The 57,671-nt window shown below is 73.6% G+C and carries 42 protein-coding genes and 2 pseudogenes; 23 read left to right on the forward strand and 21 right to left on the reverse strand.

What is annotated here, in order from left to right:
- Nucleotides 1-572 precede the first annotated feature (572 nt).
- Complete coding sequence (locus AC0B61_RS33070) at nucleotides 573-1,007, forward strand: VIT1/CCC1 transporter family protein (protein ID WP_471745632.1); 435 nt, start codon at nucleotides 573-575, stop codon at nucleotides 1,005-1,007.
- A 400-nt stretch (nucleotides 1,008-1,407) separates the two neighbouring features.
- Here the strand turns inward: AC0B61_RS33070 and AC0B61_RS33075 are convergent, their stop codons facing one another.
- From AC0B61_RS33075 to AC0B61_RS33085, 3 genes are all read right to left on the reverse strand, one after another.
- Nucleotides 1,408-1,938 (reverse strand): flavin reductase family protein, encoded by a 531-nt coding sequence (locus AC0B61_RS33075; RefSeq protein WP_471745563.1) that lies wholly within the window; start codon nucleotides 1,936-1,938, stop codon nucleotides 1,408-1,410.
- On the reverse strand, nucleotides 1,935-4,022 hold the full coding sequence (locus AC0B61_RS33080) for a tetratricopeptide repeat protein (protein ID WP_471745565.1): 2,088 nt from the start codon (nucleotides 4,020-4,022) through the stop codon (nucleotides 1,935-1,937). The genes AC0B61_RS33075 and AC0B61_RS33080 overlap by 4 nt, the downstream gene beginning before the upstream one ends.
- A 173-nt stretch (nucleotides 4,023-4,195) precedes the next feature.
- Nucleotides 4,196-5,263 (reverse strand): hypothetical protein, encoded by a 1,068-nt coding sequence (locus AC0B61_RS33085; protein WP_471745567.1) that lies wholly within the window; start codon nucleotides 5,261-5,263, stop codon nucleotides 4,196-4,198.
- A gap of 974 nt (nucleotides 5,264-6,237) precedes the next feature.
- Between AC0B61_RS33085 and AC0B61_RS33090 the strand changes: the two genes are divergently transcribed.
- Nucleotides 6,238-6,696, forward strand: a complete 459-nt coding sequence (locus AC0B61_RS33090) for an RNA polymerase sigma factor (protein WP_471745569.1) — start codon at nucleotides 6,238-6,240, stop codon at nucleotides 6,694-6,696.
- A complete protein-coding gene (locus AC0B61_RS33095) occupies nucleotides 6,693-7,145 on the forward strand; it encodes a hypothetical protein (RefSeq protein ID WP_471745571.1) in 453 nt (150 codons plus the stop codon). Before AC0B61_RS33090 ends, AC0B61_RS33095 begins: the two co-directional genes overlap by 4 nt.
- Nucleotides 7,146-7,149: 4 nt before the next feature.
- On the opposite strand, the gene AC0B61_RS33100 is transcribed toward AC0B61_RS33095, so the two are convergent.
- Nucleotides 7,150-8,055, reverse strand: a complete 906-nt coding sequence (locus AC0B61_RS33100) for an alpha/beta fold hydrolase (protein WP_471745572.1) — start codon at nucleotides 8,053-8,055, stop codon at nucleotides 7,150-7,152.
- 402 nt (nucleotides 8,056-8,457) lie between these two features.
- On the opposite strand from AC0B61_RS33100, the gene AC0B61_RS33105 reads away from it, so the two are divergent.
- The 6 genes from AC0B61_RS33105 (at nucleotide 8,458) to AC0B61_RS33130 (ending at nucleotide 18,134) form a co-directional block, all read left to right on the forward strand.
- Nucleotides 8,458-11,484, forward strand: a complete 3,027-nt coding sequence (locus AC0B61_RS33105) for a LodA/GoxA family CTQ-dependent oxidase (protein ID WP_471745573.1) — start codon at nucleotides 8,458-8,460, stop codon at nucleotides 11,482-11,484.
- The gene (locus tag AC0B61_RS33110; protein ID WP_471745574.1) at nucleotides 11,481-12,590 is read left to right on the forward strand and encodes a tryptophan 7-halogenase; all 1,110 of its coding nucleotides are present in this window, start codon (nucleotides 11,481-11,483) and stop codon (nucleotides 12,588-12,590) included. The genes AC0B61_RS33105 and AC0B61_RS33110 overlap by 4 nt, the downstream gene beginning before the upstream one ends.
- A gap of 37 nt (nucleotides 12,591-12,627) precedes the next feature.
- A complete protein-coding gene (locus AC0B61_RS33115; protein ID WP_471745576.1) occupies nucleotides 12,628-14,541 on the forward strand; it encodes a hypothetical protein in 1,914 nt (637 codons plus the stop codon).
- A 785-nt stretch (nucleotides 14,542-15,326) separates the two neighbouring features.
- The gene (locus AC0B61_RS33120; protein WP_471745578.1) at nucleotides 15,327-16,247 is read left to right on the forward strand and encodes an LAETG motif-containing sortase-dependent surface protein; all 921 of its coding nucleotides are present in this window, start codon (nucleotides 15,327-15,329) and stop codon (nucleotides 16,245-16,247) included.
- A gap of 365 nt (nucleotides 16,248-16,612) precedes the next feature.
- Nucleotides 16,613-17,053 (forward strand): VOC family protein, encoded by a 441-nt coding sequence (locus AC0B61_RS33125; RefSeq protein WP_471745580.1) that lies wholly within the window; start codon nucleotides 16,613-16,615, stop codon nucleotides 17,051-17,053.
- Between the two features lie 232 nt (nucleotides 17,054-17,285).
- Complete coding sequence (locus AC0B61_RS33130; protein WP_471745582.1) at nucleotides 17,286-18,134, forward strand: DUF1206 domain-containing protein; 849 nt, start codon at nucleotides 17,286-17,288, stop codon at nucleotides 18,132-18,134.
- Nucleotides 18,135-18,149: 15 nt separating this feature from the next.
- Here the strand turns inward: AC0B61_RS33130 and AC0B61_RS33135 are convergent, their stop codons facing one another.
- Nucleotides 18,150-19,790 carry an aminotransferase class V-fold PLP-dependent enzyme gene (locus tag AC0B61_RS33135; protein ID WP_471745633.1) on the reverse strand — a complete coding sequence of 547 codons (1,641 nt, stop codon included), beginning with the start codon at nucleotides 19,788-19,790 and terminating at the stop codon, nucleotides 18,150-18,152.
- A gap of 297 nt (nucleotides 19,791-20,087) precedes the next feature.
- The gene (locus AC0B61_RS33140) at nucleotides 20,088-22,298 is read right to left on the reverse strand and encodes an MMPL family transporter (protein WP_471745584.1); all 2,211 of its coding nucleotides are present in this window, start codon (nucleotides 22,296-22,298) and stop codon (nucleotides 20,088-20,090) included.
- 209 nt (nucleotides 22,299-22,507) lie between these two features.
- On the opposite strand from AC0B61_RS33140, the gene AC0B61_RS33145 reads away from it, so the two are divergent.
- Together AC0B61_RS33145 and AC0B61_RS33150 are read left to right on the forward strand one after the other, a co-directional pair.
- Nucleotides 22,508-23,128 carry a TetR/AcrR family transcriptional regulator gene (locus AC0B61_RS33145; RefSeq protein ID WP_471745586.1) on the forward strand — a complete coding sequence of 207 codons (621 nt, stop codon included), beginning with the start codon at nucleotides 22,508-22,510 and terminating at the stop codon, nucleotides 23,126-23,128.
- 243 nt (nucleotides 23,129-23,371) lie between these two features.
- Nucleotides 23,372-24,118, forward strand: a pseudogene (locus AC0B61_RS33150) (nitrilase-related carbon-nitrogen hydrolase); the annotation flags it as partial.
- A 269-nt stretch (nucleotides 24,119-24,387) separates the two neighbouring features.
- Here the strand turns inward: AC0B61_RS33150 and AC0B61_RS33155 are convergent.
- Nucleotides 24,388-24,805: pseudogene (locus AC0B61_RS33155) on the reverse strand (MarR family winged helix-turn-helix transcriptional regulator).
- 61 nt (nucleotides 24,806-24,866) lie between these two features.
- Here AC0B61_RS33155 and AC0B61_RS33160 point away from each other — a divergent pair.
- From AC0B61_RS33160 to AC0B61_RS33175, 4 genes are all read left to right on the forward strand, one after another.
- Complete coding sequence (locus AC0B61_RS33160; RefSeq protein WP_471745635.1) at nucleotides 24,867-25,661, forward strand: alpha/beta fold hydrolase; 795 nt, start codon at nucleotides 24,867-24,869, stop codon at nucleotides 25,659-25,661.
- Between the two features lie 506 nt (nucleotides 25,662-26,167).
- Nucleotides 26,168-27,748 carry a phytoene desaturase family protein gene (gene crtI / locus AC0B61_RS33165; protein WP_471745588.1) on the forward strand — a complete coding sequence of 527 codons (1,581 nt, stop codon included), beginning with the start codon at nucleotides 26,168-26,170 and terminating at the stop codon, nucleotides 27,746-27,748.
- Nucleotides 27,735-28,742 carry a phytoene/squalene synthase family protein gene (locus AC0B61_RS33170; protein WP_471745590.1) on the forward strand — a complete coding sequence of 336 codons (1,008 nt, stop codon included), beginning with the start codon at nucleotides 27,735-27,737 and terminating at the stop codon, nucleotides 28,740-28,742. The genes crtI and AC0B61_RS33170 overlap by 14 nt, the downstream gene beginning before the upstream one ends.
- Nucleotides 28,739-29,749, forward strand: a complete 1,011-nt coding sequence (locus tag AC0B61_RS33175; RefSeq protein ID WP_471745592.1) for a DUF5914 domain-containing protein — start codon at nucleotides 28,739-28,741, stop codon at nucleotides 29,747-29,749. The genes AC0B61_RS33170 and AC0B61_RS33175 overlap by 4 nt, the downstream gene beginning before the upstream one ends.
- 64 nt (nucleotides 29,750-29,813) lie before the next feature.
- Here the strand turns inward: AC0B61_RS33175 and AC0B61_RS33180 are convergent, their stop codons facing one another.
- The 4 genes from AC0B61_RS33180 to AC0B61_RS33195 form a co-directional block, all read right to left on the reverse strand.
- A complete protein-coding gene (locus AC0B61_RS33180; RefSeq protein WP_471745594.1) occupies nucleotides 29,814-31,370 on the reverse strand; it encodes an FAD-dependent oxidoreductase in 1,557 nt (518 codons plus the stop codon).
- Nucleotides 31,367-32,221: a methyltransferase domain-containing protein gene (locus AC0B61_RS33185; RefSeq protein ID WP_471745595.1), complete on the reverse strand. Its 855-nt coding sequence runs from the start codon at nucleotides 32,219-32,221 to the stop codon at nucleotides 31,367-31,369. The genes AC0B61_RS33180 and AC0B61_RS33185 overlap by 4 nt, the downstream gene beginning before the upstream one ends.
- Entirely contained in the window at nucleotides 32,218-33,510 is a 1,293-nt protein-coding gene (locus tag AC0B61_RS33190; protein WP_471745636.1) for a lycopene cyclase family protein, read from the reverse strand. The genes AC0B61_RS33185 and AC0B61_RS33190 overlap by 4 nt, the downstream gene beginning before the upstream one ends.
- Nucleotides 33,511-33,929: 419 nt before the next feature.
- Complete coding sequence (locus AC0B61_RS33195; protein ID WP_471745597.1) at nucleotides 33,930-34,871, reverse strand: cupin domain-containing protein; 942 nt, start codon at nucleotides 34,869-34,871, stop codon at nucleotides 33,930-33,932.
- Nucleotides 34,872-34,974: 103 nt separating this feature from the next.
- Between AC0B61_RS33195 and AC0B61_RS33200 the strand changes: the two genes are divergently transcribed.
- Nucleotides 34,975-36,003, forward strand: a complete 1,029-nt coding sequence (locus AC0B61_RS33200) for an aldo/keto reductase (RefSeq protein WP_471745599.1) — start codon at nucleotides 34,975-34,977, stop codon at nucleotides 36,001-36,003.
- Between the two features lie 322 nt (nucleotides 36,004-36,325).
- Here the strand turns inward: AC0B61_RS33200 and AC0B61_RS33205 are convergent, their stop codons facing one another.
- The 4 genes from AC0B61_RS33205 to AC0B61_RS33220 all read right to left on the reverse strand — a co-directional run bounded on the left by AC0B61_RS33205 (nucleotide 36,326) and on the right by AC0B61_RS33220 (nucleotide 40,762).
- The gene (locus tag AC0B61_RS33205) at nucleotides 36,326-36,541 is read right to left on the reverse strand and encodes a hypothetical protein (protein ID WP_030240318.1); all 216 of its coding nucleotides are present in this window, start codon (nucleotides 36,539-36,541) and stop codon (nucleotides 36,326-36,328) included.
- A 422-nt stretch (nucleotides 36,542-36,963) separates the two neighbouring features.
- The gene (locus AC0B61_RS33210) at nucleotides 36,964-37,314 is read right to left on the reverse strand and encodes a hypothetical protein (RefSeq protein WP_051710664.1); all 351 of its coding nucleotides are present in this window, start codon (nucleotides 37,312-37,314) and stop codon (nucleotides 36,964-36,966) included.
- Between the two features lie 633 nt (nucleotides 37,315-37,947).
- On the reverse strand, nucleotides 37,948-40,257 hold the full coding sequence (locus tag AC0B61_RS33215; RefSeq protein ID WP_471745601.1) for a trypsin-like serine peptidase: 2,310 nt from the start codon (nucleotides 40,255-40,257) through the stop codon (nucleotides 37,948-37,950).
- Nucleotides 40,258-40,591: 334 nt separating this feature from the next.
- Nucleotides 40,592-40,762 carry a hypothetical protein gene (locus AC0B61_RS33220; RefSeq protein ID WP_471745603.1) on the reverse strand — a complete coding sequence of 57 codons (171 nt, stop codon included), beginning with the start codon at nucleotides 40,760-40,762 and terminating at the stop codon, nucleotides 40,592-40,594.
- Between the two features lie 365 nt (nucleotides 40,763-41,127).
- Here AC0B61_RS33220 and AC0B61_RS33225 point away from each other — a divergent pair, with 365 nt between their 5' ends.
- Nucleotides 41,128-43,896 (forward strand): ATP-binding protein, encoded by a 2,769-nt coding sequence (locus AC0B61_RS33225; protein ID WP_471745605.1) that lies wholly within the window; start codon nucleotides 41,128-41,130, stop codon nucleotides 43,894-43,896.
- Nucleotides 43,897-44,313: 417 nt separating this feature from the next.
- Here AC0B61_RS33225 and AC0B61_RS33230 read toward each other — a convergent pair whose 3' ends face one another.
- The gene (locus AC0B61_RS33230) at nucleotides 44,314-45,591 is read right to left on the reverse strand and encodes an MFS transporter (protein WP_471745606.1); all 1,278 of its coding nucleotides are present in this window, start codon (nucleotides 45,589-45,591) and stop codon (nucleotides 44,314-44,316) included.
- Nucleotides 45,592-46,147: 556 nt separating this feature from the next.
- Here AC0B61_RS33230 and AC0B61_RS33235 point away from each other — a divergent pair.
- Nucleotides 46,148-46,963 (forward strand): ParA family protein, encoded by an 816-nt coding sequence (locus tag AC0B61_RS33235; protein WP_471745607.1) that lies wholly within the window; start codon nucleotides 46,148-46,150, stop codon nucleotides 46,961-46,963.
- Complete coding sequence (locus AC0B61_RS33240) at nucleotides 46,948-47,925, forward strand: hypothetical protein (protein ID WP_471745609.1); 978 nt, start codon at nucleotides 46,948-46,950, stop codon at nucleotides 47,923-47,925. The genes AC0B61_RS33235 and AC0B61_RS33240 overlap by 16 nt, the downstream gene beginning before the upstream one ends.
- 1,046 nt (nucleotides 47,926-48,971) lie before the next feature.
- On the opposite strand, the gene AC0B61_RS33245 is transcribed toward AC0B61_RS33240, so the two are convergent.
- On the reverse strand, nucleotides 48,972-49,262 hold the full coding sequence (locus AC0B61_RS33245; protein ID WP_471745611.1) for a DUF8189 domain-containing protein: 291 nt from the start codon (nucleotides 49,260-49,262) through the stop codon (nucleotides 48,972-48,974).
- Here AC0B61_RS33245 and AC0B61_RS33250 point away from each other — a divergent pair.
- Together AC0B61_RS33250 and AC0B61_RS33255 are read left to right on the forward strand one after the other, a co-directional pair.
- Nucleotides 49,245-49,799: a hypothetical protein gene (locus AC0B61_RS33250; protein WP_471745613.1), complete on the forward strand. Its 555-nt coding sequence runs from the start codon at nucleotides 49,245-49,247 to the stop codon at nucleotides 49,797-49,799. The two genes, AC0B61_RS33245 and AC0B61_RS33250, sit on opposite strands and share 18 nt — an antisense overlap.
- A 502-nt stretch (nucleotides 49,800-50,301) precedes the next feature.
- Nucleotides 50,302-50,706, forward strand: coding sequence for a hypothetical protein (locus AC0B61_RS33255; RefSeq protein ID WP_471745615.1), 405 nt, complete (start codon nucleotides 50,302-50,304; stop codon nucleotides 50,704-50,706).
- Between the two features lie 66 nt (nucleotides 50,707-50,772).
- Here AC0B61_RS33255 and AC0B61_RS33260 read toward each other — a convergent pair whose 3' ends face one another.
- Nucleotides 50,773-51,303 (reverse strand): MarR family winged helix-turn-helix transcriptional regulator, encoded by a 531-nt coding sequence (locus AC0B61_RS33260; protein WP_471745616.1) that lies wholly within the window; start codon nucleotides 51,301-51,303, stop codon nucleotides 50,773-50,775.
- A 221-nt stretch (nucleotides 51,304-51,524) separates the two neighbouring features.
- Between AC0B61_RS33260 and AC0B61_RS33265 the strand changes: the two genes are divergently transcribed.
- Both AC0B61_RS33265 and AC0B61_RS33270 read left to right on the forward strand, forming a co-directional pair.
- Complete coding sequence (locus AC0B61_RS33265; protein WP_471745618.1) at nucleotides 51,525-52,595, forward strand: alkene reductase; 1,071 nt, start codon at nucleotides 51,525-51,527, stop codon at nucleotides 52,593-52,595.
- An 89-nt stretch (nucleotides 52,596-52,684) separates the two neighbouring features.
- Nucleotides 52,685-53,590 carry an NADP-dependent oxidoreductase gene (locus AC0B61_RS33270; RefSeq protein ID WP_471745620.1) on the forward strand — a complete coding sequence of 302 codons (906 nt, stop codon included), beginning with the start codon at nucleotides 52,685-52,687 and terminating at the stop codon, nucleotides 53,588-53,590.
- A 259-nt stretch (nucleotides 53,591-53,849) separates the two neighbouring features.
- Here the strand turns inward: AC0B61_RS33270 and AC0B61_RS33275 are convergent, their stop codons facing one another.
- The 3 genes from AC0B61_RS33275 to AC0B61_RS33285 all read right to left on the reverse strand — a co-directional run bounded on the left by AC0B61_RS33275 (nucleotide 53,850) and on the right by AC0B61_RS33285 (nucleotide 57,461).
- The gene (locus tag AC0B61_RS33275; RefSeq protein WP_471745622.1) at nucleotides 53,850-54,647 is read right to left on the reverse strand and encodes a hypothetical protein; all 798 of its coding nucleotides are present in this window, start codon (nucleotides 54,645-54,647) and stop codon (nucleotides 53,850-53,852) included.
- Nucleotides 54,648-55,278: 631 nt separating this feature from the next.
- Nucleotides 55,279-55,719 (reverse strand): hypothetical protein, encoded by a 441-nt coding sequence (locus tag AC0B61_RS33280; RefSeq protein WP_471745624.1) that lies wholly within the window; start codon nucleotides 55,717-55,719, stop codon nucleotides 55,279-55,281.
- A gap of 1,370 nt (nucleotides 55,720-57,089) precedes the next feature.
- Nucleotides 57,090-57,461, reverse strand: coding sequence for a hypothetical protein (locus AC0B61_RS33285; RefSeq protein WP_471745626.1), 372 nt, complete (start codon nucleotides 57,459-57,461; stop codon nucleotides 57,090-57,092).
- Between the last annotated feature and the right edge of the window lie 210 nt (nucleotides 57,462-57,671).

The raw sequence follows: 57,671 nt of genomic DNA on the forward strand, positions 1-57,671 counted from the left end.
CCTCACAGCACACGACTACCGGGGCCGACCCTCCGCGGGCAGGCGAACGCTACTGCTTCACCCATCCGAGCGACATCACGGATTCAACTTCAGTACATCATCTGGCGAAACGAGCACGCCGCCGACGAACGCCTACGCGAAGTCGTCACCAGGGCAAACATTGCCTGATGCGGCACTAGCCGTTGCTCTTCGATCTTGGTGATCGTGAGTTCGAGGCTGCTGACTCGGTCGGGTGATCTTCCGGTCGGCTGGGCATGGAAGTGGGGCCTGCCGCACAGCTCGTGGGTGTCGAATCCAGCCGAGCAACAGGAGGCCCCTGGTGCCGCAGTCTTCCGTCTCCGTGACGTTGCCGTCCAACTCCGCACCCCTGTCGTGTGATTTCCTCGCTCACCGGTTCGAGAACGCCGGGGACCGGCCGCACAGGCGTCCGAGGTATCCCTCGGACATGACGGATGCGGAGTGGGCCGTCGTGCGGGACGCGATGCCCGTGCCCGCCTGGCTAGTGCTGCCCCGCAGAAGTCAGCTCCCAGGTCGACGTCGAAACCGCCGACCGCGCCAAGGAAGCCCGGGAGCTGGCCGAGGATCCCCAGGCTGAACTCGCCGAACTCACCGCCATCTACGAGGGCCGCGGCGTCCCCCGCGAGCTGGCCCGCCAGGTCGCCGAGGCCCTCCACGAGGCCGACCCGCTGCAGGCCCACCTGCGCGACGAACTCGGCCAGAGCGAACACACCGCCGCCAACCCGCTCCAGGCCGCCCTCGCCTCCGCCACCAGTTTCCTCGCCGGCGGACTCATCCCTTTCCTCGGTCTCCTCGCCCCTACGAGCACCGCACGACTGTGGCTGATCATCGCCGTCACCCTCTGCGGCCTCGCCCTGGCCGGCATCCTCGCCGCCCGCGCCGCCGGAACCACCGTCCTGCGCCCGACCATGCGCGTCGTCATCGGTGGCGGCCTCGCCATGGCCGTCACCGCCGCCGTCGGCCAACTCGCCGACGCCTCCGGCGTGTAACCCGCCGCCGGGAGCCTCGACGCCCCGGGCGGCGCCGGCTCGCTCCCTGCCGCACGGTCCCGAGCCTGGCGGGTCCGTCGAAATGCTGCTCCGGCAGGGGGGATGGTGTGGTCACGGGCGATCCGGGCGGCCCGCCGGTTGCAGGCCGAAGTGCACGAAGCCGAGCGCGGCCCGGGGCTCGCGGACGGAGAGCCGGCGCGTCCCGGTGTCCTCGGCGAACGCGCAACCGCCTCGCGGTAGGCGGCCTCGGCGGGCCCGTCGTCGCTGACTGCCTTCGGGGCCCCCGTGTGGTGTCCCCGCTCGGCCCGGTCCGATGAGGTCCGCACCTGGCACCGAAGCCTGCCCAGGGGCGCCCGGTACCCCGTCGGCGGCGGGTGGACGTCGCAGGTCAGGGCCCCTGTCAGGAGACGCCGGGGGCCGCGCCGCTCACCGTGCTCCGCGGCGGGGCCGCGGGGGCCGCCCGGAGCCGGCCGTCCAGGAAGAGCAGCGGCGGGCCCGGCTCCGACCGGTGGTCCAGCACGGTGCCGGTGAGGATCACGTGGTCCCCGGCCGTGATGACCCGCTCACGGCGGCAGACCAGGGTGGCGACGACCCCCTCCAGCAGCGGCACCCCGTACGGCCCCGGCAGTTGCCGCAGCCGCTCGAAGCGGTCGCCAGGCCCCGCGAACCGGACCGCCAGCTCGCGCTGGTCGGCGGCCAGCACGTGGACGGCGAAGTCCGTGCCCAGGGTGAAGGCCGCCCGGCCGGCGGAGGAGCGGTTCAGGCACCAGAGCACCAGCGGCGGGTCCAGCGACACCGAGGTGAAGGAGTTGACGGTCAGTCCGGCGGGCCGGCCGCGATGCCGGGTGGTGACGACCGCGACGCCGGTGGCGTAGCGGCCGAGCACCTCCCGCAGCGGCCGGTGCCGGGCGTCGCCGTCAGCCGCGCTCATCGCGCCGAGGCCGCCTTCCGGCGGCAGGCCTCCAGCGCCGAGGTGATGTCCTCGTCCTCGGGGGCCAGCGCGGAGGCCGCGCCGAGGTCCGCCAGCGCCTCGTCCCAGCGGCCGGTGTCCTGGTAGACGAAGGCCCGGTTGTAGCGCAGCGCCGGGTCGTCCGGTTCCAGTTCCACGGCGTGTGTCAGGTCGGCGAGCGCGGCGGGCAGGTTGCCGGTCTGGTAGGCGACGGTGGCCCGTCCGGAGAGCGCCGTGACCATGTCGGGGTCGGCCGCCACCGCCCGGTCGAAGGACTCCCGGGCCGCCCGGTACTCCTCCCGTTCGGCCTGCACCTGTCCGAGGACCGCGTGCAGGTAGGGGTTGTCCGGATCGGTGCGCAGCCCGGCCCGGGCGTCCTGCTCGGCCGCCGCCAGGTCGCCCGCCTCCAGGTGGATGCCGGCCCGGTTGACGTACGCGTCGACGAAGTCCGGCTCCAGCTCCAGGACGTAGCTGAAGTCCGCCAGCGCGCCCTCGGTGTCGCCCTCGCCCAGCAGCAGGTCTCCCCGGTTGTAGTAGATCTCCGGGAAGGGCGGCGAGAGCTCGATGGCCCGCCGGTAGTCGGCGGCGGCCTCCGCCGGGCGGCCGAGGCGGCGCAGGATGTTGCCGCGTTCCAGGTAGTGCTCGGCGTGGTTCGGGTCCTGCTCGATCACGACGGCGTAGTCGGCGAGCGCCTCGTCCAGGCGCCCGAGCGCGGAGTACACCCGGGCCCGGTTGTTCTTGAGCACCGACCTGTGCAGCCGGTGCTCGTCCGGGGTGAGCAGCTCGTCCAGGCTGGCCACGCACTCGTCCACCAGCCGGACGGCCTCGTTGAGGTCGCCGAGGTTGACCTCGACCAGCGCCTTGCCGTTCTTGTAGAACGCGCTCTGGAAGGCCCGCTCGCTTCGGTCCTCCAGCAGCGAGGCCGTGGCGATCGCCGAGTTGAGCCAGGACTTGGCCTTCCGCTCGTCGCGCTCCTCGGGCTCGTTGTGCCGGGTGTAGAGCATGGCCGTCGAGTAGGCCGCCGCCATGTGGACGGCCGGGCGGGTGGACACCAGCCGGGCCTCGTCGTACAGCGCCATCGCCTCGTGGGTGCGGGACAGGATGGAGAGCGCCAGGCCGAGCTCCAGCGCGGTGGCCCACCACTGCGCCTCCGACTCGCGGGGGTCGACCAGCGCCAGCCCGCGCCGCCCGTAGTCGACGGTGGCCTCGTAGAAGCCGATGCAGACGCAGTAGTCCTGGGCCGCGTACAGCGCCTTGACGCCCGCGCCGGCCGGATCGCCGCCGTGTTCCAGGTGGTACGGGATCGCGCCCAGGCGCAGCGACTGCTCGTCCAGCGCGGCCAGTTCGGCAGCCCGCCGGTCGTGCAGGGCGGCGCGGGCGCTCGCGTCCAGCGCCGCGTAGGCGGACCGCTGGGCGGGGACGTCGCTGGTGCAGTCGGAGGCGACGTACGCCCAGGCGTCGGCCGGCTGCGCCGGGTCCGGATCGGCGGCGACCGCGGTCACCGGCTCGGTGTGGGCGCGCAGTTCGGCCAGCAGTTGCTCGTCCGGCAGGGCGTCGCCCGCCGAGCAGAGGACGATCCGGAGCCGGGCCGGGTCGGTGCGGCGGACCAGGGCGGCCAGGAACTCCAGGTCGGTGTGCTCGGCCTGGTCGACGTTCTCCACCACCAGGGTGCGCGGTTCGGCCTCCGGCAGGCAGGTGTGCAGGAACTCGACCAGGCCGTGCGAGATCCGCCGGGTGCGCAGCCGGGCGTAGAACCTGGTCCGCTCGGCCGGGATCGCCATCGAGGTCAGCGTCTCCCGGGAGTTGGGCAGGATCGTGCTCAGCTCCGGTGCCACCGAGAGGAGTTCGATGTCGTAGCGGCGCACGGTGGCCGGATCCCAGCGCAGCGCGTCGGGTACCAGGGCGCGGGCCAGGGTGCCGGCGGCGGTGAACGGGCCGCGCAGGTTGCGGTGGGCGTCCACCGGTGGGAGCAGGGCGGCGGGCAGCTCCGGCGCGGCTGCCAGTGCGGCCCGGTCCGCCTGCAGGCCGCCGAGGATCCAGCGGTGGCGGGGAAGTGCGTCGTCCATGGGGTTCCTCCTCGGTGCGCCGACGGGGGCGCCGGCGTGGGCCGGCGGGTGGGCCGGCAGGGTGGCGCCGGGGCCGTGCGCGCTCGTCGGGCGGGTCGTCGGGCGGGTCGTCGAGTGGGGCGGCGGGTGCGGCCGGGCGGCGGTCGGGCCGGGCGGGTCGCCTCGGGCCGGCCCTAGGCGGCGGTCGGCCGCTCGCCGCGGCGGTACTGGCGGAGCGCCAGGACCCCGGCCAGCACCAGCTCGCCGAAGTTGAGCACCAGGAACAGGCAGACGTCGAGGATGTTCAGCGGCGACAGGTCCGCACCCAGCTTGTGCAGGGCGAGCCGGGTGACGCTGATCGCGGCCGGCACGACGGCGGTGACCAGCAGGACGGTCAGCACCGCGTACCCGGTGACCATCAGCCAGGAGTACCAGCGGGCGACGGCCGCGTCGCGCGGGTGCCAGTCGGCCTCGTCCACCAGCTTCTCGCGCCGCCCGAGCAGGGTGTTCACCCGGTTGGCCATCAGCTGGCGGGCGACGGTCTGCAGGTCGTTGCAGCCCAGCACGGTGGTGGCGAGGTAGTACAGGTCGGTGCGCAGGAAGAAGTAGAACTGCCAGGCGAAGCGCAGCACCACGCCGAAGGCCATCGACAGCAGGAGTTTGCCGATCAGTCCGCCGGCACCGCCCGCCGACCGCAGCGGAGCGGCCGCCAGGGTGAGCGCGGCGACCGCCAGGACGTCCAGCACCATGCCGGCGAGCATCGGCAGGTACCGCTTTCGGCGCGGCACCGCGACGAGTCCGTCCAGCGAGGTCACGAAAACCACGTAGTAGAACCGGCGACCGATTCGTAGGGTCGAGTTCAGCCCGAGTCGCCGCCCGGCGAGGGCGTGGAAGGCCTCGTGCAGCAGAATCCACGGCACCTGGCCGAGCACGATTCCGAGCGTGAGCAGAACAAGCGAGGAACGCGTGAAGAAAAGGTGCTGATAGGTCGGCACCAGACTGTGGTCCCGGACCATCGCGACCGCCCCGGCGCCGGTGAGAAGGGCGTAGCCCACCCAGGCGGCGGGGGAGAAAAGCGCGCGTCCGAGCCGCTGCCAGCGCACCGGCGCGACTTCGGCGGACTCCTCGCCGTCCTTCACCAGCAGCTCGAATTCCTCCAGCACTTCGAGGAATTCGAGAATGTCCACCTGGTCGCCGAACTGCTCGGCGTACCAGCGCGCCGACTCGTTCGGTGAATGGCCTTCTTCAAGGTGTTTGAGCAATGCTGCGCCATCCACCGGGAAAAGGCCGAAAGAATTGATGTCAGCTCGCCCGACGGTGACCTCGTCGCCCTCTTCGAGATAGGTCAACGGGTGAACTCGGAGCGGTTTGTCGAGATTCACAGAAGCCGGGTCCATCTCTTCCCCACGGTCGCCGGGTATCCTGGTGGCCGGCCCGGGGCTCGATGAGAGCGAGCCCCGGGCCGGCCTGCGGCGCCACCCGCGAACCGCCCGGTGGGTCACCGGACTTCAGATGGCGCTCACCGCACTGGTCAGGCCAGGACGGGGCCGGTGCCGCAGCAGTACGCGGAGGCGGCGGCCGAGGTCAGCCGGACGGTGCCGGCCTTGCGAACGGCGATCTTCTTCATGGCGTTCTCCTTCTCTCTTGCGCTTCACCGGCCACAGGGGAGGGCCGGTGCACCCGATTTCTCGGGAGCTCTTTATCCGCACAATGCGGCGGTTATCCGCACGGCGGTGGACGGCAGACGGGGAACGGAAAAGCAGTGACCAGGCTGCGCCGGCCACCCGACCGATCATTCACCCGACTGACGCCTCGACAGATTTGCATGGGCCTCAGACCGCTGTCAACGGGCCGAGCAACGCGCTCCTAAGATTGCACCGGCCGCCCCATTGATCATCTTTCTGGTGATGGCTGAAGGTCATTATTCACGCGCAGTCGGCCCATTTTCGTGACAATGGGTGGTAGCCCGTCGGATCTATTGGCAGGTGCTCGACAGGAATTACGCCGGTCGCGGCGACGGGCCGCGGCGGGGGTCGGCGGAGTCGCGGCGGAGTCGCGGCGGGTCATCGGGGTCGACCGGAGCTCCGGCCGGAAGGGATCCGGCCGCGGACGGTCGGCCGGTGGGGCCAGGACGGTAGGGTTCGGGGCGATGGACGGGTCGGGGGGAGAAGACCAGCCGCCGTGGGACGCCGCGGCCGCGCTGGTGCGGGCCGCGCGGACTGGGGACGTGCTGGCGATGGACGAACTGCTGACCTTGGTGAGGCCGTACGTGACCCGGCTGTGCCGGCCGATCGCCGTGTCGGACAGCGAGGACGCCGTCCAGGAGGCGCTGGTGGCGATCTTCCTGGGTGTGCGGGGGCTGCGTGATCCGCAGGCGTTCTACGGCTGGGCGCGCACGGTCACCGTGCGCGAGGCGGTGAGGGTGGCGCGGCGCACGGCCGTCGAGCGTGCCGTCGACCCGGATGACGTGGCCCGCCTGCGCGGCCTCGTCCCCCGTGGTGACGGCGAGCTGTCCGTAGAGGTGCGGGACGTGCTGGCGCGGATGCCGGTGGATCACCGCGCGGTGCTCGTGCTGCGCGAGCTGGAGGGGCTGGATGAACGAAGTGCCGCCGAGGTGCTGGGCATCGCGACGGGTACCGTCAAGTCCCGTCTGCATCGTGCCCGTTCGGCGTTCCGGAAGGCGTGGCAGCGGTGAGCGTTGACTGCGTGGCGCGGCTGCGGGTGATGGCCGCGGGACTGCACGCCGCGATGTACGCGGAGGAGCGATTGGACCTGCCGTACGAGGAGGTGTGGGCGGTCGCCGAGGACCTGGCGGGTGAGCTGCCGCACCTCGTGCCCTTCCTGCGCGAGTTCCGCGTCCCGCCGGGTGACGCCGAACGCAAGTGGGCCCGGGCGGTGGGGCCGCTGGGTGTCCGCGGCGCTTTCGAGGTGCGGCTGGCTCCCGGCTGGTGCCTGATGCAGTCGCGCCTCGTGGTGGGCGGCATGGCCGCCGCCCCGGAGGGCGACGGCACGCGCTTCGCGGTGCTCGGTGCGGCGCGTCCCGCCGTCCTCCGGCCGGTCCAGTCGGTCTACGGCCGACTGCTCGGGGCCCGCCGCGGGCAGGCGTTCGTCCGCAGGGTCGCGCTCCGGGCGGCCGCCCGTTAGGGCTTCAGCGGCCCGTCGCGAACAGCTCCTTCATCGCCGCGGCCACCGCGTGGGGGGCCTCCCGGGGCAGGAAGTGGCCGGTGCCGGGCACGATGCGCACGGCGAGGTCGTCCGCATGGCCCTCGCCGCCGGCCAGCATGGACGGGGGGATCACGTTGTCCCGCTCACCGCCCAGAAGCACGGTCGGCACGGTGAGCCGATGCCCGCGCCACGCGCCGCGCAGCAGCGCCGGGATGTCCCGGACGACGTACTGCCAGAACATGGCCTGCCCGGCGTGCGCGCCTTCGCGGGCGGCGGCGGTGTACTCGGCCACTTCGTCGGCCTGCCAGACCGACGGGTCGGCGACTTGATGGCGCAGCAGGAAGCGGGTGAACGCCGGCCACCGGCGCAGCACGGCCTTGCCGATCACCGGGTACTCGAGGAAGGCGGTGTACCACTGCCGCCACAGGTTCGGCAGGATCGCCCGGTGCCGGGCCCACGGGTGGGCCATGTTGAGCGCCAGGTAGCCGCTGAACCGCTCCGGTGCCCGCAGGCACAGCCGGAAGCCCACGTGGGCGCCCCAGTCGTGCCCGACCAGGCCCACCCGGTCGAGGCCGAGAGCGTCCATCAGCGCGAGCACGTCGTCCGACAGGCTTTCGATGTCGTAGCCGCGCCTGGTCTGCTCCGACCAGCCGAAGCCCCGCAGGTCCGGGCAGATCAGCCGGTGTCCGGCGGCTGTCAGGACGGCGACCCGGTGCCAGGCGAACCAGTGCTGCGGGAAGCCGTGCACCAGCAGGACCGGCGTGCCGGTGCCGTACTCGGCCATGTGCAGCCTGGCGCCGCGCACCTCCAGCCATCGGTGCTCCGCCCCCTCGGCGGCCGGGAGGGGTCTGGGGGCGGCGTGCCCGCCCCTGGTCGGGTTCGGTGCCATGGAAAACGCCTTTCGCCTTCGGCGGGTCTCTGGTGGAACCGCATCGGCGGGTCAGGAGGAGCGGCCGGGCCGAAACGTTCCTCCGACTTCTCCGACTTCTCCGACTCCCCCGACTCCCCCGACTCCGCCTCGGCTCCGTCCCGCCCGTTCGGTGAGGGCGTCCCTCACCGAACGGCCCCGGCCACCCGTGACCATGCGGCCCGGCCCCGGGCCAGTGCTGCTGGCCGATTGGAGTGAGCGGCCCCGCGCCGGGCCGGGTGCCTGCTCGTTTCGGGCGTAGTTCACCGCGCCGCCCGTCGAAGCTCTGGGCACGCTGGCCCAGGGCCCCGGAAAGCCAAGCCCGGCGTCGACCGCAGCGGTCCGCCGCCCCGGGGCCCGTCACCGCACCGACGGGAGCGCAGCATGACCAGGACCCCCGAACCCCTCGACGACGCCGCCGGGCCACCGCCCCTGCCGGGCTGCGCCGAGGACGCGGCCGGCGCCCTGAAGCAGATGTTCGTGGACCTGACCCAGGGCGTCCGGATGGCCCGCGGCCAGGATCCGGTCAAGCGGCCGGTGTTCCTCAAGCCGCACGGCGTCGCCCGCGGCACGCTCACCGTCGCCGACGACCTGCCCGCGGAGCTGCGCGTCGGGTTCCTGGAGGCCGCCCGCACCCGGCCGGGCGGCCTGGACGCCTGGGTACGGTTCTCCAGCGACACCGTGCCCGGCAGCCCGGATCTGAAGACCACCCTCGGGCTCGGCATCAAGCTGTTCGACGTGCCCGGCCCCAAGCTGCTGGAGGGCCACCCGGAGGCCGGCACCCAGGACCTGCTGCTGCAGAACCACGACGTCTTCTTCGTCGACACCGCCCAGGACATGTGCGAGTTCACCAAGGCCGGTGTCGTCGACGGGAGTTACGACCGGTACCTGGAGGCCCACCCGGTCACCGCCCGGATCCTCGACGAGATGGCCACGTTCGAGGCGAGCGCGCTGACCGCCGTCTACTGGGGCGTGCTCCCGTACGCCTTCGGGCCCGACCGCTTCGTCAAGTACAAGCTGGTGTCCGCCGGTTGCGCGCCCGCCGATCCGGACGCGACGCCGCCCGACGAGGACCCGGGCTACCTCGCCGCCGACCTGGCCCACCGGCTCGCGGCCGGACCGGCCGCCTTCGACCTGCTGCTCCAGTTCCGCACCGACGACGCGGCGATGCCGCTGGACATGGCGACGGTGCGCTGGGAGGAGTCCGTGAGCCCGCCGGTGAAGGTGGCCCGGCTGACCCTCCAGCAGCAGGACGTCACCGCCCGCGGCCAGGCCGCGTACGGCGAGAACCTCTCCCTCAACCCCTGGCACGGCCTCGCCGAGCACCGCCCGATCGGCAGCATCTCCGACGTGCGCCGCACGGTCTACCTGGCCTCGGCCGAGCAGCGCCGCGACGTCAACGGCGTCCCGACGGCCGAGCCCGGCCCGGCCCGGCCCCAGCTCACCCCGCCGCCGGCCCGCGACACCCGGATCGTGCGGGCCGCCGTGCACCCGGCGATCGGCGTGGCCCGGGTCGGCGACAGCGCGATGGACGGCTTCGTGCTCGCCCCCGAGGTCGACGACCCGCCGCCGCTGCCCCTCGGCAGCTACAAGGACGTCACCGGCGCCCTGAAGCGCCAGGCGGTCCGGTTCCGGGTGTACGGCTACAACGCCGCCGGCGAGCCGGTCGCCGAACTGACCGCCGACAACGCCGACCTGCGGTGGAAGGTGCACGTCGTCAACTCCAAGGCCGCCTGGTACCAGTTCCAGATCGCCCTGGACATCCCGGAGGCGCCCCAGGCCGACCCCAGCAACCTGCGCAACGCCACCGTCCCGGCCGACCAGCGCAAGGACCTCCTGGTCATCGACCCCGGCCCCCGGTGGGTGCGCGGCCGCAACCGCTCCGGCCGGCCCGAGTACGCCTTCGACACCGGCACCTTCATGGGCAGACCCGTCTACCTCGGCGAGCTGCGCACCGACGACAGCGGCCGGCTCGTCTTCCTCGGCGGCCACGGCCTCTCCGCCTCCGCGAGCGGCGAGCCCGCCGGCACCTTCGCCAACAACGACGGCTGGCACGACGACGTCTCGGACGGTCCGGTCACCGCCGAGGTGAGCATCGACGGCCGCCCGGTCCCCGTCGAACCGGCCTGGGTGGTCACCGCCCCGCCCAACTACGCGCCCGAGCTCACCTCGGTGCGCACCATGTACGACCTTGTCCGGGACGCCTTCGTCACCGAGGGGCGCCTCCCCGAGCCGGCGGAGGTCTCCTTCACCCGGGACGTGCTGCCGGTGCTGCGGGCCCTGTGCGGCCTGCAGTGGGTCAACCGGGGCCTGGCCGTCCAGTTCGGCTTCGACGGGCGCGAGGACCTGCTCGCCCGGCTCGAGGACCTGGCGGACCCCTCCCCGGTACAGCGGGAGCTGCGCCGCCAGACCTGGCTGGCGGTCCGGAACTACGACCGCGACGGCATGTCCCCGGCGCCCTGGCCGGCGGTCTACGGCGACGCGATGAACGTCCCGCCGCAGTCCGTGCGGCAGCATGTGACGCTCTCCGCGCTGCAGTACCGGCTGCTCCAGCGCTGGGCCGACGGGGCCTTCGTCAACGACTACGACCCGCACGCGACGCCACCCGCCTCCCTGGACGACGTCCCGTTCGCCGACCGGCCCGCCACCCTCGACCGGGCCGCCCTGTCCTTCTGCCTCGCCGACGCCTTCCACCCCGGCTGCGAACTCACCTGGCCGATGCGGCACACCACGATGTACAGCGCCCCGTTCCGGATCCGCCCCCGTGCCGAGGGCGAACCCGCGCCCTCCTACGGCCCGACGCTCACCCCGGAGCTCGCGCTCTCCTTCGACGGCCCGCTGTACGCCCAGGCACCGGGCGACCTGACCCGGTGGATGGCGGTGCCCTGGCAGACCGACACCGCCAGCTGCCGGGCCGGCTACGAGTACGGCTCCGGCCTCGGCCCGTACGACCCCTACCTGCCCACCTTCTGGCCCGCGCGGGTGCCCAACCACGTGCTGGCGGAGGAGGACTACGAGGTGGTGCTCGACACCTCGCGGCCGCTCGCGGAGCGCCTGGCCGCGTTCGGGAAGCGCCGCGCCTGGCTGCGCTGGCTTCCCGCGCCGTACCTGGCCAACATCAACGCGATGGTGCGGGACTTCGGCAGGCTCGGGGTGGTCGAGCGCCGCCCCGGCCCCACCGACGACCCCCGGCTGCCGGCGGAGGTCCTGGTGGAGTCCGAGGTGAGCTTCCCGCGCGAGCCCGCCCCGCCGGCCGGGCGCAACCTGGTCACCGTGCACGTGGACGCCGGCGCCGACCCGGTGCTCGGCGCGGCCGCCCTGGCGAGCGCGGTCACCCTGGCGGAGGCGCCGGACGAGGAGGTCTCGGTCGGGTTCATCGACAAGGTCAAGCGGCTGCGGCCCGGCCGGTGACGGCCCCGCCGCCGGTGTTCGACGCGGTGGTGGCCGGCGGCGGCCCGGCGGGCGCCGTCGCGGCGCTCGTCCTGGCCCGGGCCGGGCACCGGGTGCGGCTGCTGGACGACGGCGGGCCCGGCTGGGACGGCTTCAAGATCGGGGAGTTCCTGCCGCCCGCCGCCCGGCCGCTGCTGGCGGATCTCCGGCTGCTGGACAAGTTCCTGGCGTCGGGTCACCCGGCGTCCACCGGGACGTACGCCGCCTGGGGCTCGGCGCGGCTGCACGGGCGCAGCCACCTGTTCGACCCCTACGGGCCCGGCTGGCACCTCGACCGGCTGCGGTTCGACGCCTTCCTGCGGGAGGCGGCCGTCGCGGCGGGCGCCGACCTGCGGCGGGCCCGGGTGCTGGACCGGGCCGCGGACGGCCGGCTGGTCGTCCGCGAGCGGGGTCGCGTGACGGAGCTGGCCGCCCGCTGGACGGTCGACGCGACGGGTCGACGCTGCGTCATCGGCCGCCGCAGCGGGCGCCGGCGGCGGCAGGACCGGCTGGTCGCCGCGTACGCGGTGTTCCCGGGCGGTGATCCCGAGGCCCGGACGCTGGTGGAGGCGACGGCGGACGGCTGGTGGTACACCACCCCGGTCCCGGCGGGGCGCCTGGTGGCCCACCTGACCGACACCGACCTGGCCGACCCGGCGCTGCGCACCCCGCAGGGCTTCCGGGCGGCGCTCGGCCGTACCGACCACGTGCGGCGACGGGTGGTCGAGGGCGGTCCCGGGTCGACTCCCGTACCGCGCTGGGCTCCCGCCCACGGGCTGCGGCTGACGCCGTCGGCCGGGCCGGGCTGGGTGGCGACCGGAGACGCCGCCCTCGCCTTCGACCCGCTGTCCTCCCAGGGCATCCTGACGGCCCTGCACACCGGCGCCCGGGCGGGCCGCGCGGTGGCCGGGTGCCTCGCCGACGAGCGGCGGACGGAGACCGTGCTCGCCGACTACGCAGCGTTCCTGGACGGGATCACGGACGCCTACCGACGTAACCATGAGTATGCGTACGACGAGGAACGGCGTTGGCCGGCAAGCCCGTTCTGGGCACGGCGACGGGGCGCGGCCGATCCGGGCCGGGCATAGCCTGAAAGAGCCGGAACGTTCGTCCGAGGAGTGCGCCATGACTACTCCAACGGTCGCCGTGCTGGATGCCGTGGAGGTCACCCAGTCCATTCAGGACCTCCAGCACAGCGTCACCTTGATCGCCGGAAAGGCCACCGTCATCCGCGCCTACGTGAACGGCGCGAGCGGCCCGGCCACCGGCGTGACCGGCACCGTGACCCTGCTCCGGTCGCCCAACGACCCCCCGGTCTCCGTCACCTCGACCAACACCGTCGCCCTCGACCCGAGCGCGCCCCAGGACGTGCCCACGCGCCGGGCCGACGCCACCCTGAGCCTCAACTTCGTCGTACCGCCCGCGCTGACGGACGTCGGCGGGCTCAACGTGAGCGCCGTCTCCCTGACCGACACCCTGACCGGCGCCGACGTCCCGTTCAAAGGCTCCGTCGGGGGACCCGCCGTCTGGTTCCACCCGACCCCGCCGCTGCGCGTGCGGGTCCTGGGGCTGCGCTACCGGATGGGGAACCCGCCGCTCACGTACGCGCCCCGCGACATCGACCACGCCTTCCTGATCAGCTGGCTCAAGCGCGCCTACCCGGTCGCCGAAGTCATCGAGGCGCCGCACGCGACCATCGACGCCACCGCCACCCCGCCCTTCCAGTGCACCGACACCAACGCCCAGCTCGCCGCCATCCGCGCGCTCGACATCAGCGCGGGGGGCGACCGCCGCACCCACTACATCGGGCAGGTCGCCGACGGCGGGTTCTTCCTGCGCGGCTGCGCCTCCGGCGTGCCGCAGACACCCGACCCGACCACCGTCGCCTCCTCGCCCTGCGGCGCGGGGACCTGGAACTGGGACTTCGACGGCTCCTACGCCGACTGGTACGGCGGCCACGAGCTCGGCCACACCTACGGCCGCAAGCACCCCGGGTTCTGCAGCGAGTCGAAGGACGACCTGCAGGACTACCCCTTCCGGAACGGACAGCTGGCCGACGACGCGGACAGCTTCGTCGGGTTCGACGTGGGCGACCCGCAACTGAACCTGCCGATGGCCGCCAAGCCGGGCGTCGACTGGCACGACGTGATGACCTACTGCAATTACCAGTGGCCGTGCAGCTACACGTACGAGGGCATCCGGCAGCGGCTCGCCGACGAGGACGCCCTCACCGCCGGCGCCCCGGCACCGGGGGGCGCCCCCGTGGCGGCGCCCGCCGGCAGGGTGGCCCGTGAACTGAGGGTCACCAGCGTCACCGCCGGCGGCCGCCCCGACGAGCGGTTCCCGGAACTCTCGGTGACCACCGCGCCGGCCCCGGCGCCCCCCGTGACGATGGAGGCCGGGCCGGGCGGCGGACCACTCGTCAGCATCGTCGGGACGGTCGACCTCACCAACCGCGACGGCGCGATCCGGTTCGTCAACCCCGTCCGGGCCGCCGCCGGGCCCCCCGCCCAACCGGGCACGGCCACGTCCGGTGCCGCCCCGAACGGAGAGGTCCCGGTGGTCCTGCGGGTCCAGCAGACCGGAGGCGGGGCGCCGACCGACTTCCCGGTCACGGTGAAACTCACCTCGGACCCGGCGCCGGGCCAGGAGAAGACCGGCCTGATCGACGCGGTCGTGCCGATCGGCAGCGACCCGGCGTCAGTCGAACTCCTCGTCGGCGGCCAGGTGGTGGACACCTTCCGCCCGGCCGACCCGCCACCGGCGTTGCGCGGCGCGCGCCAGTCCACGGCCGGAGGAGGCCGGCTCAGCCTGGACCTGGACTTCGGCTCAGCGCCCCCGACGGACGGCCAGACCTTCGCCACCCAGGTGAGCACGGACGGAGGGCAGACCTGGCAGACGGTCGGGGTCGGGCTGAAAGACCCCGTGATCACCGTGGACAGGAGTCAGTTCCCGCCCGGAACGGAAGTCCGGGTGCGGGTGATCGCCACCAACGGCTTCACCAATACGACATCGGACATCGAGAGCTTCCGGGTCTGAGGACGACACGATGCGCCGAGGGGGAGCGGTGCTGAGCCGCGCCGAACATCAAGCGGCAGCTGCCTGCTGAGGACCGCAGCGCTGAGGACCGCGGCACGGTCTTCCTCGGCTGCGGCCGAAAGGCGCCGAGGAAGACCCCGCCACCGCTTCGGTCCGCCCGCACGGGCGGACCGACCGAGTACCCGGGCCACCCAGCCGTCGAGCCGGGCGCCGAACTCCCGGGCGGTGGCGGTACCCGAGGCCGGGAGGGCACGAGCGTCGTCCGTGCCGGCGACGTGGTCGACACCGGCCCAGCCACCACGGAACAGCACAGGCCCCGGGACGGCCGCTCGGCGAACGGCAGCGCCGATGTCAGCGGGACCGGTCGGCCTCCGGCGGGAACGGGCGGCCACGGCAGCTCGCGCGGCCCGACAGCGACCGAAGCGACCGAAGCGACCGAAGACCGAAGGGACCGGGACGGCCGACGCAGCGGCGACGGCGCGGCCCGGGGTGGGCTGCTCGACGGCCGCACCGCCCCGACCCACCTCCACCCCCACCCCGACCCGGACGGCGCGGTCGGGCAGTTACGCCACGGCGTCGACCGGCGCGGAGGCGGTCCGCAGGTGCGCGACCACCCCGCTCACGGCCGCCCGATCCTCCGGACAGGCGGGGAGGGGGCTCGGGACTGTGGGGCCATCAGGTACGGTCACGGCTTCAGGTCCGCTCGGTTCCGGTGACGGTCCGTCCCGACCGCCACCGGAAGAGCGGGCCCCACCCGAACCGTGTCCACCCTAGGGAGCTTCCCTGTGCACCAACTCCTGCGCCGGAGCCTTCCGGCCCTCACCGCCCTCGGCATAGCCGTCGGCGCCCCGCTGCTGACCGCCGGCACCGCCCAGGCCCGTGCCGAGCACGGGTGCGGCGCCGTCGGCGTCCAGTTCTCCGTCGACGGCGGCAAGGACTGGACCACCGACGGCCGGATGTCCCAGCCGCACGGCGTCATCCAGGTCCGCCTGGTCGGCGACGTCGCGGACGGCTGCGACTACCGGGTCTCGCTGGCCTCCTACGACACCGAGGGGCCGACCTGGGCCACCTCGGGCAAGCAGACCTTCCTCGGCTGGGCGACCACCACGCTGCGCAGCGGGAACCGCCAGGCGACCCTGGACGTCTCCGCCCACCTGCCGAAGTGCTACGGCCAGATCGACCTGTACAACGGCGACAAGAAGTTCGACGGGGTCGCCAACCCCGCGCCGAGGTACCCGGACAGCGTCTTCCCGGACAACCTGATCTCGGCCTGGAACGGCGGCAAGGCCTGCGTGCCGACCCCGACCGGCACGCCGACCGTCCCGGTGCCGACCTCCCCGGCGTCGCCCGCGGCCACCGCGACCCCGCACCCGACCGGGACGCCCACCGCCACGACGACGCCTTCGCCCACCGCCACCGCGACGGCCACCGCCTCGCCCTCCGCCACCGCCAAGCCGTCGGCGCCGGCCACCACGGGCACGCCGTCGACCGCCCCGGCGGTGCCGGCGCCGTCCGCCCCGGCGGACACGACCGGCCCGGTCGGCAAGCCGACCGCCAACCCGGTCTCGACCACGCCGGCGAACACCCTGGCCAGCACGGGTGGCAACAGCAGCCAGATGATCGTCTACGGCGCCGGTGGGGCCGCGCTGCTCGCCGTCGGCGGGGGCGCGCTGGTGATCGCCCGCCGTCGGGGCGCCCGCAGCTGACGCGGCACCGCTGAGGTACCCAGGACGCCCGCGGTCCGCGGACCGCGGGCGTCCGTCGTCCGTTCACCCCCGGCCGGGCCCGGCCTCGGCGAAGCCGAAGGTGTCGCGCGCCGACCGGTCGGGTGCCGGCCTGGGGCGCGCGGCCTTCGCCGGGGCGCCCTCTGCGAAGCTTCGAGGAAGCATCGAAGGGCTGGGACGGCACGGCGGTGGAGCCTGGCCCCCGAGCCTGCCGGACCGGTTCTCAGGCGCGATCCAGGCCTTCTCGGAGTTCGGCGGGTCGGCGGATGTCGAGAAGCTGCCACCGGCTCCGTCCCGGGGACGTCAGCGGCCGCCACCGGCCGCACGAGGAAGAAGGAGAAACCGGCATGGCGGTTCAGCGGATGGACAACGTCGGGATCGTCGTCGAGGACATGGACGCCGCCATCGCGTTCTTCGTGGAACTCGGCATGGAGCTGGAGGGCAGGTCGGAGGTCGAGGGCCTCTTCGCCGACCGGTGCACCGGACTCGACGGCGTCCGCTGCGACATCGCGATGCTCCGGACCCCGGACGGTCACGGCCGGCTCGAGTTGGCGAAGTACCGCAGCCCTGCGGTGATCAGCGCCGGGCCGCGCAACCGGCCGCACAACGTTCCGGGCACGCACCGCGTCATGTTCGCCGTCGACGACATCGAGGACACCGTGGCCCGCCTGCGCCCTCACGGCGCCGAACTCCTCAGCGGGATCGCCCGGTTCGAGGACAGCTATCTGCTCTGCTACGTCCGCGGTCCGGAGGGCATCATCGTCGGGCTGGCGGAGCAACTGCGCTGAGCAGGCGGAACCGGAGCATGCCGCCGAACGGGACCATCGAGGGCCGTCTCCCGCGTGGTCGCGCGGCCCAGGCCTCCACGGAGCGCCGCCGGCGCGTACCGGCTCCACGGAGCCCCGCCTCCGGCAGCGGCCGGCGGCCGGTGCCCCCGCGGGTGCGTGCGCGGGGGCGGGGCGGGCAGACGGTGGGACACCCTGCGCGTCGCGCAGCGTCCGATTGTGAAGGAGGACCTCGGTGGCCCCCACTCATGCTCAGCTCCGCGGCGCGGGCGACGGTCGCCGCTCGACCGGCGCCGCCCGACGCCGCTCCCGGAAGGAGACGGTACGGACGGCGGGCCGGGCCGGCTTCGTCGCCCGCGGCGTCGTCTACACCCTGATCGGGGTGCTGGCCGTCCGCATCGCGTTCGGTCACGGTGGCGGCGACGCGGACCGGCAGGGCGCGCTGCGCCAGGTGGCCGCCCAGCCGTTCGGCGCAGCGATGCTCTGGGCCCTGGCGGTCGGGTTCGCCTGCATGGCGCTCTGGCGCGCCGCGCTGGCGATCGCCGGCCGCGGCGACGAGGGCAAGACCGGCAAGCGCGTCCTGAACGCCGGCCGCGCGCTCTTCTACGCCTCGGTCTGCTGGGGCACCGCCGCCTACGCGGCCGGCAACGGCACCGGCTCCGACAGCGACAGCGCCTCCCAGGACTGGACGGCGGCCGCGCTGCGCCTGCCGGCCGGCCGGATCCTGGTGGCGGTCGCGGGCCTGGTGGTGGTCGGCATCGGTGTCGGCATCGCGGTGAACGCGCTGCGTCGCCGGTTCCTGCGGCGACTGGACACCGCGGCGATGGGCCGGTCGGTCCGGACCGGTGTCACCGCCCTGGGGGTGGGCGGCAACCTCGCCCGGGGGGTGATCCTGGCCGGGGCCGGCGTGTTCGCCCTGGTGGCGGCGATCCACTTCGACCCGCACCGGGCCAAGGGGATGGACGACACCCTGCGCAGCTTCAGCCAGACCCCGGCCGGCCCGTGGCTGCTGGTCCTGGTGGCGCTCGGCCTGGTGCTGTTCGGCGGCTTCTCCTTCGCCTCGGTCCGCTGGCGCCGGTTCTGACGAGCCGAAGGGCCCTCAGGCCGGCGCGCACGGCCTGCGCCCGGCCGGAGCCGCCGGTGGTTCGAGGTTGGCGGGCAGCAGGGGGAACCAGCGCAGCGCCTCGAACGCGGCCGGCAGTCCGGTGGGCGTCTCGGTGGGCGGCTCGGGCAGCCGGGCCAGGAGGGTGCGGGCCTGCTCCAACTGCTCGTCGAGGACGGCGGACGGCAGCCCCGGCGGTGTCGCCGCCGGGGCCCGGCGCCCGGGCCGGCGGCGGAAGTCGGCCAGGGTGGGCCCCGGCTCCCCGGCGGGGTGGTCGCGGTGGCGCCACAGACCCGTCCGGGGGTCGAAGGCGTAGTCCGGCAGCAACCGGTGTCCGGCGGTGGCCACCAGCTCGACGGCGGTCAGGACGTACTCCCGGGCCTCGTCCGTGACGAAGTACGGGAAGCTCACCCGCGTCCATCCGGGTTTGACGCCCTCCAGGGACCGACCGCCGATCACCTCGCGGAAGGCGGCGGAGCGTTCGGCGGCGATGCCGAGGAGGCGGTGGCCGTACGGGCCGGCGCAGGAGCATCCGCCGCGGGCCTGGATGCCGAAGAGGTCGTTGAGCACGGCGGTGACGAAGTTGTGGTGCAGGTAGCGGTCGGGCCGTCGCCGGTCCCGGACCAGGAAGGACACGACGGGCAGGCGGGGGACGTCGGTGCGGCCCAGCAGGCGCAGCCCGGGGTGGCCGTCCCAACGGGCCCGCACCCGGGCCCACGCGGCCTCCTCCAGTTCCTGGATGAGCTCGGTGCCGACGTCCTCCTTGAGGGCGAACACCAGGCCGGCCCGGATCGACTCGACGATGGCGGGGGTGCCCCCCTCTTCGCGGGCGACCGCATCGGTGACGTAGTCGTGGTCGTGCGGGCCGACGTAGGCGACGGTGCCGCCGCCGGGCACCGAGGGGACCGGTCCGCGCAGCAGGTCCCGGTGGACGACCAGGACGCCCGGGGTCTGCGGGCCGCCGGCGAGCTTGTGGGGGGACAGGAAGACCGCGTCCTTGTGGTCGCCGCGGCCGGGGGCCGACTCGGCGACGCGGATCGGCAGGTAGGGCCCCGCGGTCGCGAAGTCCCAGCAGGCCAGGGCCCCGTAGGCGTGCAGGAGGCTCGATATGCGGTCGGTGTCGGCCAGTGTCCCGGTGACGTTGGAGGCTGCCGAGAAGCTGCCGATCCGAAGCGGGCGGTGGGCGTGGCGCAGCAGCTGGGTGCGCAGGTCGTCCTGGTCGGGGCGACCGTCCGTCCCCTCCCGGATCACCACGACGTCGGCGGTGGACTCCCGCCACGGCAGTTCGTTGGAGTGGTGCTCGTGGGGGCCGACGAAGACCACCGGGCGGTCGTGCTCCGGCAGGTGGGCGCCGTAGCGCCGGCTGCGGACGGAAGGGCTACGCAGGTCCAGCAGGGCCACCAGGCGGTCCACGGCGCCGGTGGTGCCGGAGCCGCAGAAGAGCACGGCGTGCTCGTCGCCGGCGCCGACGGCGCGGTGGATCAGTGCCCGGGCCTCCTCCCGGAGGCGACCGGTGCGAAGGCCGTTGCCGGAGCTCTCGGTGTGGGTGTTGGCGTAGCGCGGCAGGACGGCGTCCCGGAGGAAGTCCTCGACGAGGTCCAGCGGGCGGCCGGAGGCGGTGTGGTCGGCGTAGGTGATCCGGCGCGGGCCGTACGGGCCGTCCGTGGAGGACTTCTCCCTCGCCGATCAGTCCGGCGCGGATGCGGGCGAGGAGTTCGGCCGGCGCGGGAGCGGCTTCGGCGTCCGCCGCGGCGGGGTGCGCGGGGTCGGGCCGTACGGGGCCAGGGTCTTCCGGGCCGGGGTGTCCGGGGCTGGGGTGTCCCGGGTCGGTGTGTACGGGGTCGGGTCGTCCGGCGGGGTTCCGGGTGGAGGTGCTCATGGAAGGTCGTTGCCCTGGGTCGTGGGTGTGCGGAGGGGAGCCGGGTGCGGCGGAGGCTAGCGGATCCCGGCCGTGAGCGGGTTGTCTTCGGCGCCCGCCGAGGCGGGGTGTGCGGGGTGGCCGTCGCCCTCGATGTCGACGTGCGGCAGGAGGCGGTCGAGCCAGCCGGGCAGCCACCAGTTGGTGGCGCCGAGCAGGACCATGGTGGCGGGGACCAGCAGGCCGCGGACGACGGTCGCGTCCAGGGCGACGGCGGTCGCCAGGCCGATGCCGAACATCTTGACGACCGGGTCGTCGGAGAGCAGGTAGCTTGCGAAGACCGTGACCATGATCATGGCCGCCGAGCTGATGATCCGTCCGGTGGAGGCGAGCCCCGCCACCACCGCGCGGCGGTTGTCGCCCTTCTGGAGGTAGGCCTCGCGCACCGCGCTCAGCAGGAACACCTCGTAGTCCATCGAGAGGCCGAAGAGCACCGCGAACATCAGCAGCGGCACGTAGCCGGGGATCGGCACCGCGCCCTCCAGGCCGATCAGCCGAGCGCCCCAGCCGTGCTGGAAGACGGCGGTGAGCACGCCGTAGGCGGCGGCGACCGACACCAGGTTCATCACGGCCGCCTTCACCGCGACGATCGGCGAGCGGAAGGCGAGCAGCAGGAGCAGGCCCGCGACGGTCAGGACGAAGCCGACGACGAGGGGCATGCGCTCCGCGATCCGCGCGTTGAGGTCGGCCTGGGAGGCGGGGCCGCCGCCGACGTGCAGCACCTGGCCGCTTCCGGCGGTGGCGGCGGGCAGGACGTCGGAGCGGAGCCGGTGGACGAGTCCGGTGGTGGCGGGGTCGGAGGGAGCGGTGGCGGGGGTGACCTGCCACCTGACGGTGCGGCCGTCGGCGGCCGTCGCGGGCGGCCCGACGGCGGCCACACCGTCGGTGCCGCGCAGCGCGGCCGTCACGGCGCTCAGGCGCGGGTCGGCGCCCCCGGCGGCTTCCTGCGCCGGGGTGGGCAGGATGTCGACGACCTGGAGCACGCCGTTGGCTCCCGGGCCGAAGGCCGTGGCCATCCGGTCGTAGGCGGTGCGGCTCATGCTGCCGCTGGGCTTGCTGCCTGCGTCGAGCTGGCCGAGGTGGAGGTGGAGCGCCGGGGTGGCGAGGACCCCGAGCAGGGCGAGGCCGGCCAGCAGCAGGGGCCAGGGCCTGGCCGCGACGAGGGCGGCGATCCGCCCCCAGCCGCGCGGGCGTGCGGCCGGGGCGGCGGCGGAGGCCCTGGGGGTCAGTCGCCCGCCCAGCAGGACGAGGACCGCAGGCAGGAGGGTGAGGTTCACTCCCAGCGCCGTCACCACGGCGATCGCGGGGGCGAGGGCCAGGGCGTACAGCAGGGGGAGTCCGCCCAGGGCGAGGCCGGCGAGGGCGGCCACCACGGCGCTGCCGGCGAAGGCGACGGACTTGCCGGAGCCGGCCGTGGTGCGCACGGCCGCGTCCTCGATGCCGACCCCTGCGGCACGCAGTTCCCGGAAGCGGGTGAGTCCGAACAGGGTGTAGTTGATGCCGACGCCCAGACCGATCATGGCGGCGATGGTCTCGGCCGAGGGGGGCACGTCCATCAGGTGGCCGACCAGTCCGAGGACCGGCAGGGCGATGCCGAGGCCCACGACCCCGGCGAGCAGCGGGAGCCCGGCGGCGACGAGGCTGCCGAGGGTGAGGGTGAGAACCACCAGCGCGGCGCCGAGACCGAGGGCTTCGCTGCGGCCGGTGCTCCCCTTGTCGACCGCCGCGGCGAGGGAGCCGCCCGGGGTCACCTCGATGCCCGCGGCGGCGGCCGGGGCCGCTGCGGCCAGCACCGCGGAGGTGGTCCCGGGCGTCACTTCCCGCCCGGTGACGTCGAGTTCGACTGACAGGTAGGCGGTGTGGCCGTCGGCGCTCATGGCGGTTAGGCCGGCCGAGTCGTAGGGCGTGGTGACGGCGGCCACGTGCGGCACCGCGGCCATGGCTGCGGCCGCCTGGCGGACCGCCGCCGCGGGCTCGGCGGCGGTGAGGGGGGCCGCGGTGGCGGCGGTGTGCAGCAGGACCGGCTGCTTGCCGGAAGGCGGGCCGGGGAACGCGCGGTCGGCGATGTCCCGGGCGGCCTGGCTGTCGCTGCCGGGGAGGGAGACGGCCTCGCTGGTGACGCGGCCGAACATTCCGACGGCGGTGAGCGCGGCGGCCAGCAGCAGCAGCCAGGCCGCGACCACGCGCTTGGGCCGGTGGGCGCACCAGCGCCCGACACGAGTGAACATCTTGCGAGGACCGTCCTTCGTCGCTGTGGCGGGGTCACGGCGGGACCGCGCGGGCGGAACCGCCCAGGCGAGATCACGCAGGCGGGATCGCGGCGGGATCCCGCGCCGGGATCGTCCGAGAAGCCCACCGAAACTAATTGCACTACCAGTGCAACACGTGCACTTGCACTCACGGTGCAAGAATGTCAACGAGAGGGCGAGGAGCCCACGTGAAGCAGACCGGAGCCGCCACACCGGCCCCCGACGGACGCACGGAACGCGGACGCCAGACCCGCGAGAAGATCGCCGACGCGATGCTGTCCCTGCTCGACGAGAACCAGGCGCACTTCCCCGCCGACAAGGTCGCCGAACGCGCCGGCGTCTCCCGCAGGCTGGTGTTCCACCACTTCACGGACATGGCGCAGCTGGCCGAGGTCGCCGTCAGCCGACGCCTGGAGCAGCTGCTGGGCCAGGTCCGGCCGATCCCCGTCGAGGGCCCTCGGGAGGTACGGGTAACGGCCGTCGCGGAGCAGCGCGCCCGCATCCTGGAAGGCCTCACGCCGGCCCGGCTCGCCGTCCTGCGGCTGGAGAACCCGTCCGCCCGGGTCCAGGAGGGCATCCAGCAGATGCTGGACTTCGCCCGGCTGCGGCTCACGCAGATCTTCGCCGCAGAGCTCGACCCGCTCCCCGAGCCGGCCCGGACCGACCTGCTCAACGCCCTGGACGCAGTCACCACATGGAGTGCCTGGTTCCACTGGCGCTCATCCGGCCTGAGCCCCGAGGAGGCCCGGCACGCCATGGCCGCCACCCTGCGAACCCTCCTCACCGGCGCCGACCGGACGCCGGCCTAGCCGCGGCGAGGCCGTCCGGGGCGGCGTCCGCAGGTCCGTCACCGGACGGGGCCGCTCCCGCCCGCTCCCCAGTCGCTCCGAGGGGGTACCGACGACACCGAAGGCGAGGGCGTGCACCCGCCCGGCCGGGCCGGACAGGCCGCCTCCTCCGCCCAACGGATCATGGTGTCTCACTGGGTGATGTGTCGTTTCTTCTGGTGTGGCGGTTGCTGGGATCGCCGGTCACAGAAAGCGCACTTACCGATGAGGCAGCCTGTTCGTGTCGTGTTCCGCTCCGCCCTGCGCACCGCGCCCGCCGTCGGCGAGGGCCTGCGGGTGGCGCTGTACCAGGGCCAGGGGGCGGTCGGCAGCCGGGAGGCGGTGGAGCAGAACATGGACCGGCTGGACGAGGTCACCGCTCTGGCCGCGGACTACGACTGCCAGGTGGTGGTGTTCCCGGAGAAGTACACCACCGGGTACGCCATCGACCCCGGCCAGTGCCGGGAACTGGCGGAGCACTCCCAGGGGCCCTCCATCGACCGGGCCCGCCTGGCAGCCAAGGAGAACAGCCTGTCCGTGGTCCTGCCCTACCCCGAGCGCGAGGGGGATGACTTCTACGACTCCATCAGCGTGATCGCCGCCGACGGGCAGGTGGCCGCGAACTACCGCAAGACCCACCTGTACGGAGCCGCCGAACGGCGCAACTACTCCTTCGGCCAGGAGCTACCGCCCCTGGTCCCGATCAACGGCATCCCGGTGGGCGTGCTGAACTGCTACGAATGCGAGTTCCCGCCGCTCTACCAGTACCTGGCCGAGCGCGGCGCACAGATCGTGCTGGGGCCCACCGCCGCGGACGGCCACTTCCGCCTGGTCGACGGCACTATGAGCCGCGTCCCCTACCAGGACGCCACCCGGCACATCATTCCCGCCATGGCCGCCGTCTGGCGTCTGTTCGTCGCCTACGCCAACCGCCGCGGCTGGGAACAGGTCCCCGCCGGAGCGTGGCAGTATCGGGGCAACTCCGGATCTGGGGGCCCGACGGCGAACCGCTGGTCGCGGCAACCGCCGAAGACCGCCACCAGGACTGCTCCTGATCGCCGACTGCCTGCCGGCGGCCGTCCCGCCCTTCAGCCCCGAGGGGCACCACCCCACCGACAACCGCCTCGCCCTCGACCCGGTGCTACGCGCACCCCGCTGAGAAACGTACGCAGCGGCCTTCGACGGGCGGAGCACCGCTCAGGATGGGACGGGAACCCGCAGGCGGGGTTCCTGCGGCAGGTCTACGTGTCCTGTTCTGCGGTGAGGCGCCGGAGCAGGTCGAGCAGGGTTGCGCGGTCCGGGTCGGGCAAGGCCGAGAAGCAGGCGGCGAGCACCCTGTCGGCAACCGTGTGGCCGTCCGCCAGGACCTGCTCGCCGACGGGCGTGAGATGGTGCTCGATGCGCCGGCCGTGGCCCGGCCGGCGCTCGACGAGGGCCTGGGCTGCCAGGCGGCCGGCGAGCGTTCCGAAGGCCTGCTCGGTCTGGAACGTCGCTGCGGCCAACTCGCGGGCCGACGCGCCGGGTGAGCGGCCGATCGCGCGCAGCGCGTCCCACTGGGCCAGCGTCGTGCCGATGGCGGACAGCGCGCTGTCGAGCCCGGTGCTGCCGGTACTGGGCTTGTTTGACCGCTCTGCCGAGTTCTTGCAGCTCACTGTGCATGGAGTCAGCCTACGCGATAACCAAGCTAGCTTATTTAAAGATGTTTAGTTACGCTGCGGCCATGACCACAGACGCATCAGTCGCATCCGCCGACCTGTCCCTCACGCTGGACGAGGGGGGAGCCGGCAGGCCGGTCCTCGTCCTGCACGGCGGCGGAGGCCCCGCCACCGTCGTCGGCCTCGCCCGACACCTCTCCCGCACCGCACGCACCATCACGCCCGTGCACCCGGGCTGGGACGGCACCCACCGCCCCGCGTGGCTCACCGGAGTCGACGACCTCGCCCTCGTCTACCTCCGCCTCCTGCACGAGCGCGGACTGCGGGACGTTCTCGTCGTCGGCTCCTCGCTCGGCGGCTGGATAGCCGCCGAGATGGCCGTACGCGACAGCGCGGGAACCATCACGGGCCTCGTCCTGATCGACGCCGTCGGCGTCCAGGTCGAGACGGAACCGATCACCGACGTCTTCGCCCTGGACGCCCGCGGCGTCGCGGAGCACTCCTGGCACGACCCCGACCGGTCCTACGTCGCCCCGGCCGACGTCCCGGCCGAAGAACTCGCGCGCAGACACGCCAACATGGCCACCATGCGCGTCCTCGCCGGCGACCCCTACATGCACGACCCCACGCTGCTGCGTCGGCTCGGACAGGTCCGGGTGCCCGCCCTCCTGCTCTGGGGCGAGAGCGACCGCATCGTCACCCCCGCCTACGGCGCGGCGTACGCCGACGCCTTCGGCACCGGCCGACTCGAGGTCATCCCCGGGGCGGGCCACCTTCCGCAGCTCGAACAGCCCGAAGCCGTTTTCGCCCTGGTCGACGCCCACCTGCGCCGGACCGGCGACCCGTCCCTTCACCAGTGAGTGACCGCCGGCGGCCGGCTGCTTCCCCACCGACCGACCGGCCGACCGGCCGGAGCGGTCGTACACAGGTGCGGGCCGCGCTCCCCCGGCGGGGGTTGTGCCGATGGAGGGGCTTTGCCCGTTCGAAGGGGGAATCGTGCGCCGCGGGCGACTGGAGCGCCGAGGCCGGGGATAGACGAACAGAGCCCGCTGCCACGGTGGCCGCGCGGGCCCCGGGGTCCGCACGCGCAGGGGCACCGGAACGCGACGTCGAAAGCGAGCCCGATGTCCAGTCCGTCGTCACCGGTGGTGCCCGCCGCCTCACCCCGAGGGACCGGTCCGGCGCCTGCTACGGGAGGCCCGGCCGCGGTGGAAGGGGTGAACCCCGACGTGCCGGGCGCGGTGGGCCGGGCGCTCGACGTACCCCTCGCCCGGCCGGTGGCCCGCGGGCGCGCCCGCGCCGACGCGGCAGCGGTCGACGCCGCGTCACCCGGGCGCGGTCCGCTCCCCCATGAGCGGGCGGGTGCATGAACCGCGCCGTGCCGTCGGCTGATCACGTCGTCGTCGTGGGAGCGGGCCTGGCCGGACTGTCGGCCGCCTGCCACCTGGTCGGGGCCGGGCGGCGCGTCACCGTCGTCGAGCGGGACGACGCTCCCGGCGGGCGGGCCGGTCGCATCCGGCGCGGCGGTTACCTCTTCGACACCGGTCCCACCGTGCTGACCATGCCGCACCTGGCCGACGAGGCGTTCCGGGCCGTCGGCACCTCGCTGCGCGAGCACGTCGAACTGCTGCCGCTGCACCCCGCGTACCGGGCCCGCTTCGCGGACGGCAGCTCGTTGGACGTGCACACGGACGCGCACGCGATGGAGGCCGAGGTGGAGCGGTTCGCCGGGCCGCGGGAGGCGGCGGGCTACCGGGACCTGCGCCACTGGCTCACCCGGCTCTACCACGCGCAGATGCGGCGCTTCATCGACACCAACTTCGACTCCCCCTGGCAACTGCTCACCCCGGACCTGGGCCGCCTGGCGGCGCTGGGCGGGTTCGGCCGGCTCGCCCCGCGGATCGGGCACCACCTGCGCGACGAGCGGCTGCGCCGGGTCTTCTCCTTCCAGTCCCTCTACGCCGGGGTGGCGCCGGCCCGGGCGCTGGCCGCGTACGCGGTCATCGCCTACATGGACACCGTGGCCGGGGTGTGGTTCCCGCGTGGCGGCATGCACGTCCTCCCCCGGGCGTTGGCCGGGGCCGCCGCGGCGGCGGGCGCCGAGTTCCGCTACGGAAGCACGGTCGGGCGCCTGGAGCGGTCGGGGCAGCGGGTGACGGCCGTCGTCACGGACCGCGAGCGCATTCCCTGCGACGCGGTCGTCCTCACGCCCGACCTGCCCGTGACGTACCGGCTGCTGGGGCGGGCGCCCCGCCGGTGGGTGCCCCTGCGGTTCTCGCCGTCCGCGGTGGTCCTGCACCTGGGCACCGACCGCACCTGGCCCGAGCTGGCGCACCACACCCTGTCGTTCGGCCACGCCTGGGAACGGACCTTCGACGAACTGACCCGCACCGGAGAGCTGATGACGGACCCTTCACTGCTGATCACCCGTGCGACCGCCACCGATCCGTCGCTCGCCCCGGCCGGCCGCCACACCCACTACGTCCTGGCGCCGGCACCCAACACCGTCGTCGGCCCGGACGCCACGACGTGGGGCGACCTGGCACCGGGCTACCGGCGCCACCTGCTCGACACCCTGGAGCAGCGCGGGCTCACCGGCATCGGCGGCGCCATCGAGGAGGAGCTCCTGGTGACCCCGGCCGACTGGGCCGCCCGGGGGCATGCGGCCGGCACGCCGTTCTCCGCGGCCCACACCCTCGCCCAGACCGGGCCGTTCCGGCCGCGCAACCTGGTGCGGGGGCTGGAGAACGCGGTGGTGGCCGGCTGCGGCACCACCCCCGGCGTCGGCGTTCCCACGGTGCTGATCCGCGGGAAGCTCGCCGCCGCCCGCATCACCGGGCCGCCGCGTCCGGGGCGCCCTCCGCGCCTGGGGCACTCGGCGCACTCGGGGCACCCGGTGCGCCCCCTCCCCTGCCCGATCGCAGGAGCCGCTCATGACGGCCCGTGAGCTGGACGCCGCAGGCATCACGGCGCCGGCCCTGCGTGCCGCGTACGCCGCCTGCCGCGACCTCAACGCCCGGCACGGGCGCACGTACTTCCCGGCCGCCCGGCTGCTTCCGGTGGAACGCCGGTGCGCGGTCCACGCCCTGTACGGGTTCGCGCGCTGGGCGGACGACATCGTCGACGGGCTGGACCGGCGCGAGACGCCCGCGGAACGGGACCGGCTGCTGGGACTGCTGGAGGAGGACCTGGCCGCGGGCCTGCGGGGCGGGGGCGCGGCCCACCCGGTGGTACGGGCGGTCGCGGACACCGCCGACCGGTACGGCATCGACCCGCGGTTGTTCACCGACTTCCTGGCCTCGATGCGCGCCGACCTCACCGTCACCGACTATCCGACCTACCAGGACCTCCACCGCTACATGCACGGCTCGGCAGCGGTGATCGGTCTGCAGATGCTGCCCGTCCTCGGGACGGTGACGGACCGTGCCGAGGCCGAGCCGTACGCGGCCCGCCTCGGGGTGGCGTTCCAGCTGACCAACTTCCTGCGCGACGTGGGCGAGGACCTGGACCGCGGCCGGGTCTACCTGCCCGGCGACCTGCTCGCCGCCCACGGCGTCGACCGGCCGCTCCTGCAGTGGAGCCGTCGGACCGGCCGTGACGACGCCCGCATCCGGGCCGCCCTGGTGGCCGCCGCGGGGCTGACCCGCGGCGTCTACCGGGACGCGCAGCCGGGCATCGCGATGCTGGAGCCCAGGGTCCGGCCCTGCATCCGGACCGCTTTCGTGCTCTACGGCGGCATCCTGGACGCGATCGCCGAGGACGGGTACGCGGTGCTGCACCGGCGTTCGGCGGTGCCGCGGCGCCGCCGGGCAGCCGTCGCGGCGGCCGGGCTGGCGCGCGTCCTGGCCGCCCGGGTGCCGGTGGCTGCCCGGGGTGGCTCCGCCTCCGGACCGCCGCACCACCGCCCGGCGGCCCGGCGCGGCCGGGGGGCGGCGCGGTGAGCGCGCCACCCGGACGGCGCCGGACCTCGCCGCTGCGGCTGCGCCGGGGCCCGAACCGGTCGGGGCAGGAGCCGTCGTGGCAGGCGGCGAAGCCCGCGCTGATCGCGTCCGCCCTGGCCCGGGCGACGGCCCGGCCGTCCGGGAACTGGTACGTCGTCGGCCCGGCCGGGAGCATCGCCTCCCGCGGCCGGCCGTGCGGACGCCTGGTGGGCGGGCGGGAGGTGGTGCTGTGGCGGGACGGCGGCGGGACGCTGCGGGCCGGTTCGGGTGTCTGCCCGCACCTGGGCGCGCCGTTGAAGGACGGCCTGGTGGTGGGCGGCACGCTGGTGTGCCACTGGCACGGTCTGGCCCTGGACGGCGTACGGTCCGCCGGGTGGGAGCGCTACCCGGTGCACGAGGACGGGGTCCTCGCCTGGGTGCGGCTGGACGCCGTCGGCGGTGAGGAGCCGACGCAGCGCCCGGCGGTGCCGCGGCGCCCCGCCCCGGAGGGGACCGTCTCGGCGGTGTACACCGGCCTGGGGCGGTGCGAGCCGCAGGACGTGGTGGCCAACCGCCTGGACCCGTGGCACGGTTCCTGGCTGCATCCCTACGCCTTCACCGATCTCCGGGTCGTGGCGGTGCCGGACGCGGCCGGGGACCAGGACGACGGGTTCGTCGTCGACGTGTCGTTCCGGGTGGCGGGGCGGCTGGTCGTGCCGGTGCGGGCGGTGTTCACCGCGCCCGGGCCCCGCACCGTGGTGATGCGCATCGCCCGCGGCGAGGGGGCCGGGTCGGTGGTCGAGACCCACGCCACCGCGCTCACCGCCCCCTTCGCCCCCGCCCCGCGGACGGCGGTCGTGGAGGCGGTGGTCGCCGCGTCCGGGCGGCGCGGCTTCGCCGTGGCGCGGGCACTCGCTCCGGTCCTGCGGCCGGTGATGCGCCGTACGGCCGGGCGGCTGTGGCGCGACGACCTGGCCTACGCGGAGCGCCGATGGGCCCTGCGCAGCACCGGCCGCTTCCCCGGCTGAGCGCCCGGGCTCCCGGCCGCCGACCGGCCGCCGACCGGCTGGCCGGGAGCCGTCCAGGGGCCGTTCAGGGGGCCACCCGGCGGGCCAGGGCGCGCAGCGGGCGACAGCGGCCGGCCCGGGGGACGGACCACAGGGTCTGGCCGGCCACGCCCCAGCGGGCGAGCAGCGCGTTCGCGGCCTGGAAGCCGGTGGTGGCGGCGCGTTCCATCAGGGCGACCGGCAGGTCCGTGCGCACCAGGTCCCCGGCAAGGACGACGGCGGGGTGCGGGGTCACGACGCCGGGGCGGCGGGCCCATCCGCCGACCGGGAACACCGGGCAGTCGCTGCGCCACTCGTGGCGCGCGTCCACGAGGCGGGCGCCGCGGGTCTCCGGGTAGACCTCGTGCAGCCGGGCCGTCATGCGCTTCTCGACCCCGGCACGGTCGGCGTCCCCGTCCACGGCGTAGGCGTGCAGTTCGACCACCGACCCGCCGGTGCGGGCGGCCCACCGCGCCGCCTCTCCCTCCCAGCGGTCGAGGACGCTGACGTTGTCCAGTCCGTCGTAGCCGCTGGTGCCGAGGAATCCGGGCCGGTGCGGAGCGAGGGGGCGGTCCAGCCAGAGCCGGGAGACCAGGAAGCGCGGCGCGGTGCGCAGGGCGGCGATGTCGGCGCGCCAGTGCGGGTCGCCGAGGTGGTCCGAGGCGGCGACGAGGCGCCGCAGGCCGTCGGCGTCGAGGGCCAGGACGACGGCCCGGTGGCGCTCGGCGCCCCGGGCCGGGGTCACCACCTCGATGTCGCCGCCGGGCAGCGGCCGGACCCGGTCGACGGGGGACGCGGTGCGCAGGTCGACGCCCAGGGTGCCCAGGTAGTCGGCGAGGGGCTGCCACAGGGCCTGCGGGTAGGGCTCCGTGGGGACGTCGAACAGCAGTCCTTCGGAGGATCCGAGGAAGTAGATGTGGAACATCAGCAGCAGTTCGGCGGCGGACAGTCGGCGCGGGTCGGTGAAGAAGCTGCGGGAGAACACCTCGAAGGCGAGGTGTCGGGCGCCCGCGGGAAAGTTGATCTTCTCCAGGAAGTCGTGGGCGTTGGTGCCGTCGTACCGTTCGAACACCTCCGGGACGCGGACGTCGAGCAGGGGCAGGGCCGCCCGAGCGTCCAGGGCGGCCAGGTCACGCAGGCCGAAGGTGGGGCTGAGGAGCGCGAATCCGGCCGCGCTGAGCGGAGGGGTGCGCGGCACCCGGGCGAAGCTGTCCGTCAGTCCGCAGCTGTGGCGCAGCGGGTAGTCGGCCAGGGCGGTCAACCGGGTGAGCCCGGGGTCGGTGCGCCGTAGTAGACCGCGCAGGTTGTAGTACTGGCGGAAGAAGGCGTGGAAGCCGCGGCTCATGGTCGCCGTCGAGCCGTCGGCGAGGCGGGTGGGCCAGCCGGCGACCCTTCCGCCCAGCACGGGCTCGCGTTCGTGGAGGGTCACCGCGATGCCGCGTTCGGCGAGTGCGGTGGCGGCTGCCAGGCCGGCGATGCCGCCGCCGACGACGGCGACCCGGGGCGGTTCCGCTCCGGGGAAGCGGGCGTGGCCCGGTGCGGCCTGCACCGTTTCGGCCCGGCGGTCGCGGCCGCGTCGGGCGGCGGGCGTCGTGTTCCTCACGCGTGCGCCTCCGGGTGGGCAGGGCCCGGGCGCGCCGCGGCGGCGGGCGGGGCGGCCGCCGGACGGGGGCGGACGGCGAGGAAGGTGTGGACGATGCCGGTCTGCCACCCGGCCGCCGGCAGGGTGCGCACCGCTGCGAATCCGGCCCGTGCCAGGCGGGCGGCGAAGTGCGGGGCGGTGTCGAAGTCCAGGACGCTGCGGCGCAGGTGGCGATAGAGGCCGCGGTCGCCGGTGAGTGCCCCGGCGGGCTCGACGACCGTCCGGCAGACGGCGTTCCACAGCATCCGGTGCGCCGTCGAGCCGCTGAGGCTGTACTCGTGGACGGCCAGGCGCCCGCCCGGTCGCAGCAGGGTGTGCACACCGGCGAGGACGGCGTCGGTGTCGGTGGTGTTGCGGAACAGGTAGGCGGCGAAGACCGCGTCGTAGCGCTGCCCCGGGGGGACGGTGGCGCCGGTGGTGTCGGCGCCGGTGGCGGTGGCGGCGGCGGTGGCGGTGGTGGCGGTGGAGGTGGAGGTGGCGGCGGCCAGCAGGTGTTCGGCGGTGCGGTGGAGGAAGGCGACGTTCTGCGGCCAGGGCTTCGCGGCCGCCCGTGCCAGCATGCCGGCGGAGGCGTCGACTGCGGTGATCCGGGCGTGTGGCACGGCTTCGAGCAGCGCCCGGGTCGAGGCCCCGGTGCCGCAGCCGAGGTCCAGCACGTGCAGGCCGGCCCCGCCGGCGGGCAGGCGCAGTCGGCGGGCCGAGCGGCGCAGGGCGCCACGGTGGCCGGGGTTGAGGGCGGTCAGCAGGTCGTAGGCCGGTGCGGCGTGGTCGAAGGCACGGATGAGGTCGCGGTCGCGCAGGAGCGACGTCAACGGTTCTCCTCGGAGGCGTCGGGTGCGGGTTCGGGTCCGGGTGCGGGTTCGGGTTCGGGTCCGGCGCCGGGCAGGGCGCGGCGGGGCAGCAGGGGCAGTTCGGCGGCGCAGCGCAGCATCGGGCCGACGGGGCAGCGCAAGCCGATGCGCAGGTCCTCCGCGGGGGTGCTCCGGCCGTCGAGGAATCGCAGGACTTGGGCGGCGGGGGTGCGGCGGAACAGGTCGGTGAAGAAGCGGGGGCCGTCGATCCGGCCGGTGTCCAGGGCCCGCAGCAGGACGGCGTCCATGGCCAGGGCCCGCCGGCGGTGGGGTGCGGGCGCGGGTGCGTTCCGCCCGGATGCCCGCGGCCGGCCGAGGGCGGCGGCGATGGCCCGGCTCTGTCGCTGGACGGCGCTGAACGTGTAGCCGGTGGCCGGGCGGGTGGCGCCGCCGGCGGTGCCGATGCGCACGTGTGCGGGCCCGGCCCGGCGGGGGAAGCGGCCGTCCGTCATGGGGATGACCCCCTGTTCGACGTCCTCCACCGTGAGGGCGCCCAGGCCCAGGATCCGGTGGGTGTAGTCGTGCAGCGCGTGCTCGTATCCGGCGGTGGTGAGGGGGCGCCGGGAGAACTCGGTGTACTCGACGAGGGCGCGGTCGGCGGCCAGGGGCAGGACGTAGCCGAAGGCGAGGCCGTGGGCGGGCTGCGGGACGCGGAAGTCCATCAGATGGGCCGTGCCGGGGTCGAAGCGCGGGCGGTCGGTGTGCACGAACCAGCCGCGGAAGTGCTGCAGGAGAGCGGTCCGGGCCAGTGGCGGCCGCACCGGCGGCCTGGAGTCGAACACGTACCGGGCGTCGAGGGTGAGCGGCCGACCGGCCGGGTCGGTGGCGACCACGCGGGCGCCGGGGCGTCCGTCCGGCCGGGTCTGCACCCGGTGGACGGTGGCCCGCAGGATCCTGGTCCCGGGGTGGGCGCCGAGGCGCTCGTGCACCAGTTCCTCGAACGCGGTGGAGCGCAGCATCCGGTAGCGCAGCGGGGCGGGCTCCACCTCGACGGCCCTCCCGTCCGGGCCGGTGATCCGCAGCCGGGACCACTGCGCGGTGACGGCCTGCTCGTACTCCCCCGGGCCGTCGTCCCAGAAGCACCAGGTCCGCGGCGGCGGCCGCAGCGGGCCCTCAGGGGCCTCGAGGACGGTCAGGTCGAGCCACGGGCGGGGCCGGTGTCCCTCGGGCCCGGGCCCGGGTCCGGGTCCGTGTCCGACCAGCCGGTCGGCCAGACTGAGTCCCGCGGCCCCGCCACCGATGACGACCAGCGGCAAGGGCTCGGATTCAGCGGTTCTTCTCGACCTCAACCTGCTCCACCTTCCGGCTGGACGGGCTTCCGGCGGTCGGCGCCCGGCGCCGTCCGGCAGATCCGTCCGAGCGGGCCCGGCGGGCATCGTCCCAGGCGCGCGGCGGTGTCGACGGCGTAGTGGCGTTCCGGGCGTGTCACCCGCCGCGGATCCCGGCCCGTCCACATCCGCGGTCGCGGTCGTGGTCGTGTTTGCGGTCGCGGTCGTGTTTGCGACGATTCGTGAGGGCAGGCCCGGGGCGGCGCGGGCCCCCCGCACGGGACGGCTTCCCAGCCCTGCCCGGCCGTCCGGCCCGGGGCGGGGCGGGGCGGACGCGGTGCCCGCGCCGGCCGGGCCTCGCAGGAAGCCGAGCAGGACCGGCACGTCGCGGGACCGGCACGTCATGGCGCCCCGGTGCGGGCGCGGCCGGTGACGTTCTGGCGCACGCGGACCCGGTAGCGCATCGGCGACTCGCCGACGACCCGTTTGAACGCCACGCTGAAGGCGCTCTCCGAGCCGTAGCCCAACTCCTCGGCGAGCTCCGCGACACGGGCGTCACCGTCGCGCAGCGCGCGCTGGGCGAGCAGCATGCGCCACCGCCCGAGATACGTCAGCGGTGGCACACCGGCTGCTTCCCGGAACCGCTCGGCGAAGGTCGTCCGGGACATCGCGGCGGCCCGCGCCAACTCCTCGAGCCCCCAGGTGCGCCCGGGGCGGCCGTGCAGCAGGTCGAGGGCGGGGCGGAGGCGCTCGTCGACGAGCAGGCGCAGCCAGCCGGGCGGCAGCGCGGTCTGGTCGACGTAGGACCGCAACAGCTCCAGCAGGAAGAGCTGGCCGTACTGCCGGATCGCGAAGGCCGAGCCGAGCCGCCGCGCGGTCGCCTCGTCGAAGAGCCGCAGCAGGGCCGCGAGGAGCCGGTCGTCGTCACCGGCCGGCCTGATGTGGGCCACGGGTGGCAGTGATCCCAGGAGGAGCGTTCTGCCGGCCTCGTTCAGATCGACGCAGCCACCGATCACGATGTCGTCGGCGTCGCGGTCCGCCGACGCGAAGCGGTCGGAGGAGAAGTCGGATTCCGGCTGCACCTCCTGGCGGGGTTCCGCGCCGGCCTGGAACGAGACCCAGGAGCGCCCGGCGAGGATCGCCACGTCACCCGCCACGAGGTCGACCGGTTCGTCGATCCCGTCGGTGGTCAGGCGGGCCCGCCCGCTGACGAGCGCGAAGAACTTGACCGGGTCGGCGAGCGGTCCGCGGCCCCACCATCCGCCGCGAGCGGCGATGCCGCCGGTGAGGACGCCGCGGACCTCGACCAGGTCGAGTGCTTCGGAGAGTCGGTCTGGAGTCATAACCGTACTCTCGCGCAAGAAATCGGGACTCAAAAGCATTCATCGTCCGGCCGTTCCCCGGCACGCTGGTGACAGCACCCGCAGACGGACCCCAGGAGAGAACATGCACTACCGCAGCCTCGGCCAGACCGGGATCAAGGTGAGCCCCTACGCCCTCGGCGCCATGATGTTCGGCGCGCTCGGCAACACCGATCACGACGACTGCGTCCGCATCGTCCACCGGGCCCTCGACGCCGGCATCAACCTCGTCGACACGGCCGACATGTACGCGCACGGCGAGTCGGAGGAGATCGTCGGCCGCGCGCTGAAGGGCCGTCGGGCCGACGTCGTGCTCGCGACGAAGGCCCGGAACCCGATGAGCGACGAGCCGAACCACCAAGGCGCGTCCCGGCGCTGGCTGGTGCGCGCGTTGGAGGACTCACTGCGCCGCCTCGACACCGACTACGTGGACGTCTACCAGATCCACCGCCCGGACCCCGACACCGACATCGAGGAGACCCTCGGGGCCCTCACCGACCTGCAGCGGACCGGCAAGATCCGCACCTTCGGCACGTCGGCCATGCCGGCCTCCGAGCTCGTCCGGGCCCACTGGGTCGCCGAACGGCGCGGCCTCGCCCGGCCGCGTACCGAGCAACCCGTGTACTCGATCCTCAACCGGGGAATCGAGCGCGAAGTGCTCCCGGTGGCACAGGAGTTCGGCATGGGCACCCTGGTCTGGTCGCCGCTCGGCGGCGGGCTGCTGACCGGGCGCTACCGGAAGGGGCAGGAGGCCGCGACGCACCGCTCGCAGTACGGCTTCCGGCACCTCAAGGACGACCGGCGGCTCGACGTCGTCGAACAGCTCATCCCGCTCGCCGAGGATGCGGGCATGCCGCTGACCCGTCTGGCCATGGGCTTCGTCCTCGCCCACCCCGGCGTCACGTCCGCGCTCCTCGGGCCGCGCACGATGGCACACCTGGAGGACCTGCTCGCGGGCGCCGGGACCACGCTCCCGGACGACGTCCTGGACCGGATCGACGCCATCGTGCCGCCCGGTACGGACACGGGCACGCTCGACATGGCCTACCAGTCGCCGGCCGTCCTCCGGCGGGAACTGCGGCGGCGTCCGGCTGCCGAGCGCGCGGCGGCGTGACCACGGGCGCGACGGCCCGGCGCGGGGACGTAATCGACCGGTGTCCTGCCCGTCCGGCTCACCATCGCGGGCGGCCTCGCCCGCGGCGGCGGCTGAACGCACCGTCCGCCGCCGGGTTCCCTCCGCACGGTGAACGGTGCCGTCGAGGTGGTACCCGGCCCAGCCGGACCGGCGAGGGCTCAGACCTCGGCGACCAGGGCAGCGACCGTGCGCCTGCCCCTGACCGACTCCCGCCGAGGCCGAGGCCGAGGCCGTGGCCTTGGCCGAGCGCCGGCCTCCGAACGCTCCGCAGGTCGGGACGGTGCAGCGCCGACGGATCCGGTCAGATCTGCCGGTCCGGGTCGGAGAAGGTCAGGCCGCCGGGCGCGAGCGGACGCCGGGCCGGGGCAGGTACCGCAACGGTTTCGCCGGGCGGCTGGCGGAAGTCGGCGCCCTGCTCGACCGGCAGCGGCCGGTGCCCGCCGGACTGGACGGGACGGGGCGCATCGGCGGAAGGGTCGGAGAAGGCGGGCAGCGAAAGGCTGCGAGGGTCAGTCATGATCCCCAGTGTCGCAGCCTGAGCGGACAGGGGTGGCCCGGGCCGCCATCACGGGTGGTAGCGGTCCGGCGCCGGCCGTGGCGGCGGGCGGGGACTGGGCGCCGTGGTGGCGAGCGGGACCTGGGCATCGCCGCGGGCGCGCTGCCGCCTTCCCTGCCCGGGATGTCCTGGCGGAGTCCAGCCGGCCCTCGCCGGATCCGCAGGTCCCCGGCCTCGGCAGCGAGCCGGGACGACCCCTCGAAGGTGCCGCCCCGGCGGTCGACAGCCGCCCAGGCACTCCCGGCTCCGTTCCCCAGCGCGGGGCCGGGCGCTCCCGGTGGCCCCATCCGGGCCGGGTGCCCGACCGGCCGGAGAGCTTCCGGCCGTGCCAGGGCCGTGGACAGGTGGAGATCGGGATGCCGCGCTCCGGGGAGCCGGCCGAGTCAGTAGCCCTCGCGTACCTCGAACACGCCGCTGTCCCAGTAGACGGACGGCTCGTCGGCCTCGCTCGGCCAGTCGCTCTGCAGGTGGCGGCGACCGCGCCCGAGAGCCCCGACCCGGTGCGGGCTCAGCCGCCCCGCCATCAGGTCGCCCGCCTCGGCGTCCGTGATCGGCAGCACGGTCCGGTACTGGGCGTCCTGCGAGGCGACCCAGTCGACGTATTCGGTGAAGACGCTCACGAAGGCCTGCGCACAGAGGCCGCAGCGCTGCACGGAGACGATGAAGTGCGAGTCGTCCCGGACCATCCCCTCGACCCGGACCCCGGTGTGGCTCTGATGGTGCGCCCGTGCCACCGCGGCGTCTTCCGCGCAGCAGGCCGAACACCCGAAACCCGCGGACTCCCTCACGCCGCCCCCCGTGGTCGCACCGCTCTCCGGTCGTGGGACGACATGCTAGACGGCGCCGGAGCCGAGGGGGATGCGGGGCCGGCCGGACGCGTCCGGTGCCGCTCCAGCGCCGGGAGGGACGAGAGGGACCGGACCAGCGGTGAACCGCCCAGCGCGGCGCGCGGGCGTCGGCGTAGCCGCTGCGCGGTGGCGTAGCCGCTGGGCGGTGGCGGACGACGGCCGCAGTGGCTCATCCTCACGGCGGATCGCCCGGGGCCAGGTCCGGTCCTATCCCAAAGCCGATGTCGTGGCTGATGCCGTAGCGGTGCACCACGTGGCGACGACCCCGGCGGACTTGGCCTGCGGATTCTGGCGGGTCCGCGCACCCGGCGCGCAGGCCTCGGTGCGGCGGCGTTGTCCGCCGCGGTCTTCCCCGCCAACGTGAAGACGGCGTGCGACTGGCGCGCCGGCCCGCGCCTCCGACCTCGACCTACGGGCCTTGATCAGCCACGGACTCACCCCCGACGGCGCCGCCTGGCAGATCGGGGCTGCCGGCCGACGGCGGCAGCCCCGATCACACCGAGATCCTCGTCAGTCTTCCTAGCCGGTGGCGGCTGCCCGGCCGGTCATGGTGGTTCCTGTTCCGGTGGCCAGCCACAGACTCTTGCCGTCCGCGCTGATCCACGCGGCTTCCCAGCCGCCGCCGGGCGCTGTGGTCAGGGCCGGGCTGGTGCCGGGCGCGACGCCGAGGAGCCAGGGGGCGGCTGCTTGGCCGTTCAGGGTGGTGCCGCGGCCGGTGGCCAGCCAGAGGCTGCCATCGGGGTTGCTGGTGTCCGCGCCGTGCCAGGCCGCCGTCCAGCTCCCGTCGGAGTTGCCGATGATGGAGGGGCTGGTGCCGGGCGCGACGCCGAGGAGCCAGGGGGCGGCCGCTTGACCGTCCATGGTGGTGCCCGAGCCCGTGGCGACCCAGAGGCTGCCGCCCGGGTTGCCGGTGTCAGCCCCGTGCCAGGCCAGCGCCCAGCCGCCGCCCGGCAGTGCGGCCAGCGACGGACTCGTACCCGCCGCGACACCGAGGAGCCAGGGGGCGGCTGCTTGGCCGTTCAGGGTGGTGCCGCGGCCGGTGGCCAGCCAGAGGCTGCCATCGGGGTTGCTGGTGTCCGCGCCGTGCCAGGCCGCCGTCCAGCTCCCGTCGGAGTTGCCGATGATGGAGGGGCTGGTGCCGGGCGCGACGCCGAGGAGCCAGGGGGCGGCCGCTTGACCGTCCATGGTGGTGCCCGAGCCCGTGGCGACCCAGAGGCTGCCGCCCGGGTTGCCGGTGTCAGCCCCGTGCCAGGCCAGCGCCCAGCCGCCGCCCGGCAGTGCGGCCAGCGACGGACTCGTACCCGCCGCGACACCGAGCTTCCACGGCTCGGACAACGAGGTCAGGGTGGTGCCGACACCGGTGGCCAGCCACAGGCTGCCGCCGGGGTTGTCGGAGTCGGCGCCGTGCCAGGCCGCCGTCCAGCTCCCGTCGGGATTGGCGACGATGGAGGGGCTGGTACCGGCCGCGACGCCGAGGAGGTTCGGCTCGGAGAACCCGTTCAGGGAAGTGCCGCTGCCATTGGCGATCCACAGGCTGCCGGTCGGATTGTCGGTGTCCCCGCCGTGCCAGGCCGTCTGGAAGGTGCCGTCCGGCAGGGAGGCGAGAGCCGGGTTGGCGTTCGGGGCGACTCGCGGTGCGGTGGTGTCCACCTGCGAGGGGGCGTCAGGGCTGGCTCCGGCCGACGTGTTCCCGCCGGTTTCCAGGTACCGGACCAGGTTGTCGAACGCGCTGTTCCACACGACGCCGTAGGAGGGGTAGCTGCTGCTGCCGCCCTGCTCGTACCCGCCGACGTTGGCGTACGCGGTGCCCGTGCTGTCGCTGAGCGGACCGCCGGACGCGCCTTCGGCGAACGTGCAGCTGAGCCGGAGTTGGCTGTTGTCGCCGTTGAACCGGGTCGCCGGCGCGTTGCACGCCCGGGGGTCGGAGTAGTCGCCCGGGTAACCGACGGTGTAGGTGGGCGTCGAGGCCGCACTCACGCCGCTCGAGACCTTCCACCGGTGGGTTCCGACCACGTTGCCGATGTACGCGCCGTCGGTGGAGCGCGGCTTGATCCGGTACACGCCGAAGTCGTAGTCGGCGGCGTGGTAGTCGTGCCAGCCCTTGGTGACCCAACCGGTGTCCTGGGCGTACCAGGAGCCCACGCCACCGCCGGAGGAGTTGTCGTTGGGCACGAACCTGTCCGGGCTCGGGGCGTTGAGCCAGAGGCCGGGAGGGCCGCCGAAGGCGTGCCCCGTGCTGTTGTAGATGCAGTGGCCGGCGGTGGCGACGAGGTCGACCGCGATCACCGTGCCGGTGCAGTTCCACTGGACGGGACCGAGGTGGTAGTAGAGCTTGCCGACCGTGGGCTCGCCCCTGGTGGTCCAGGTCGACCCTCCGTCGGACGGGGTGCCGCCCGCGCCGATCGGGCCGGCTTCCACGTCGCCGTACCGCGTACCGGAGTTGGTCAGGTACGCCCTGGCGTAGTAGGTCGTGTTGGGGGCCGCCACGAACCGGTTGACGAGCGAGGAGTAGGCGACGTTGTCGGTGCCGGGAGTGGTGCGGAAGCCCACGTGGTCGCCGGCGTTGGTCGCGGAGTCGGTGAGCGTCGAGTCCTGCCAGGCGACCGAACCGCCGTTGTAACGGGTTCCGATCTGGACGAACAGCCGAACGTCGGTGGTCCCGCCGGTGGACGTCACCTTGGCGTGGATGACGCCGTCCGAGTCCTGGTACACGCAGGGCTGGAGGGTGTACCCGAACGCGACCGCCACACCGGAGCCCGGGCGGCAGACCTCGTCGTTGGCGTGCGCCGGTGTCGCACCCAGGACGGGAAGCAGCCCACCGGCCGTCACGGCCAGCCCGGTCAGGACCGAGGCGAACCGCCTCGGCAGTGCACGTCCCGGTCTTCTCGGGACTCGTAAGAGTACGCGCAGCTTGGCCAACATGGTCGTCCCCTCGTGACGGGCGGCTGTGACGGCCGCGCTCGGCAGAGCGGCAGCCGGTGGCCCAAGTGCCCGCGTTCACGAGCCACTTGGCCGACGCTAGCCATGGCGCGTCCCGATGTCCTCGCCCTTGGGCACGATGCACCGGCGGGCCGGGCCCGGCTACGTCAGGCCCCCGGGCGAGGTTGCGGCGGAGCGGGCCCGCCCGGCCGTCGTGGACCGGGCGGGTGGTGCCGCGCAGCGGTCAGGGCCGGCGGTGGCGGCCGGAGCCGGTCGCCACCGCAGTCGTCGGCGGTGCGTCGGTGAGGGCGATCGCCACCCAGGCGTGACCGTCCCACTCCTGCAACAGCCGCAGGGCGGTGGGGTGCGCGGCGGCCGCGGTGACGACCCGTCGCGCTCCGACCGGCGCAGGCACCGGGTGCGACGGGCGGCCCACTCGCTCAGCGGTTCGTCGTCCACGGCGCTGTCGTCTCTCGCTGGGTGGTCGGTGTGGTCAGCGTGGCAGGGGATACGCGGGGTCGTCCAGCCACCGGGTGCGGGCTCCGTCGTCGTGCGGCTGGACCGCGTGCGTGACGCCGTCCGGGAGCAGCCCCATCAGGTGCTCGACTCCTGGCCCGCGGACCCGGTGCCGGTCGGCGTCGGGAGCACCTGGGCGGCGAGGGGTGACCGACGTTCTGTCAAGTCATCACCACCCGCCGGCGGTCGGCAGTACGCTCGGCGCTCTGCAACGACGGACCAGGCAGCAACGGGCCCTGGCGGAGCGAATGTTGGAGGCGGCGGGTGGCGGAGGGGAAAGCCGGGGACGGCGGGGCCGGGGCCGGGTGGGGCGGCGGGCCGTTGCACGAGCGCGAGGCCGAGATCCGGTCGGCGGCGCAGGCGATCGAGGTGCTCACCGCGCCGCCCGGTGCCGGCCTCGGGGAGCTGCTGCTCTACACCGGCGCGGCAGGACTGGGCAAGACCGCGGTGCTGACCGAGGTGCGGCGGGCGGCGACGCGCGCGGGCTGCACGGTGTTGTTCGCCCGTGGCGGGCAGCGGCAGTGCCACGAGCCGTTCCACGTGGTGCGCCAGCTGGTGCGGCCGGTACTGTCGGCCCTGTCCGATGACGAGCGGGCGCGGGTCTTCGGGCCGTGGGAGGACGTCGTCGGCCCCGCGGCGGGACTGCTGCCGCCCGGCGGGCAGCTCGATCCGCAGGGTGTGCGGGACGGGCTGGACTTCGTCCTCACCCGCCTCGTGCAGTTGCGCTCGCCGGTGGCCGTGCTGGTCGACGACCTGCACTGGGCCGACCCGGAGTCGCTGGGCTGGCTGGCCGGCTTCGCGGTCCGGGCACGGGAGCTGCCGGCCCTGGTCGTGCTCGCCTGCCGCGACGAGTTCCCCGACGACGCGCTGGCCCTGCAACGGCTCCTCACCGACCGGGCCGACCGCCGGCACGAGCTGCGCCCGCTCCAGCCCGCCTCGATCGCGCACCTGGTCCGGGCCGCCCTGGGCACCCAGGCCGAGGACGCCTTCTGCCGCCACGTCTGGGCGGTCACCGCCGGGAACCCGTACGAGACTGCTGCCCTGCTGCACGAGGTCGCCGACCAGCGGCTCGACCCGGTGGAGGAGAGCACCGGGCTGCTGCGCGAGATCGCCGCCACCGCCCGGGGTATGACGTTGCGGCACTGGCTGGACCGGCTGGGGCCCCCCGCGCTGCGCTTCGCCTGGGCGGCGTCGGTACTGGACACCGACATCCGCCCCGACCTCGCCGCCGCCATCTGCGCCCAGGGGCCGGAGGCCGCCGCCCAGTCCGTCCGGGAGCTGCGCCGGCACCGGGTGCTGACCAGCGGACCGGCGGGCCGGCTGGAGTTCGTCCACCCGCTGGTAGCCACTTCGGTCTACCAGTCGATGTCGCCCGCCACCCGCACCGGCATGCACGGGGTCGCCGCCGTCGAGGTCGAGAATGCCGGCCTCGGCCTGCTGGCGGCCTCCCGGCACCTGCTGGAGATCCTGCCCGAGGGCGACGGCGGCATCGTCGACAAGCTGCGCCGGGCAGCCCGCGAACACCTGGCCATCGGCGCGCCCGAGGCCGCGCAGCGTTGCCTGCGCCGCGCCATCAGCGAGCCGCCCGCCGACGAGGACCGGGCCTCGGTGCTGTACGAGCTCGGCTGCTCGGCACTGCTCACCGACCCGGCGACCACGGTCAACCAGCTGCGCCTGGCACTCGCCGACCCGTACGGGCTGGACCCCGGGCTGCGGGTGGACGCGGTCTTCCGGCTCGCCCAGGCCCTCGCCCACAGCAACCGTGTCGGCGAGGCCGCCGCGCTGTGCGCCGAGGAAGCCGCGCGCACCCCGCCCGGCCCGGGGCGGCTGCGCCTGGAGGTCGCCCACTTCATGTTCGGCGCGTTCCAGTCCGAGGACGAGGACGGCGCCAGCCGCTCCCGGCGGCTGGCGGAGTTCCACCGGATGCTGGGCACGGTCGGACTGGCCTTCACCGACACCGGCACCGACACCGACGCGGATGCGGACTCGCCGGTCTCGGTGCAGGCCGTGTTCGAACACGACGGTCTCGCCCACGCGGTGGCCGTGCTGCGCTGCTGGGACCTCACGCTGCGCGGCGCCGACCGCGCGCAGGTGCTCGCGCTGGCCGACTCCGCGCTGCCGCAGGGCCGACTGCCCCGCAGCCTCGGCTGGACCAACACCACCTGGGGCTTCGAGCTGCCCGGGATCCTAGGCCTCAGCTACCTGTACGCCGACCGCGTCGACCGGGCGGAGGAGCTGTTCACCGAGGCGGTGCGCGCCTACGAGGTCGCCGGCTGGAGCGGCGGCCACCTCGGCTTCGCCTACCTGCTCACCGGCATGCTGCGGTTTCGCTGCGGCGCGCTCGCCGAGGCGGAGGCCTACCTGCGCCGGGCCCTGCGCATCGCCGGCCGGATCGGCCCGGACACCCCACTGCACTGGGACGCGGTCGGGGCACTGTCCGAGACCCTGGCTGCGCGCGGCAGGGTGGAGGAGGCCCTGGAGCTCGCCCGCGAGCACGCCTTCGGCCCGCCGTACCCGACGGTGATGGTGCTGCCCGACGCCCCCACGCTGTACGGCCGCCTGCTGCTGGCCCGGGGTGACGCGCCGGGCGCGGCCGAGGTGCTGACGGCCGCCGGCACGGCCCTGGACACCCGGGGGTGGCGCAACACGGTATGGGCCCCGTGGCTGGGGCACCTGGCCCGTGTGGTCTCCCCCGACCAGCCGGAGCGGGCCCGCGCCCTCGCCGAGGAAGCGGTCCGCCGGGCCCGGGATTCCCGGACGGATTCGGCCGTCGGCAGCGCACTACGGCTGTGCGCCGCGGTGCACGACGCGCCGCGGGCGGCCGAGCTGCTGGCGGAGGCGGTGCGGTACCTGGAGCGGTCGCCGGCCCGCTACGAGCACGCGATCGCCCTGGTCGACCTCGGCGAGGCGCTGGGCTCGGACCCGGCCGCCCGCACCACGCTCACCCGGGGCCTGGAACTGGCCGTCCACTGCGGCGCCGACGGCTTGGCAGCCCGGGCCCGCAGCCTCCTGGGCGCGGGAACGGGCGGTTGAAGCCGGGCCCGAAGCAGTGCACGGCCGGACGGCTTGAGCACGGCCGAACGACGGCTTGAGCACGGGCCGGACGACGGCTTGGGCCGGTGCGCCAGCCAGGCCGGCCAGTGCGGGAGCCGGTCCGGGCGCCGGTCGCCGACACTGCACCGCGGCCAACCCTGCCGTGCCCGTCGGTGGGGTTCCGGCCGCCGGGCGGAAGGACCCGGTCCGGCACCGGCCCCAGCCTGATCCTCACCGGGCCCGCCGCCACCGGGAAGACCACCGCCCTGCTCGAAGTCGGCCGCACCTGCCACTTCGCCCACCCGCGCCAACACCCCGCCCCGTCCGGGAACGGGCAGTCGGCCGTGCCCGTCGCCCACCTCCTCGCGCCCCTCCCCACTCATGCCCGGTCGGCGATGCTCGACGGGGTCCGCCCGCTCAGGTGCTGAGTTCCCGGGACCGTCCGGCCCACCGGACCACGAACGGCATGGCCAGGCCGGCCGCGACGAAGACGCCGCCCATGCCCCGCCAGCCGGGGACGCCCCAGCTCAGGCAGAGCAGGCCGAGCAGGCCAGGAGCGATGGTGTAGCAGAGGCCCATGCCGATACCGAACACACCGGAGTACTGTCCCTGCGCGTGCGCGGGGGCCAGCCGGAACCGGAGCTCCATCGACCCGGCCGCGTGCCACAGCGAACCCGCGGTGTGGATGACGACGCCGGCGGTCATGACCGCCGCGGCGGCCCAGCCCGGCAGGCCCGAGGCCATCGCGATGACCGCCATGCCGACCAGGAACGCCAGCCCGGCGCGCCGGGTGGCCCGGCCGGCGACCTGGCCGCCCTTGACCCCGCGGCTGGTCCGGATCTGAAGGATGACCACCATCACGGTGTTGACGGCGAGCGCGATGCCGGTGAACCAGCGCGGTGCACGGGTGTGCAGGACCACCCACAGCGGCAGGGCGTAGGTCACCACCTCGCCCTGGATCCACAGGATGCCGTCCAGCACGACGAACGCCATGTACGGCTTGTCCCTGAGCGCGAGCCACCGGTTCGACTCGGTCGGTGCGGGCAGCGGCTCCAGCTTGGGCAGCCGGAGCATGACGGCCGCGCAGCCGATGAAGGTCAAGGCATTGGCGACGATGAGCGCGCGGTAGGCGGAGCCGGAGTCGAGCTGGATCACCACGCCGGCGGCCAGCGCGCCGAAGGTACTGGCCAGGAAGGCGGTCGAACGCAGGTAGGAGCGGAACTTCGGCACCTCGTCACCGCCGAAGCGACGGATCATCGGGCCGCGCGCCGCGCCCCCCGAGGCACCGGCCAGGTCGGTCACCGCCATGGACACCATGAACACCACGAACGAGTGGGCGAACAGCAGCGACAACATGGAAACGGTCTGGATCAACAGGGTGACCAGGAAGACGCCGCGCGGGCCGCGGCGGTCGGCGAGGTGCCCGACGGGCGGTCCGGCGAGCAGGCCGACCACTCCCGCGACCCCGAGGCCGAGGCCGACCTGCCCGATGGACAGGCCGACCACCCGCAGAGCGTACAGCGGCGCCGTCGCCAGGAAGGCCGCGGTTCCGAGCTGGTTGACGAAGCCTCCGAGGGCCAGTCTGCGCTGGGGGCCGGTTTCGAGGAGCAGCCCTCGGCGCACCAGCCAGGGCCGACGGTCCGGGGCGGTGTCCTCCTGACGATCGTCGGGGAACAGGGTGTCGGTCTGACTCACGTGGTACTCCTGGACGTTGATCACGGCTGGGCGGGGACGGAACGGTGCGGCGCAGTACCCGGGAGCAAGCCGCCCGTCGCCCTCTCGGCAACCCGACGGCCCGGTTCATCGTGTTCGCACCCTGGGAATCTGCGAACTCCTGCGCTCCCGCCCGGGACGCCCTCGCGTTGCCGGGAAGCGGCATCCGCGACCGGCCACTGCGGGAGCGGTGGAAGCGTAGGAGATGGCACTCGCCGAGGCCCGGCCCCCCTGCAGGTCTGCATGGCGGGCACAGCGCAGGGCTCGGTCAGGCGGGGCGGAGTTCGCCGTCGACACTCAGGCCGCTGTTGCAGCCGGCCCGGTTCCGTTCCAAGGTCCGCAGCATGAACGTGCGCGCCGCTTCACCGTCCTCGGTAGTGACTTTCTCGACCGGCCGTCGGCCCTGCGGACACGTCCCGGCGGCTGCTTTTGCGGTGCCCGGAAATGCGATGACACGCCCGTGGTGTTCTTCGCGGCACTGGGGCCCCGGATAGCCTGCCTTCCGTGCACTGGGCATTCAACGGTCGGAGGGCCGGGCATGAATCAAGTCATCGCGGTCTACAGCGAGAAGGGTGGCGTCGGGAAAAGCGCTATGGCGGCTGGCCTGACAGCTGCTGCCCGGAAGCGGGGCCTGGACGTCGTTGCCGGAGACCTCGACCCTCGCGGCACCTTCACCGCTGAGCTGGGCGTCTCCGGAGACGAGGCCCCGGCCTTCACCATGAACGACCTGCTGGCCCTGGATCCCCGGGGCGAGACCGGGCTGGCGGCGGAGGCCTTCGCCCCTGCGTCCGACGCGTGGCCGGGAGTCCAGGTGATCGCGGCGGAGCGTGCCTTGGCCAACCGGGAGACCGACAATGTCGCCGTCGGGCTGGAATTCCGCCTGCGGCTCGCCCTGAAAGGGGCCATAAAGCCCGGCTCGGTTGGAATTCTCGACCTGCCGCCGCGCGCCGGCGGCAAGCTCGTGACCTCGGCCCTCGTCGCTGCAACCGACGTGATCATCCCGGCGACCCTCGACGAGGACGGGCGCATCGGCGCCAAGGAGGCCCTCGCGACCATCAAGCTGGTCAAGGATCTCGGCATGAACCCGGACCTGCGGGTGGTCGGCATCGTGCCCTCTATCGTCCCCGGCGGGCGCAGCACCCTGAAGGACGCCATAGGAGGCTATTTGTCGGAGACGTACGGGGAGCTGTACCGCGACGATCTCGCGATTCCCCGGCACTCGCTGCGCCAGCAGACCCGGTTCGCCTGCGTGCCGATCACGGCGGCCACCGGCAAGGAGGCCCGAGCGCTGACGGATGCCTACGACCGAATCCTCACTGCGTCAGGAGTGTCTCTGCAATGGGCAACAAGCTGATCCAGGCCGGGACCAGCCGGCTGAAGAAGGCACCGGACTCCGCCGTTGATCCGGCCGTGCCCGCCGAACTGCAGCAGGGCGCGGCGCAGCGGGCTGCCACTTCCGCGCTGCCGGCGATGGTGGAGAACCCGGGCACGCCAAGTGTCTTCACGGGCGGCCGGGTGCTCACGGCCGAGGACATCACGGGCACCCCCGAGGAGCAGCTCACCTATGTGACCGCGCGGCTGCTCGAGATCGACGGGCTCGGCCGACGGGCCGAGGACTTCGTGGCCCTCAACAAGGGCGTCCTACTGGAGACCGCGCAGCAGCGTGAGCTGCATCTGGTAGCCGGCCACACCAACTTCGCGGCATGGGCGTCCGAAGTGCTGGACGTGGACGAGAAGTACGTCTTCGAGCTGATGCAGGATGCGGTCCGAGTGCGGGCCGTCGCGGAGCTGGGGCCGGAGCTCGGCCAGTACCTGACTCGCGCCTCGGCCCGCAAGGCAGTGGCTGCGGTCATCTCCTCGCACGACCTGAACACCGCCCGCACGGTCGTCGAACTCGGCGTGGCCGAGGCAATCCAGCAGGGCAAGAAGCGCCCCACTGCGGCCAGGCTGGTCGAACTCGCCACCGAGTTGACGGCACCATCCATCCCCGGGCAGAAGGTGGGGTCAGAAATTTCTGACCCCACCCCCATCGAGCAGAGGTCAGGAATTCCTGACCCCGAAGACGAGGAGCAGCCGGGCGCCGCGCAGCTGCGCGACCTGAGCCACTCCGCAGTCGTACTGCGGGAGCGCGTGTCCTCGCTGCTCACCCCCCGCGCACTGAAGGCTGCGGCGGAGGCCGACCCGGTGGCAGCCCATCGGCACCTTGAAAACCTCGACGTCGAGGTGCAACGCCTCACCAGGCGTCTGGCTGCCGCCAAGAAGACGATGACCTCGGCGGTGGCCGCGGCTCCCGTGGACGCCGAGATCGTCAGCTGACTCTCCAGCGGTGACAGGATCACGTCGCCATCCGGCTCACCGAGCCGCTCAGCGACGTGATCCTGCAGGTCATCGCGGACCTGGTCCGCGTCGTCCGTCTCCACAGCCGGACCAGCGCGCCCCGATCGAGTGAGTCAAGAAGCGAAACAGACCTGGCGGACCGTCAGCCGGGTGGACTCGAAACGGTCCTCTGGCCAGGACGTATGAAGAACCTCGACTGCGGTACCGGCCCGGGCCGGCGGCAGCGAACCGGCCCGGGCACGGACACCCGCGTAGGTGTCCGTGCCGAACAGGGGCTGGCAGCGTCCGGCTCTGCCCGTCGGTCTCGGCATGACGGGGGCCGCACCACCGGGTGGAGGCGCCGGCGCATCGCGTCCGATCTCAGGGCGTCACGGTCGGACCTCGACCACCAGGTGGCCGAACTCCTTGATGAGGTCCGCTCGGGCGGTGTCCGCCTGCGGGGTCTCGATGGGGGTACGGACCATCATCCGCCGCACCTACCCCTCGGCCGCCGCCGGCTCCCGGATCGTCGCCCGCTTCGGATACACCCGTGCCAGGGCGTCGTGCAATAGGTCCCGGGCGTCGTGGACGTCTCCGGTGATCAGGTATGCCCCCCGCAGCAGGGCCTGGTACCGCGCCGCGACGAACTCGTCGAACGGGTCGGATCCGGAGCCCCCGGGCGCACGGATTCGCGCCTCATACCCTCATGACGCTCCGGCCGCCGGAAACGGATGAAAGGACGCGAGGGGGATGTGCTCGACTCTGATGTGCGGTCCTCCGTGCTGCCCTACGGGGTCCGATCCGGCACATGCGCCGGCGCGATGGAACGGAGATTGCGGAGCCGGCGGCGGCGACCACCACACCGTCCGCGCCCTCACCCGCACCCTCGACCCCGCCACGCTTCGCTCGCAGCCCGGCCCGTGTCCGTGGCCCGCGTCCGGTGGCCGGCCGCTCGCCGTGCAACGGCCTTCCGGCGTCGGCGACGGGGCGAAAGAGACCACGAACTTCGCCCGGCGAAGGGCCGCCGGGGCGAAGTTCGTCGCGGTTCAGGAGCCGACGGTCTGCCAGACGCCGTACGGACTGTCGGTGCCGGCCGTGCTCTGGCGCGTGACGTGCAGGCGCGCGTCGCTGCCGAGGGTCAGCACGACGGTCCGTCCGGAGCCGTCGCTCACCGCGGCCGGGGCGCCGACGATCACCGAGCCGAGGTCCTGCCAGGTGGTGGCGAAGGCCCGGTTGGGGGCGGTCTGGGTGGTCAGGCTGAGGCCACGGTCGAGGTCGACACCCTGCGGGGCACCCCGAACGCCGACCAGACCAGGCTGGTGTTCTTCAAGCTCCACCAGTCCGGCGACAGCAACGGCGCCACCGGCAACGGTCTGGCCTCGCTCGACGACCTCTACAGCCAGGGTGGCGGCCTCTCCAACGCCACACTCGGCAGCCTGAGCACCGATGGCAGCAGCACGAACTGCAACACCGCCGCTTACCCGGCCCAGAACTACACCCACGACGACCTGGTGAACACCCTCGCTGCCGTCATGCGGGCGTACACGCCGAACGTGGTGCTCGCGCAGGACCCGAAGGTCTACTCGCTGAGCAACACCTACCAGTCGGACACCCACGACTTCGGCGACAACTCCGACCATCGCGGCGCCTCCCGCTTCGCCGGCGACGCCACCCGCGCCTACGGGGTACCGGGCGGACCGAACCACGTTCTGCTGCGCAACTACCGCGACTACAACATCCGGCTGCGCCCGGCGAACCTCGGCCCGGACCTGGCATGGCTGTTGAAGGTCGCGGCCCGGATGTCCCAGGTGTTCGGCAGGCCGGTCATCCGGGCGTGGGCGGCCCGCGCGCCGGCCTCGCGGGAGTTCGCGTAGTCGCAGGGGTCCGTGTAGGGCTCGGGCGGAGTGCTCTGCCGGCCGGCGGTCACCTGGGCGGGGGTGAGTTCCCCGGCGGTCAGGTAGACCGTCATCGTCGGGTCGTCGTACTCCCGGGACATGTCCGGGTTCATGAAGAGGATGTCGTCGTCCTCGTGCGCAACGACCTGCATGAAAGCGGTGTGTGTCGGCGCGGCGTCGGCCAGCGCCGGGCGCGTTGCCGGACCGCCCATCACCACCACTGCCACCAGTGCCGCCGCTGCCAACGCCGCCACTTCGTTCCTGCCACGCCTCATCGCGGGCCCTGCCTTCCCCCGTGTGCCCGGGTGGACCACATGATCACCCGTGAAGACCGGAGTCTGCTGGGGTGCCGACCAACGTCAAGTCAGCGGCGGGCGCCGCCGGCGAAGGCGGGCGGCGGCACCGCCTGGGCGGATCCGGCGCGACCCGTCGGGTCTTCTCCGGGCGTCCACGCGGCGCTTTGACCAGGGGAGACGCGGCCGTGTCCAGGGGAGACGCGGACCGCACCGGCGCGGCGCGCCGCCTCCCGACCGGCGCCGCCCGGATCGAGCACCTGATCAAGCGGAGCGAGGACCTGATCAAGCGCGGACCAGCCGCCCCGATCGGGCACGCGCTCAGGACGGCAGCCCTTCGGCCCCACCTCCACCACGCCCCACCCCCGGTCGTCACCAAGGCACTCGGCTACACCCAGGCCACCACCGCCTACGTCGCCGCCGAGACCGGCGCTCCCTGCAGTCGGTACACGCCCCGGCGATCACACGCCGGGCGCTCACTGGAGCCGGTACACGCCCGGCGACCACACGCCGTGACACCGGTCCCGACGCGGAAGCCGCCCGTTGACGAGTCCGGGGCCGGCTGTGTGGACGCCCGTCGCCCCATCAGGTGACGGGGCTGTGAGGCTCCTCTACCGGCTCGGACATGCTGTTGCGCCGTCCAGATGCAGAGCCGGCCACTAGCTCTCGGCGGCGCAGCTGGGGTCGGCGGCAGCCTGGACGAGGTTCTGTTCCAGGCGTTCCAGGGTGCTCAGGGCCTCGGTGCACTCGTCGGCCGAGAGCCCCGCGGTGACCAGGTCTTCGAGCTGGCTCCAGCTCTGCTCGACCTCGCGGCGCAGGGCGTGGCTGGCTGCGGTGGGTTCGATGAGGGATGCGCGCTTGTCGGTGGGCGAGGGGCGGCGGCGGACGAAGCCGGCCTGTTCCAGGCGCTGGACGGTGCGGGTCATGGTGGCGGCGTCGGAGTCCATCAGCCGCACCAGGTCGGTCTGGCGCTGGGGGCCGAGTTCCCACAGGTGCATCATCACCAGCTCCTGGCCCGGGTGGAGACCGATGCTGCGGAGGAGCTGGCCGGCGAACATGCGGTGCAGGCGGGCGAGGCGGAAGATCGCATGGCTGATGGGCCCGCCGCCGGCGGCGGCCGGCACCGGGACGCTCGCTGCGTGCACCGTTCCTGCGCGGTCCTTCCGGGGCGCCGGGGTGGGCTCTGTCATCTTTTCCTCACTTTGCTGATCGGGCAGCTAACTCTACCGCGTGCCTGCGCTACCCATGATGTTTGCTCGCCTTCGGTTCGAAACTTCGCTGTTCAGCGTCCGTCGTGGGCGTCCCATGTCGACCAGAAAGTGGCGGCCGAGTGTTTACTTGTTCGGACAGGCATCTGTTACGTTGGATGCGTCGGGGCCACCGCCCATCACTCCTCACGAGGGAAGAGACCATGACCACTGCTTTCGATCCGATCGTTCTGGGCGGCCGCCGCCTGGCCAGCCGTATCGCCATGGCGCCGATGACCCGCAGCCGCGCCCACGGGCCAGGCGCGGAGCCGACCGCCCTGATGGCGGAGTACTACACCCAGCGCGCCGGCGCCGGGCTGATCGTCACCGAGGGGATCCAGCCCTCGCCGGTCGGCCAGGGCTACCCGGACACCCCCGGCCTGCACACGGCCGGCCAGGTGGCGGCGTGGCGGAGCGTGACCGATGCGGTGCACCGCGAGGGCGGAGTGATCTTCGCGCAGCTGATGCACACCGGCAGGATCGGCCACCCGAGCCTGCTGCCCGGGGGACTGGTGCCCGTGGCGCCCTCGGCGGTGGCCGCCAAGGGCCAGGTCTTCACCCACGAGGGCCCGAAGGAGTACGTGACGCCGAAGGAGCTGAGCGAGGCGGAGATCCGGCAGACGATCGCCGACTTCGCCACCGCAGCTCGCAACGCGACGGAGGCCGGGTTCGACGGCGTGGAGATCCACGGCGCCAACGGCTACCTGGTCCACCAGTTCCTCGCCCCGAACACCAACCTGCGCACGGACGGCTGGGGCGGCGGCGTCGAGGGCCGGATCCGCTTCGCCGTCGAGGTCGTCACGGCCGTGACGGAGGCGATCGGCGGCGACCGGGTGGGGCTGCGGATCTCGCCCGGGAACCCGTACAACGACATCGCCGAGCCCCAGCCGGGCGAGGCGTACGAGGCCCTGACCGAGCGGATCGCCGGCCTGGACCTGGCCTACCTGCACCTGATGGAAGGCCCGGACCGCGACCTGACCACGCGGCTGCGCAAGGCCTGGCCCGGCACGTTCGTCCTCAACCCCTTCACATACCCGGAGGTCACCGGCCCCGAGGCGCTGAAGCTGGTCGAAGAGGGGACGGCGGACATGGTCGCCTACGGCGCCCTGTTCCTCGCCAACCCCGACCTGCCGGCCCGCCTGGCCGCCGGCGGCCCGTTCAACACCCCGGACACGGCCACCTTCTACGGCGGCGACCACCGCGGCTACACCGATTACCCCACCCTCAGCGCCTGACCGGCGTGGCTGCCGGCGCGGCCGCCCTCCCGGCCACACCGTGGGTCACGACGCGTACTTCCTCCACCCCTCCTACCTGGGAGTTTCCGATGTCCACTGCCATCACTTTCTCCGAGTACGGCGCGCCCGAGGTGCTGCGGCCGACCGAGGTCGCCCTGCCGGAGCCGGGCCCCGGCCAGGTCCGGATCAAGGTCAAGGCCGCCTCGGTGAACCCGCTCGACCTGAAGATCCGCTCCGGCCTGATGGCCAAGGTCGCCCCGGCCCGCTTCCCGGTGATCCCGGGCCTGGATGCGGCCGGTGTCGTCGATGCCGTCGGCGAGGGAGCCGACGCGGCCGTCGGGGACGAGGTCCTCGGGGCGACGGTCGGCGGCGCTTACGGCGAGTACGCCCTGCTGGAGCGGCCGGTGGCCAAGCCCGCGGCCCTGTCGTGGGAGCTCGCCGCCTCCCTGGTCACGGTCGGCCAGACCGCACACCGCGTCCTCGGCCAGCTGAGTGTCCAGGCGGGTCAGACCCTGCTCGTCCACGGCGCCGCCGGCAGCGTCGGGGTCGTCGCCGTACAGCTGGCCGCCATCCGCGGCATCACCGTCATCGGCACCGTCGGCGAGAAGGACCTGGAGCGCGTCACCGCGCTCGGAGCCACCGCCGTCCGCTACGGCGACGGCTGGGTCGAGCGGGTGAAAGCCGCGGCTCCGAGCGGGGTGGACTTCGTCTTCGACGCCTCCGGCGCCGGCCTCCTCGCCGACTCCGTCGCCCTGACCGGCGACGCGGCCAAGGTCATCACCATCGCCGACATGGCGGCCCAGCAGCACGGTGTGCGCTTCAGCACCGGCGCCGAGGACCAGGGCGGACAGGCCCTCCCCGAACTCGTGGAGCTGGCTGCCACCGGAAAGCTCAGCCTGCCGATCTGGCGCACCTACCCCCTGGCCGAAGCCGCCCAGGCCCACGCCGACCTCGAAGCCCACCGCAACCACGGCAAGGCCGTCCTCCTGCCCTGACCCCCATGTGCCGCCGCCTCACACCCAGCAGGCCTTGACCCTGCGGGTGTGGGGCCAGCTCGCCGCCACTCGCCGCCACCGGCGACCGCCGCCCAGTCAGCGAGTTCGTCTTCCCACACGCCCTCAGCTCTCAGCTCTCAGCTCTCAGCCCTCAGGCGATCGAGGCGCGGTGCCTCCAGTGAGGGCTGGCGCTTCGCCTCCCTGCCGCCAAGGGCGCCGCGCCCTTGGCGGGAGGACCGAGTCGGGCGGGGCCGCTCCGTCAGGCGGGAACGTTCTTGATGACAGCGTCGGTCAGCGGCGAGAGCTGATCGGACAGCTTGTCGAGGTCTGCGGTCCGGCCGTCGGACCACTGGGCCGAACCGACGACCACGCCGTGCCCGTAGGCTGCGAAGCCCTGCACACGGCCGCTGTCGGTCGGCAACCGGCGCAGGCCCGAATCCGTGGGCGGGACATGGATGGCGACCTGGAAGGAGTCGGCGTGGGAGCCGAGAAAGCTCACCAGGTGCACGCCGTCGCCAGGGTCCGCCATGGTGAACACCGCCACGTTGTACTGGTTGCCCTCGGCGTCCTTGTACAGCGCCAGGTCGACTCCGAGACAGCCGTGGCCCTGCGTGATCAACCCGGCGAGGGTCGGCGCCACGGTGTCCGGGCCGGTGCAGTTCGAGCGCGCCACGCCCGCCACCAGCGTGTATCCCTGCACCTGCGCCTGGACCTGTGCCGGAAAGACGGACAGCGGCATCGCCGAGACCGGAGCGCCGAATGCCGTTGACGGAGCACTGATCGACGGCGTCGCCACGTACGGCGAGCGATCTGACGATGCCGGCGCAGCCAGCGCGGGCGATGCGGCCGGAGCAGGGCTCACCGGCCGGAGCAGGTACGCCCCCGCGCCCGCTGCCACCAGCAGCGCAGCGACCACCGGAAGCAGCAGCCGACGTCGCGCCTTTCGTCGCACGGGCTGGCGCGCCTGTTCGGCGACACTCGGCTCCGCCGCGTTGCTCTTCTCAAACTCCTTGACGAATTCTTCCCACAGGTCGTCACCGGATTTACGCATGCTCACAGCTTCCACACCTTAGTGATCACCGCCACCGTTGGGAAGCCGCGCCCTCTGACGTCGATGGTGGTGGTGCTGGTCCTGCCGAACCGGGTGGTCTTGTTGGCGCCAGGTGGTCACGCCCCCTGCAACCGGACTGCGAGTCGTCAGTCGTCATGGCGATGCTGGGCGCTCATGAGCACTCCTAGCAGAAACGGCCTCCGCAGTGGTCGGGGCTGACGAAGCCGAAACCGTATCCGTACCCGAAGTTGAGGAAGTACGGACCGTCCTCAACTTCGCCAGCGTCACTGATCTTGAAGAGGAGCTGGCCCCTCCCCCGTCGACCAGGACTCCGCCCGCCGCCTTGTGGTGTGTACCACCGCCCGTTCCGGGGAGGCCGAGGCCCGGCACGTGCGGATGCGACAGCGCAATTCGGCCGTCTCGCACCTTCACGAGATGCTTCGGAAGCTGCCTGCTGTCATCCGCGCCTGACATGAAGTCCGCCGTAACTGGCGCGGGGAAGGACGTGACGGACGTTAGCGAGAACCGGGGGCCCTCTGCGGATCGGGAAAGCTACTCCCCGCACGTGACCGGGCGCCGTGCCAATCCTTCCCGACAAGGATCCTGCACGGATAGGAACACCGGTCGAAGGCGGTTTTCAGCGTCGATTCAACAGCAGATCACGCAGACCCTCTTCAAAAACGGGGTGCGAATACCGGTCAGTGCCAAAACCCGGCATTTCGAGCTTCTTGAGTTGCCCTCCGACGATGTGGGACACCAGCGGCACGGGCAGGGCCTCCGGCCAGAGGCCGGTGCGCTTGCCCTCGGAGAGCACGCGCCGGAAGGCACCGGTGGAGCCCCGCAGGTTGCGGCCGTTCGCCTTCAACTCGTCGGCGGCGCACTCGCCCTGCCCTTCGACGACCTGGAGCAGGATCTGCTGGGCCCGGGGCGGGAGGCGGTCGTAGTACGAGCGGGCCCGCTCCGGCGTCCAGCGGTCGTCGGGTACTGCGGTGACGACGGCAGCCGGCGTGGCGGCGAGGGCGAGCAGCTTCTCGAGCACCTCTGGGGTCGGGTTCTCCACAGTGATCGTGATCTTCATGATGCCCACCATGGCAGCGCGGGACACCGAACACAAATAACTCCGACAGACGCGCTGCAGACGGTGAGGCCCTGGCCGCCGAAGAAGGCCACCGCCGAGCTGATCCGCAACCAGGCCGCCGAGCACGCCCGTGCCCCGGCAAGCGCACCCACACGCACGCCCACTGGTCCACCGGCCGCGCGTACGTCAACCGCGACCCGGTGGCCATCACCGTCGTCCGCACCTACCTCTCTCCTTGCTCGCCGAACTCCACCAAGCTGAGCCACAGTTGCCACTACTGCGCGGCATCACTCGCCGGGGCCGGCTCATGCCCGTCCCTGCCTCCGGAGCGAGTACGCCAAGGCCGGCCTGCGCCGCCCGGGCAAGGACAACCTCGGCCGCCCCAACAGGACCTTGACGGTGTGGCCGTTCCACCACCGACCAACTTCGTCGGGCAGCGTCGGCCAGGATTGTCGGGCCTGTGCTCAGAACCCATCAGGAATGACGGCAGTCCCCGCGTCAAATCCCAGCAGGAGAGCTCCGGCTCCATGCTCCCCTCCCCCATTGAAATGGCCTGCAGTCCATGGGAATTCGGAGTCGATGCGGGGAGAATTCTCCTGCTCACAGGCAAGGACATCGTCGCCCTCGACGGCCCTGACGCCCGGGCATGGACGCTCGAACGGGAACCGGTCATTGACGAGAACTGCTACCCGGGATCCGACCAAGGCACGTCGGCGAGCACGAACGTCAGACCGGTGGCAGCCACGTGGATGCCACCGTCCTGGTGCGCTCGTGGCGACGGCAACCGCTCGTCCGGCGAGCATCTGATGACGGGGTGAGTGCTTCCGGCCCCTCTCGCCGTGGCAGTCGTGTACACGCGCCCAGTGCGCCGGGGCACCGTAGCGATGCGAGCGAGCCCGCGCCGTGGGTGGTTTTCGGCGGCCTCGAAGGAGAGCCGATTTTCCGCGGAAAATTCGCGTCGGGCCCCGTGCTCGCGGCGCGGAGGGCATCGACGAACCGGACCGCATGTCCTTCCTCGGGCCGTGGACCGATCTCCGCCCCCGCGCAGCGGTCGCGGTCGACGGTGCAACAGCACTGGCCGTGTCGGGGAAGCCGATGCTGGCCGTCCGCAGCGCCGCCACGGTGACGCTTCCAGGAGCGCTGCCTCCGTTTCCCCTGGGCGGAAGATCGACAGGGACCTCCGATGTCCGAACGAGGTGCCCCCGCACCGTCGTCGGGAACGTGGGGCTCTGTCGGCGACTACCCGGAGCAGTTGTTGCTCAGCGAGGAGAGCACCCGCACCACGAAGACTCGTTGTCGGCGGCCCCCGGAGGAGACGTGTGTGGACGGCAGGCGGCCGGCCACACACGTCTCCTCGGCTTGGCTCGGGATCAGTTGCGGACGCCGTAGGCGACCTGGCCGGAGGTGTGGTCGATGACGTAGGCCTGGTAGGAGTGGCCCGGGCCGTCGTAGTACCACGGGGACTGGGCACCGCTGAAGGAGTCCCACCCGAATCGGCCGTCCAGGAGAGCGAACTCGCAGCGGCCGTCGGTTCGGGTCGGGTCGATGGCCTGGAAGTCGTGGTAAAGGCCGTCGCTGTAGAGCTGCAGCTCGATCTTCTGGTCGGCGGTGCAGTTGGCGGTGGTGAGCCAGTGGTCGCCCTCGCTGGCGGCGACGGCCGGCGTTGACATGGTCAGGGTGAGCACGGCGCCGGCGCCGAGGACGGCGATGGCGGTCCGCAGCGAAGTACGGTGAGACAGCATGAGACGGTTCCCCCGAAGGTCGCTACCCGGCACACGCATCGGCGGAGGGGCCCGCCAGGGTACGGCCGGACGGAGTCATGCTTTCAGCGGCTGATCGCAGGGGCAAGGGCTGAAATCGGTCTCCGGAAAAACAGACGCGGTCACGGCAAACCACCTCGATCCCCAAGCCCGGGCGTTCGGCCGCGGCCAGGCCTCGACCGAAATTCGTTC

Source organism: Kitasatospora sp. NPDC023385 (assembly GCF_055664045.1).

What these genes read in the sequence shown, in the direction of transcription:
- AC0B61_RS33075 (WP_471745563.1), bottom strand. Translation starts at nt 1,938, where the DNA reads ATGAGCGCGGCTGACGGCGACGCCCGGCACCGGCCGCTGCGGGAGGTG.
- AC0B61_RS33080 (WP_471745565.1), bottom strand. Translation starts at nt 4,022, where the DNA reads ATGGACGACGCACTTCCCCGCCACCGCTGGATCCTCGGCGGCCTGCAG.
- AC0B61_RS33090 (WP_471745569.1), top strand. Translation starts at nt 6,238, where the DNA reads ATGGACGAACTGCTGACCTTGGTGAGGCCGTACGTGACCCGGCTGTGC.
- AC0B61_RS33100 (WP_471745572.1), bottom strand. Translation starts at nt 8,055, where the DNA reads ATGGCACCGAACCCGACCAGGGGCGGGCACGCCGCCCCCAGACCCCTC.
- AC0B61_RS33105 (WP_471745573.1), top strand. Translation starts at nt 8,458, where the DNA reads ATGACCAGGACCCCCGAACCCCTCGACGACGCCGCCGGGCCACCGCCC.
- AC0B61_RS33115 (WP_471745576.1), top strand. Translation starts at nt 12,628, where the DNA reads ATGACTACTCCAACGGTCGCCGTGCTGGATGCCGTGGAGGTCACCCAG.
- AC0B61_RS33125 (WP_471745580.1), top strand. Translation starts at nt 16,613, where the DNA reads ATGGCGGTTCAGCGGATGGACAACGTCGGGATCGTCGTCGAGGACATG.
- AC0B61_RS33140 (WP_471745584.1), bottom strand. Translation starts at nt 22,298, where the DNA reads ATGTTCACTCGTGTCGGGCGCTGGTGCGCCCACCGGCCCAAGCGCGTG.
- AC0B61_RS33160 (WP_471745635.1), top strand. Translation starts at nt 24,867, where the DNA reads ATGACCACAGACGCATCAGTCGCATCCGCCGACCTGTCCCTCACGCTG.
- crtI (WP_471745588.1), top strand. Translation starts at nt 26,168, where the DNA reads ATGAACCGCGCCGTGCCGTCGGCTGATCACGTCGTCGTCGTGGGAGCG.
- AC0B61_RS33170 (WP_471745590.1), top strand. Translation starts at nt 27,735, where the DNA reads ATGACGGCCCGTGAGCTGGACGCCGCAGGCATCACGGCGCCGGCCCTG.
- AC0B61_RS33195 (WP_471745597.1), bottom strand. Translation starts at nt 34,871, where the DNA reads ATGACTCCAGACCGACTCTCCGAAGCACTCGACCTGGTCGAGGTCCGC.
- AC0B61_RS33200 (WP_471745599.1), top strand. Translation starts at nt 34,975, where the DNA reads ATGCACTACCGCAGCCTCGGCCAGACCGGGATCAAGGTGAGCCCCTAC.
- AC0B61_RS33205 (WP_030240318.1), bottom strand. Translation starts at nt 36,541, where the DNA reads ATGACTGACCCTCGCAGCCTTTCGCTGCCCGCCTTCTCCGACCCTTCC.
- AC0B61_RS33235 (WP_471745607.1), top strand. Translation starts at nt 46,148, where the DNA reads ATGAATCAAGTCATCGCGGTCTACAGCGAGAAGGGTGGCGTCGGGAAA.
- AC0B61_RS33240 (WP_471745609.1), top strand. Translation starts at nt 46,948, where the DNA reads ATGGGCAACAAGCTGATCCAGGCCGGGACCAGCCGGCTGAAGAAGGCA.
- AC0B61_RS33260 (WP_471745616.1), bottom strand. Translation starts at nt 51,303, where the DNA reads ATGACAGAGCCCACCCCGGCGCCCCGGAAGGACCGCGCAGGAACGGTG.
- AC0B61_RS33265 (WP_471745618.1), top strand. Translation starts at nt 51,525, where the DNA reads ATGACCACTGCTTTCGATCCGATCGTTCTGGGCGGCCGCCGCCTGGCC.
- AC0B61_RS33270 (WP_471745620.1), top strand. Translation starts at nt 52,685, where the DNA reads ATGTCCACTGCCATCACTTTCTCCGAGTACGGCGCGCCCGAGGTGCTG.
- AC0B61_RS33280 (WP_471745624.1), bottom strand. Translation starts at nt 55,719, where the DNA reads ATGAAGATCACGATCACTGTGGAGAACCCGACCCCAGAGGTGCTCGAG.
- AC0B61_RS33285 (WP_471745626.1), bottom strand. Translation starts at nt 57,461, where the DNA reads ATGCTGTCTCACCGTACTTCGCTGCGGACCGCCATCGCCGTCCTCGGC.